Source organism: Kitasatospora sp. NPDC059812 (genome assembly GCF_042732075.1).
Taxonomy (GTDB): Bacteria; Actinomycetota; Actinomycetes; order Streptomycetales; family Streptomycetaceae; genus Kitasatospora.
In genome coordinates, this window is the sequence record NZ_JBHWIO010000017.1 from 29,263 (window position 1) to 85,815 (window position 56,553).

The 56,553-nt window shown below is 72.7% G+C and carries 52 protein-coding genes and 1 pseudogene (1 of these 53 only partly in view); 23 read left to right on the top strand and 30 right to left on the bottom strand.

Annotated elements, in window-relative coordinates:
• On the bottom strand, positions 1–1,412 hold a 1,412-nt coding region (locus ACFV6D_RS11815; protein WP_380559411.1), incomplete at its 3' end, for a cytochrome P450.
• Positions 1,412–2,407: a hypothetical protein gene (locus tag ACFV6D_RS11820; RefSeq protein WP_380559413.1), complete on the bottom strand. Its 996-nt coding sequence runs from the start codon at positions 2,405–2,407 to the stop codon at positions 1,412–1,414. The genes ACFV6D_RS11815 and ACFV6D_RS11820, both read right to left, overlap by 1 nt.
• Before the next feature lie 118 nt (positions 2,408–2,525).
• On the opposite strand from ACFV6D_RS11820, the gene ACFV6D_RS11825 reads away from it, so the two are divergent.
• The gene (locus ACFV6D_RS11825; RefSeq protein WP_380559415.1) at positions 2,526–2,777 is read left to right on the top strand and encodes a DsbA family protein; all 252 of its coding nucleotides are present in this window, start codon (positions 2,526–2,528) and stop codon (positions 2,775–2,777) included.
• The gene (locus ACFV6D_RS11830) at positions 2,774–3,610 is read left to right on the top strand and encodes a hypothetical protein (protein ID WP_380559417.1); all 837 of its coding nucleotides are present in this window, start codon (positions 2,774–2,776) and stop codon (positions 3,608–3,610) included. Before ACFV6D_RS11825 ends, ACFV6D_RS11830 begins: the two co-directional genes overlap by 4 nt.
• An 11-nt stretch (positions 3,611–3,621) precedes the next feature.
• Here ACFV6D_RS11830 and ACFV6D_RS11835 read toward each other — a convergent pair whose 3' ends face one another.
• The 8 genes from ACFV6D_RS11835 to ACFV6D_RS11870 all read right to left on the bottom strand — a co-directional run bounded on the left by ACFV6D_RS11835 (position 3,622) and on the right by ACFV6D_RS11870 (position 11,563).
• Entirely contained in the window at positions 3,622–4,125 is a 504-nt protein-coding gene (locus ACFV6D_RS11835) for a (2Fe-2S)-binding protein (RefSeq protein ID WP_380559419.1), read from the bottom strand.
• Positions 4,122–5,054, bottom strand: a complete 933-nt coding sequence (locus tag ACFV6D_RS11840) for an FAD binding domain-containing protein (protein ID WP_380559421.1) — start codon at positions 5,052–5,054, stop codon at positions 4,122–4,124. The genes ACFV6D_RS11835 and ACFV6D_RS11840 overlap by 4 nt, the downstream gene beginning before the upstream one ends.
• On the bottom strand, positions 5,051–7,366 hold the full coding sequence (locus ACFV6D_RS11845) for a xanthine dehydrogenase family protein molybdopterin-binding subunit (protein WP_380559423.1): 2,316 nt from the start codon (positions 7,364–7,366) through the stop codon (positions 5,051–5,053). The genes ACFV6D_RS11840 and ACFV6D_RS11845 overlap by 4 nt, the downstream gene beginning before the upstream one ends.
• Positions 7,367–7,628: 262 nt before the next feature.
• Positions 7,629–7,922, bottom strand: coding sequence for a hypothetical protein (locus ACFV6D_RS11850; RefSeq protein WP_380559425.1), 294 nt, complete (start codon positions 7,920–7,922; stop codon positions 7,629–7,631).
• 101 nt (positions 7,923–8,023) lie between these two features.
• A complete protein-coding gene (locus tag ACFV6D_RS11855) occupies positions 8,024–9,313 on the bottom strand; it encodes a homogentisate 1,2-dioxygenase (protein ID WP_380559427.1) in 1,290 nt (429 codons plus the stop codon).
• A 131-nt stretch (positions 9,314–9,444) separates the two neighbouring features.
• The gene (locus ACFV6D_RS11860) at positions 9,445–10,329 is read right to left on the bottom strand and encodes a hypothetical protein (protein WP_380559429.1); all 885 of its coding nucleotides are present in this window, start codon (positions 10,327–10,329) and stop codon (positions 9,445–9,447) included.
• A 412-nt stretch (positions 10,330–10,741) separates the two neighbouring features.
• Entirely contained in the window at positions 10,742–11,155 is a 414-nt protein-coding gene (locus tag ACFV6D_RS11865) for an MMPL family transporter (RefSeq protein WP_380559482.1), read from the bottom strand.
• A gap of 69 nt (positions 11,156–11,224) precedes the next feature.
• On the bottom strand, positions 11,225–11,563 hold the full coding sequence (locus ACFV6D_RS11870; RefSeq protein ID WP_380423100.1) for a hypothetical protein: 339 nt from the start codon (positions 11,561–11,563) through the stop codon (positions 11,225–11,227).
• A gap of 376 nt (positions 11,564–11,939) precedes the next feature.
• Here ACFV6D_RS11870 and ACFV6D_RS11875 point away from each other — a divergent pair, with 376 nt between their 5' ends.
• The 5 genes from ACFV6D_RS11875 to ACFV6D_RS11895 all read left to right on the top strand — a co-directional run bounded on the left by ACFV6D_RS11875 (position 11,940) and on the right by ACFV6D_RS11895 (position 18,172).
• Positions 11,940–12,494 carry a hypothetical protein gene (locus ACFV6D_RS11875; RefSeq protein ID WP_380559431.1) on the top strand — a complete coding sequence of 185 codons (555 nt, stop codon included), beginning with the start codon at positions 11,940–11,942 and terminating at the stop codon, positions 12,492–12,494.
• Between the two features lie 1,802 nt (positions 12,495–14,296).
• On the top strand, positions 14,297–15,490 hold the full coding sequence (locus ACFV6D_RS11880) for a hypothetical protein (RefSeq protein ID WP_380559433.1): 1,194 nt from the start codon (positions 14,297–14,299) through the stop codon (positions 15,488–15,490).
• A gap of 1,310 nt (positions 15,491–16,800) precedes the next feature.
• The gene (locus tag ACFV6D_RS11885; RefSeq protein ID WP_380423104.1) at positions 16,801–16,929 is read left to right on the top strand and encodes a hypothetical protein; all 129 of its coding nucleotides are present in this window, start codon (positions 16,801–16,803) and stop codon (positions 16,927–16,929) included.
• A gap of 81 nt (positions 16,930–17,010) precedes the next feature.
• Positions 17,011–17,277 carry an SDR family oxidoreductase gene (locus ACFV6D_RS11890; RefSeq protein WP_380423105.1) on the top strand — a complete coding sequence of 89 codons (267 nt, stop codon included), beginning with the start codon at positions 17,011–17,013 and terminating at the stop codon, positions 17,275–17,277.
• 229 nt (positions 17,278–17,506) lie between these two features.
• Entirely contained in the window at positions 17,507–18,172 is a 666-nt protein-coding gene (locus ACFV6D_RS11895; protein WP_063352060.1) for a maleylpyruvate isomerase family mycothiol-dependent enzyme, read from the top strand.
• Between the two features lie 39 nt (positions 18,173–18,211).
• On the opposite strand, the gene ACFV6D_RS11900 is transcribed toward ACFV6D_RS11895, so the two are convergent.
• The 6 genes and pseudogenes from ACFV6D_RS11900 to ACFV6D_RS11925 all read right to left on the bottom strand — a co-directional run bounded on the left by ACFV6D_RS11900 (position 18,212) and on the right by ACFV6D_RS11925 (position 24,474).
• Positions 18,212–18,892 (bottom strand): zinc-ribbon domain-containing protein, encoded by a 681-nt coding sequence (locus ACFV6D_RS11900; protein ID WP_063352059.1) that lies wholly within the window; start codon positions 18,890–18,892, stop codon positions 18,212–18,214.
• Positions 18,893–18,924: 32 nt separating this feature from the next.
• A pseudogene (locus ACFV6D_RS11905) lies at positions 18,925–19,140 on the bottom strand (hypothetical protein); the annotation flags it as partial.
• Positions 19,141–19,304: 164 nt separating this feature from the next.
• Positions 19,305–20,828 carry an IPT/TIG domain-containing protein gene (locus ACFV6D_RS11910; RefSeq protein WP_063352058.1) on the bottom strand — a complete coding sequence of 508 codons (1,524 nt, stop codon included), beginning with the start codon at positions 20,826–20,828 and terminating at the stop codon, positions 19,305–19,307.
• Between the two features lie 697 nt (positions 20,829–21,525).
• Positions 21,526–21,891 carry a S1 RNA-binding domain-containing protein gene (locus ACFV6D_RS11915; protein WP_079136612.1) on the bottom strand — a complete coding sequence of 122 codons (366 nt, stop codon included), beginning with the start codon at positions 21,889–21,891 and terminating at the stop codon, positions 21,526–21,528.
• Positions 21,892–22,390: 499 nt separating this feature from the next.
• Positions 22,391–23,791, bottom strand: coding sequence for a sensor histidine kinase (locus tag ACFV6D_RS11920; protein ID WP_380423106.1), 1,401 nt, complete (start codon positions 23,789–23,791; stop codon positions 22,391–22,393).
• On the bottom strand, positions 23,788–24,474 hold the full coding sequence (locus tag ACFV6D_RS11925; RefSeq protein WP_063352055.1) for a response regulator transcription factor: 687 nt from the start codon (positions 24,472–24,474) through the stop codon (positions 23,788–23,790). Before ACFV6D_RS11925 ends, ACFV6D_RS11920 begins: the two co-directional genes overlap by 4 nt.
• A gap of 63 nt (positions 24,475–24,537) precedes the next feature.
• Here ACFV6D_RS11925 and ACFV6D_RS11930 point away from each other — a divergent pair, with 63 nt between their 5' ends.
• The 4 genes from ACFV6D_RS11930 to ACFV6D_RS11945 all read left to right on the top strand — a co-directional run bounded on the left by ACFV6D_RS11930 (position 24,538) and on the right by ACFV6D_RS11945 (position 28,828).
• Positions 24,538–25,746 (top strand): glycosyltransferase, encoded by a 1,209-nt coding sequence (locus ACFV6D_RS11930; protein ID WP_063352054.1) that lies wholly within the window; start codon positions 24,538–24,540, stop codon positions 25,744–25,746.
• 60 nt (positions 25,747–25,806) lie between these two features.
• The gene (locus ACFV6D_RS11935; RefSeq protein ID WP_063352053.1) at positions 25,807–26,835 is read left to right on the top strand and encodes an SDR family NAD(P)-dependent oxidoreductase; all 1,029 of its coding nucleotides are present in this window, start codon (positions 25,807–25,809) and stop codon (positions 26,833–26,835) included.
• A 130-nt stretch (positions 26,836–26,965) separates the two neighbouring features.
• Positions 26,966–27,802 carry a nucleotidyltransferase domain-containing protein gene (locus ACFV6D_RS11940; protein WP_063352052.1) on the top strand — a complete coding sequence of 279 codons (837 nt, stop codon included), beginning with the start codon at positions 26,966–26,968 and terminating at the stop codon, positions 27,800–27,802.
• 255 nt (positions 27,803–28,057) lie between these two features.
• On the top strand, positions 28,058–28,828 hold the full coding sequence (locus ACFV6D_RS11945; protein ID WP_159398664.1) for a hypothetical protein: 771 nt from the start codon (positions 28,058–28,060) through the stop codon (positions 28,826–28,828).
• A 71-nt stretch (positions 28,829–28,899) separates the two neighbouring features.
• Here the strand turns inward: ACFV6D_RS11945 and ACFV6D_RS11950 are convergent, their stop codons facing one another.
• The 3 genes from ACFV6D_RS11950 to ACFV6D_RS11960 all read right to left on the bottom strand — a co-directional run bounded on the left by ACFV6D_RS11950 (position 28,900) and on the right by ACFV6D_RS11960 (position 31,249).
• The gene (locus ACFV6D_RS11950) at positions 28,900–29,454 is read right to left on the bottom strand and encodes a hypothetical protein (protein ID WP_380559436.1); all 555 of its coding nucleotides are present in this window, start codon (positions 29,452–29,454) and stop codon (positions 28,900–28,902) included.
• Between the two features lie 79 nt (positions 29,455–29,533).
• Entirely contained in the window at positions 29,534–29,914 is a 381-nt protein-coding gene (locus tag ACFV6D_RS11955) for a VOC family protein (RefSeq protein ID WP_363367504.1), read from the bottom strand.
• 201 nt (positions 29,915–30,115) lie between these two features.
• A complete protein-coding gene (locus ACFV6D_RS11960; RefSeq protein WP_063352048.1) occupies positions 30,116–31,249 on the bottom strand; it encodes a DUF4185 domain-containing protein in 1,134 nt (377 codons plus the stop codon).
• A gap of 394 nt (positions 31,250–31,643) precedes the next feature.
• Here ACFV6D_RS11960 and ACFV6D_RS11965 point away from each other — a divergent pair, with 394 nt between their 5' ends.
• Positions 31,644–32,276, top strand: a complete 633-nt coding sequence (locus ACFV6D_RS11965; RefSeq protein WP_380559438.1) for a hypothetical protein — start codon at positions 31,644–31,646, stop codon at positions 32,274–32,276.
• Between the two features lie 2 nt (positions 32,277–32,278).
• On the opposite strand, the gene ACFV6D_RS11970 is transcribed toward ACFV6D_RS11965, so the two are convergent.
• From ACFV6D_RS11970 to ACFV6D_RS11980, 3 genes are all read right to left on the bottom strand, one after another.
• Positions 32,279–32,461 (bottom strand): hypothetical protein, encoded by a 183-nt coding sequence (locus ACFV6D_RS11970; protein ID WP_063352045.1) that lies wholly within the window; start codon positions 32,459–32,461, stop codon positions 32,279–32,281.
• A gap of 167 nt (positions 32,462–32,628) precedes the next feature.
• The gene (locus tag ACFV6D_RS11975; RefSeq protein WP_380423109.1) at positions 32,629–33,912 is read right to left on the bottom strand and encodes a glycosyltransferase 87 family protein; all 1,284 of its coding nucleotides are present in this window, start codon (positions 33,910–33,912) and stop codon (positions 32,629–32,631) included.
• A 428-nt stretch (positions 33,913–34,340) separates the two neighbouring features.
• Complete coding sequence (locus ACFV6D_RS11980; protein WP_380423110.1) at positions 34,341–35,654, bottom strand: UDP-glucose dehydrogenase family protein; 1,314 nt, start codon at positions 35,652–35,654, stop codon at positions 34,341–34,343.
• 333 nt (positions 35,655–35,987) lie between these two features.
• Here ACFV6D_RS11980 and ACFV6D_RS11985 point away from each other — a divergent pair, with 333 nt between their 5' ends.
• Complete coding sequence (locus tag ACFV6D_RS11985; RefSeq protein ID WP_380423111.1) at positions 35,988–37,379, top strand: sporulation protein; 1,392 nt, start codon at positions 35,988–35,990, stop codon at positions 37,377–37,379.
• Positions 37,380–37,401: 22 nt separating this feature from the next.
• Here the strand turns inward: ACFV6D_RS11985 and ACFV6D_RS11990 are convergent, their stop codons facing one another.
• Entirely contained in the window at positions 37,402–37,995 is a 594-nt protein-coding gene (locus tag ACFV6D_RS11990) for a TetR/AcrR family transcriptional regulator (RefSeq protein ID WP_380423112.1), read from the bottom strand.
• Positions 37,996–38,121: 126 nt separating this feature from the next.
• Between ACFV6D_RS11990 and ACFV6D_RS11995 the strand changes: the two genes are divergently transcribed.
• Positions 38,122–39,285 carry an FAD-dependent oxidoreductase gene (locus ACFV6D_RS11995; RefSeq protein WP_380423113.1) on the top strand — a complete coding sequence of 388 codons (1,164 nt, stop codon included), beginning with the start codon at positions 38,122–38,124 and terminating at the stop codon, positions 39,283–39,285.
• Between the two features lie 261 nt (positions 39,286–39,546).
• On the opposite strand, the gene ACFV6D_RS12000 is transcribed toward ACFV6D_RS11995, so the two are convergent.
• Positions 39,547–40,278 (bottom strand): SDR family NAD(P)-dependent oxidoreductase, encoded by a 732-nt coding sequence (locus tag ACFV6D_RS12000; protein ID WP_380423114.1) that lies wholly within the window; start codon positions 40,276–40,278, stop codon positions 39,547–39,549.
• A gap of 476 nt (positions 40,279–40,754) precedes the next feature.
• On the opposite strand from ACFV6D_RS12000, the gene ACFV6D_RS12005 reads away from it, so the two are divergent.
• Positions 40,755–41,591, top strand: coding sequence for a DUF4190 domain-containing protein (locus ACFV6D_RS12005; protein WP_380423115.1), 837 nt, complete (start codon positions 40,755–40,757; stop codon positions 41,589–41,591).
• A 108-nt stretch (positions 41,592–41,699) separates the two neighbouring features.
• On the opposite strand, the gene ACFV6D_RS12010 is transcribed toward ACFV6D_RS12005, so the two are convergent.
• Entirely contained in the window at positions 41,700–42,389 is a 690-nt protein-coding gene (locus ACFV6D_RS12010) for a hypothetical protein (protein ID WP_380334574.1), read from the bottom strand.
• 37 nt (positions 42,390–42,426) lie between these two features.
• A complete protein-coding gene (locus ACFV6D_RS12015) occupies positions 42,427–43,101 on the bottom strand; it encodes a hypothetical protein (RefSeq protein ID WP_063352037.1) in 675 nt (224 codons plus the stop codon).
• Between the two features lie 378 nt (positions 43,102–43,479).
• On the opposite strand from ACFV6D_RS12015, the gene ACFV6D_RS12020 reads away from it, so the two are divergent.
• From ACFV6D_RS12020 to ACFV6D_RS12050, 7 genes are read left to right on the top strand one after another with little or no spacing between them, the layout of a single operon-like run.
• Complete coding sequence (locus ACFV6D_RS12020; RefSeq protein WP_380559440.1) at positions 43,480–44,304, top strand: alpha/beta fold hydrolase; 825 nt, start codon at positions 43,480–43,482, stop codon at positions 44,302–44,304.
• A gap of 53 nt (positions 44,305–44,357) precedes the next feature.
• A complete protein-coding gene (locus ACFV6D_RS12025; RefSeq protein ID WP_380559442.1) occupies positions 44,358–45,323 on the top strand; it encodes a 3-oxoacyl-ACP synthase III family protein in 966 nt (321 codons plus the stop codon).
• On the top strand, positions 45,320–46,993 hold the full coding sequence (locus ACFV6D_RS12030) for an AMP-binding protein (protein ID WP_380423118.1): 1,674 nt from the start codon (positions 45,320–45,322) through the stop codon (positions 46,991–46,993). Before ACFV6D_RS12025 ends, ACFV6D_RS12030 begins: the two co-directional genes overlap by 4 nt.
• A complete protein-coding gene (locus ACFV6D_RS12035; protein WP_380559444.1) occupies positions 46,990–47,985 on the top strand; it encodes an NAD-dependent epimerase/dehydratase family protein in 996 nt (331 codons plus the stop codon). Before ACFV6D_RS12030 ends, ACFV6D_RS12035 begins: the two co-directional genes overlap by 4 nt.
• A 36-nt stretch (positions 47,986–48,021) precedes the next feature.
• A complete protein-coding gene (locus ACFV6D_RS12040) occupies positions 48,022–48,294 on the top strand; it encodes an acyl carrier protein (protein WP_380369315.1) in 273 nt (90 codons plus the stop codon).
• Positions 48,291–49,514, top strand: a complete 1,224-nt coding sequence (locus tag ACFV6D_RS12045; RefSeq protein ID WP_380559446.1) for a beta-ketoacyl-[acyl-carrier-protein] synthase family protein — start codon at positions 48,291–48,293, stop codon at positions 49,512–49,514. The genes ACFV6D_RS12040 and ACFV6D_RS12045 overlap by 4 nt, the downstream gene beginning before the upstream one ends.
• 13 nt (positions 49,515–49,527) lie before the next feature.
• Entirely contained in the window at positions 49,528–51,732 is a 2,205-nt protein-coding gene (locus ACFV6D_RS12050) for an MMPL family transporter (protein ID WP_380559448.1), read from the top strand.
• Between the two features lie 66 nt (positions 51,733–51,798).
• Here ACFV6D_RS12050 and ACFV6D_RS12055 read toward each other — a convergent pair whose 3' ends face one another.
• Positions 51,799–52,866: a hypothetical protein gene (locus ACFV6D_RS12055; RefSeq protein ID WP_380423122.1), complete on the bottom strand. Its 1,068-nt coding sequence runs from the start codon at positions 52,864–52,866 to the stop codon at positions 51,799–51,801.
• A 230-nt stretch (positions 52,867–53,096) separates the two neighbouring features.
• Positions 53,097–53,657: a hypothetical protein gene (locus ACFV6D_RS12060; protein WP_380423123.1), complete on the bottom strand. Its 561-nt coding sequence runs from the start codon at positions 53,655–53,657 to the stop codon at positions 53,097–53,099.
• A gap of 223 nt (positions 53,658–53,880) precedes the next feature.
• Here ACFV6D_RS12060 and ACFV6D_RS12065 point away from each other — a divergent pair, with 223 nt between their 5' ends.
• Positions 53,881–54,804, top strand: a complete 924-nt coding sequence (locus ACFV6D_RS12065) for a hypothetical protein (protein ID WP_380423124.1) — start codon at positions 53,881–53,883, stop codon at positions 54,802–54,804.
• A 171-nt stretch (positions 54,805–54,975) separates the two neighbouring features.
• Here ACFV6D_RS12065 and ACFV6D_RS12070 read toward each other — a convergent pair whose 3' ends face one another.
• Positions 54,976–55,719 (bottom strand): hypothetical protein, encoded by a 744-nt coding sequence (locus tag ACFV6D_RS12070; RefSeq protein ID WP_380423125.1) that lies wholly within the window; start codon positions 55,717–55,719, stop codon positions 54,976–54,978.
• 51 nt (positions 55,720–55,770) lie between these two features.
• Positions 55,771–56,553, bottom strand: partial view of an MFS transporter gene (locus tag ACFV6D_RS12075; RefSeq protein ID WP_380423126.1) — the 3' portion only. 528 nt of this gene lie beyond the right edge of the window; only the last 783 of its 1,311 coding nucleotides appear in the window; its start codon lies off the right edge, out of view; it ends in the stop codon at positions 55,771–55,773.

Consider the following 56,553-nt stretch of genomic DNA (forward strand, 5'->3'; position numbering starts at 1 on the left):
GCCTGGTCGTGCCGCCGCGCGGCGATGCGTGGGGCGCGCGCCCCCCCCCCCCCCCGCCACGCGCGGGGGGGGGCCGGCCCCCGCGGGCCGCGCGGGCGGATGGTGGCGGCGGTGGCGCTCTCCCGGAGGGGGGTGGCGGTGGCGGGCCTGAGCCGTAGGCGGGCGAGGACGGCTGCGGCGACGACGAGCATCTCGGCCCAGGCGAAGGACTCGCCGACGCACTTGTGGTGGCCCGCGCCGAAGGGGATGAACAGTCTGGGTGGGGCGTGGCCCGCAGGACGGCGCCAGCGGTCGGGATCGAATCGCAAGGGGTCGGGGTGGAGCCGCGGGGAGCGGTGCAGCGCGGTCGGGCTGAAGAGGACCTCCGCCCCCGGGGGCAGGACGACGCCGCCGTACCGGAGTGGTGCCACTGCCCGGCGCATCAGGATCCAGTTGGGGGTGTGGAGGCGGAGGGTCTCGCTGAGCGCGTGCCCCGTGCGCTCCAGGCGCGGTAGGTCGCCAGGGGGCACGGCGCCGTCGGTGGCGACGGCGCGCACCTCCTCGCTCAGCTCGTCCTGCAGGTCCTGGTGCCGGGCGAGTTCGTGGAAGAACCAGGCGAGCGTGGTGCCGGTCGTCTCGGTGCCGGCCAGGAGCAGCGACACCGCTTCGTCCCGGACCTGGGCCCGCGCCATGGCGAGGCCGGTCTCCTTGTCGCGGGTGGTCAGCAGTAGGGACAGCAGCGTGTCGTCCGGGCCCTGGTACGGGGCGGCGGCCTGGGCGATGATCTCGTCCACGACGGTGCGCAGGTCCCGGACCGCAGTGTCGAAGCGCCGGTTGGCCGGTACGGGCAGCTTTTCCAGCAGCGGTGACGGGTAGAGCGCCCGCTGGACGAATCCGGTGAGGACCACGGGCACGGCCCGGTCGATCCGGGCCTTCTGGGCGTGGCCCAGGCGGGTGGCGAACAGTGCCTCGACCACGACGTCCCGGGCGAGTCGGTGCATCCGCGGCTCGATCGGCGCGGCTTGCCCGGGCTCCCAGCGGGTCACCGCCGCCGCTGCCAGTCGGGTGGTCAGGGCGGCGTACCGGTGGATGCTGTCGCGGTGGAAGGCCGGTTGGACCAGGCGTCGCTGGCGGAGGTGGAACGCGCCCTCGGAGGTGAACAGGCCGTTGCCCAGCAGGCCGCGGGCCTTGTCGAAGACGAAGCCCTTCTCGGTCTTCGCGGCGTCCTGAACGAGCAGCCGGTGGACCAGCTCCGGATCGGTGAGGACGTGAACCGGTCTGCGCCACAGGTGGATCCGCACCACCGGGCCGTGGTCGGCGAGCGACTGGAGGAAGGGTACGGGGTGGGTGAGCAGTGGGAGCAGGTGTCCGAGCAGGGGCAGGTGGCGCGGCGCGCACGGTGCGGTGCCGGGTGGGGTGTCCTCCTCGCGCATCAGTGCCCCGCCGCGTGGGCCGGCACGTCGAACCGGGAGGTGTCGCGGGACCAGTCGATGTGCCCGCGCAGCCACAGCCCGAGGCTGCGGGCGTAGGCCGAGGCCGCGGCGCTGCCGTCCGTGCGGATGGTTCGGCTCAGCTCGATGAACGCGCGCATCTCGGCGTCGCGCATGGCGACGGCGGACCGTCGGGCTTCGGCCGGGGAGCAGTGGTGGTGGCGGGCGAGGACCTCGACCAGGTTGTGGCGGCCCTGGCCGCCCGCGGTCTCCTTGGCGTGGGAGTACAGGTCGTTGTCCCAGCTCACCAGGTTCGCCGTGAGGTCCCTGAGCCTGCGCAGCGAAGGCCCGTCCGCCTCCGCGGCCGGGACTTCGTAGCCGGCGGCGATGTCGACCAGGGCGAGGCAGGTGTACGTCGCCCCGGCGTGCCTGCGCATGGCGGCGTACTCGGACGGGCCCGGTACGGTGCCCGCCTCGCGGTTGGCGGCCTCCCACACCTGGGCGGAGAGGTAGTCGCGGACCGTGCACTCCCACCGGAACAGCTGTGACGGCGAGGCCTGTGCGGCGACCCGGTCCCGGATCTCCCGCAGGGCCACCGCGTAGGCGCCGGCCGGTCCGGGCATCTCGTCGCCGGGCGGCTCGGGGTCGATCACCCGGGCGAGGAGAGCGGTCGTGCGGGCCAACGGCCCTGGGCGGTGGCCGCGTTCACGGTCCTCGCAGTACCCGTCGTCGAAGGCGAAGAGCCACACGTACCAGTCGGACAGCAGGCGCAGCATCTCGGCGGAGACCTCCGGGTTGGTCCGGGCGGCCAGGTGGCCGCTGCGCTGGCGCCCGATCCGGTCGGACTGCCGTAGCCGCCCGTCCAGCAGCCGGTGGCGCGCCAGCCAGTCCAGGCTCTGCCGGTCGGCCTGTTCGGCGTGGGGGTTCGCCAGGGAGGGGAAGGGGCACCACAAGTCGTCCGGGGTGCTGTGTGGTTGCCCGTCGCGGAGATCGGTCATCGTTGTGCCGGCCTTCGTCTGGTGTGGGGTCGCAGTCGGGCTCCGTGCCCGGTGACGATCGCGTGGGGTCGTCGGCCTGCGTGGGGAGGCCGAGGCTAGCCCGGCGCGGGGCAGGGAGATGGACTGCGCGCGCATCCGTGGTTGCCTCTGGGCGCAGCGTTTGGACGACCCGGCGCTGGACAGGGCCGTGGGGGAGGACGAGGAACTCGGCGAGCGGCTGGGGCTGCGCGGCGTGCCGCTGTTCGTCCTGGGCGGGCGCGTGGCGATCAACGGCGCGGTCGAGGTCGAGCGACTCGCCGACGCTCTGGAACAGCGGGCAACCCGGCCCGAGGCCGGAGCAGTGTGCGAGGAAGGGGCGTGCTCGCAATGACCGCAACATCCGGCATCACCTCGGTCGGCATTGTCGGAGGGTCGCTCGCAGGCCTGTTCCACGCCGTCGCGCTCACCGCGCTCGGCCTGGACGTCGACGTCTGGGAACGCTCCACGGGCCGCCCCGACGACCGCGGCGCCGGCATCGTGCTGCAACCGGACGTCGCCTGGTTCCTGCGCGAGTTCTGCGGCGTCGACCCTGAGCATGTCAGCGTCCCCGTCACCCATCGGCAGTTCTTCAGTGGGGACGGGGATGCTCGGACCACGCCCATGCGGCAGCAGGTGATCTCCTGGGGAGCGATCTACCAGGCCCTGCGGAACGCGCTGCCCGCCGAGCGCTACCACGACGGGCAGCCGGTGACCGCCCTCGCACCCGGCCCCGCAGGGGCCACCATCCACGTCGGCGGGGCGGCCCGGGCGGTCGACCTGGCGATCATCGCGGACGGATCCGCCTCCCGGTACCGTGCACTCGTCACACCGGACGGCGCGCCGCGCTACGCCGGCTACGTCGCCTACCGCGGCGTCGTCGACGAAGTCGACGCGCGCGCCACCAGGATGCGCAACCACCGGATCCTGCTGACCGGGGACGCCGCCTTCGTGGTCCGGCCCCACACCGCCGCCAGTACGGAAAAGGCCGCCGGCGACGCCATCACCCTCTTCCAGGCCCTACGGAGGGCGCCGTCCGCGGACACCGCCCTGCAGACCTGGGAGCGGCTTCGCCTCGCGGAGGGCGCCGCCATCCAGCGCCAAGGAGTCAACCTCGGGCGCAGGTTGAGCCTCGACGGTCCGGAGGCGGCCGCCGGTGCCCACGACCGGACCCAGAAGGGGCCGTGAGCGGACAGCCGTCACCGCAGGTCGCGCGCGTCGTCCGGGCGCGGCGCGTTCTGCTCGCGGGCGGCCCGCAGGATCGCGCGGCGGATGGGTTCGTAGCCGGTGCACCGGCAGAGGTTGGAGCCGACGAGGGCGTCGACCTTCTCGGGGGAGTCGGCGAGGCCGGGGTCGGCCGCCAAGGCACCGGCGGCGACCATGAGGAACCCCGGGGTGCAGAAGCCGCACTGCAGGGCGTGTTCGGCGGAGAACGCCCGCTGGAGGGGGTGGGGATCGCCGCCGGGCCCGGCCAGGCCCTCCACGGTGCCCACCGAACTCCCGTCGCACTGCACGGCGAACACGAGGCAGGAACGGACCGCCTCACCGTCCACCAGGACCGTGCACGCCCCGCAGACGCCGTGCTCGCACCCCAGGTGGGTGCCGGTCAACCGGCAGTCCTCCCTCAGCACGTCGGCGAGGATGCGGCGGGGTTCCACGTCGAGCCGGTGCGTTTCGCCGTTGACGGTCAGGGTGATCCTCATGCGCGGTCTCCGTCCGGCCCGGTGCGGCGGGAACGCAGGTCCCGGGCCGCCTGGTGCAGCGTCCTGGCGACCAGCACCGCGACGGCGTGCCGCTTGTACTCGGCGTCGGCGTACGGCTCCGGCACGGGTACGGCGTCCTGCTCCGCCGCGATCCCGCCGGCCCGGACGAACGGGTGCCCGTCGGGCAGCCGGTGTCCGCCGACGGGTGCCCAGGCCTCGGCGCCGATCAGCGCCTGCTCGGCAGCGCGGGCCCGCACCGGCCGGTCGGCGCAGTTGGCCAGGCCGATCCGGGCCTCGGAGACCACCCCGTCCCGCACCGTCAGGGCGGCGGCGACCGCGACCTGGGCGAAGCAGAAGTGCGTACGGCGGTGCTCGGTGAAGCCGACCCCGGTGTCCTCGCCGAGCAGCGGGAAGGCCACCGAGGTGAGCAGTTCGTCCGCGCGGCGCGCGGTCAGGTGCGCCCCCTGGAAGTAGTCCCGGGCCGCGACCGTGCGCGTGCCCCGCGGGCCGGACAGCTCGACGTCGGCGTCCAGGGCGGCGCCCACGGCGCACCACTCGGAGGCGGGGTGCGCCCAGGCGAAGCTGCCCGCCATCGTGCCGCGCGAGCGGATGGGAGGGTGGGCGATGTGGACCGCCGCGCGGGCGAACAGCGCACCGAGCGGGCCGGGGACGGCCCGTGCCGATTCGAACGCGCGGTGTCGTACCAGGGCGCCGACCCGCAGGGTGCCGCCGTCCGGGTCGATCCGGTCGAGTCCCGGGACGCGGTTGATGTCGACCACCAGCCCGGGGCGGACGCGGTGCAGGCGCATGTCGAGGATCAGGCTCTGCCCGCCGGCGAGCACCTGGGCCGTCCCGTCCGCGGAGCCGAGCACCTCGACGGCCTCGGGTACCGTGCGCGGTACGGCGTAGTCGAAGGCGGCCGGCTTCACCGAGCCGCCTCCACAAGCTTCGGGGCACGGGCCGCCCGCCACACCGCGTCCGGGGTGAGCGGCATCTGCAACAGGTCGGGGTCGGCGATCCGCAGCGCGTCGACCACGGCGTTGACGACCGCGGCCGGAGTGCCGATGCAGCCCGACTCGCCCGCGCCCTTGGCGCCCAGCGGCGTGCCCGGGCCCGGGGTGCAGGTGTCCCTGACCTCGATGGCCGGCGCTTCGGTGAAGGTCGGCAGCAGGTAGTCCAGCAGCCCGGAGGCCAACAGCGGTACGCCGTCGTCCCGGTAGGGGATCCCTTCGTACAGGGCCTGGCCGATGCCCTGCACCGCCGACCCGAAGGCCTGCCCGCGCACGATCACCGGGTCGAGCTGCACGCCGCAGTCGTCCACGGCCACCACCCGCAGCAGCCGTACGGTGCCCAGCTCGGGATCGACCTCGGCCACCGCCGCGTGGGCGCCGAAGGGGAAGGCCATGCCCGCCTCGAACCGGTCGTCCACCCGCAGCGGCCCGGTCGCCCGCACCAGCTCGGCCAGTCCGATCGCCGGCGAGCCGCCACGGGCGAGGCGCGCGGCGCCGTCGGACCACTCCACGGCCTCGGCGGGAACGCTCCACAGCCGCGCGGCCCGCTCGCGTGCCTCGTCGAGCAGCAACTGCGCGGCGTGCCGCAGCATCGCGCCGGCCACCTGGGCGGAGCGGCTGCCGAAGGAGCCCATTCCCTCGGGCTGCTCGTCGGTGTCCCCCTCGACCAGCCGGACCCGGCCCGGGTCCACGCCCAGGGCTTCGGCCACCAGCGCGGGGAAGACCGTCTCGTGCCCCTGGCCGGCGGGGGCCGCGCCGCACCGGACGAGGACCGTGCCGTCCGCTGCGGCCTCGACGCCGCCGAACTCGTGGAGCCCGCCCGGCTCCCCGCCGGAGCGTTCCACGTAGCAGGACAGGCCGATGCCCAGCGGCAGGGCGTCAGGGTCCGTTCGGCGCCGGGCCTGCTCGGCCCGCCAGCCGCGGTAGTCCAGGGTCTCCAGCGCCAGGTCCAGCGCGGCGGCGTAGTTCCCGCTGTCGTAGCACCGGCCGGTGGGCGTCCGGTACGGGAACCGGTGCGGCGGGATGAAGTTGCGCCGCCTCAATTCGGCTGGGTCGATGGCGAGTTCACGAGCCATCTGGTCCATGGCCCGCTCCAGTGCGATCGCCGCCTCCGGTCGGCCGGAACCGCGGTACGGGTACGTCACCATGGTGTTGGTCAGCACCGAGCGGACGGTCGCGTGCACCTGCGGGGTCGCGTACGGGCCGGTGGCCATCAAGGCGGTCTGCATCGGCAGCCCGGCACCGAGCTGAGGGTAGGCGCCCACCTCGGCTTCAATCTCCAACTCGTAGGCGAGCAGCCGTCCTTCGGCGTCGGCGGCGAGCCGTACCCGCTGGTCCTGCCCCCGGCCCCGGGAGGCGGCCGTCATCGACTCCAGCCGGTCCTCGATCCACCGCACCGGCCGGCCCAGCCGCACCGCCAGGTGGGCGACCACGACGAACTCCGGCCACGCCGCGCTCTTCGACCCGAACGCCCCGCCGGTGTCCGGGACCACCACCCGCACCCGGTCGACCGGCCACCCCAGCAGCGCCGCCAGTTCGCGCCGCAGCCGGTGCGGCATCTGGTGCCCCGACCACACCGTCAGCCGACTCCCTTCGGGCACGGCGAGGATCGTCCGGCACTCCATCGGGGAGGGCAGCAGGAGCTGCTGGCGGTAGCGGCCCTCCACCACCACCGCGGCCCGCCGCCACACCGAATCGTCGATCGGCCGCCCGGCCTCCCCGCGGAAGACGGTGTTGCTCAGACCGTCGAACAACCGGACCGAGTCCGTCGCCGCCGCGCCCGCGGTGACCACCGCGGGCAGCGGGTCGACCCGGACGGACACCGCCGCCGCCCCGTCCTCGGCCCGGTAACGGTCCTCACCCAGCACCACCGCCACCGCCTCGCCCACGTACCGCACCCGGTCCCTCGCCAGCGCCGGCCACTCCCGGCCCGCCACGGCCTCCTCCGTGGACAGCCCGGCCAACAACGTGTACGGCACCGCCGGAAGCCCCTGGAAGCCGGAGGCCGCCGTCCCGGGCGGGCCCGGCTCCGACAGATCCGCGCCGGACCAGGCCCCCACCACTCCCGGCACCTCCCGGGCGGAGGCGCAGTCCACCCCGCGCAGCACGCCGTGGGCCACGCCGCTGCGCACGAACGCCGCGTCCAGGCACCCGGGCACCTCGATGTCGGCGACGAAGCGGCCCCGGCCGGTGAGCAGCCGTTCGTCCTCGCGCCTGGTCCACTGCTCCACGACTGCACCTCCGTGACTCGTACCGCTCACAGGGGAGTTGGCCGCCGCGCCACGGTGTGCGAGCGCCAACGGCCGTACCCGCGCGGGCGCACGTGAGGAATCCCACCGTAGGGGCCGCCCACCTTGGTGCGCGGGCAACACGCGGACCGGTCCCTACCCGCTTCCGGTCGACGGGAACCCCCACAGCCCTGTCCACAGGCGCGTTCGGTTCCGGGGCCGTGTCCACGGCGGGCAACTCCGAGGGCCGGCGGGGCGAAGTCGCTCAGTGCACGGTCAGCAGGATGCAGCCACCGCCGCCCCGGGCGCCGGCGTACCCGTGCCCTCCCCAGCTGCCACCGCCACCGCCGCTGCCGCCTGCCCCGATGAAGAACAGCTCGTGATCGCGGGTGCCGGGAGGCAGGACGCAGCCGTAGTCGCCCGGCGTGTGGTACGCGGTGGTCCCCTTGGCGCAGTACGTCACCGACGGCTGCGCGGCGGCGTCCGAGGCCGCCACGCGGGCCATGACGAGCGCGAGAACAGAACCGCAGATCACGGCTGCCCCATGAATCCTGATCACGAGATGAACCCCTCTCTCCTTCTTCGTGCGAACCCGGCTCGACGATGCCGTGCCGGCGGTGTTTCCGTACGGACCCGGTCATTCGCCGGGACGATGGCCCTTCACCCGGCCGAGGGCGCCGGGGCTGCCTTCCCCGCCTGGCCGGCCTCCTGGTCCGTGCGCCTGGCGGCCTCGGCGTCCGGTGTGGGGGTCAGGGGCACCTTGGTGTCCACGAAGACGACCTCGCTGTCGATGCGGTCGCCCGGCTTGCGTTTCTTGGCCAGCTGTTCCTGGAGTTCGGCGGGCAGGCCGTGGTGCAGGCCCTGCGGGACGAGGGACATGGTGGCCGGGGCGACGGGCACGCCGAGCACGGTTCCGTTGTGGAAGAACGTGAACTCGTCGTAGTCCGCGTTGCGGTGGTAGGGCGGGAAGGGTTCCGAGTCGGGAGCCGATTCGAAGGGGCGGGGCAGGAAGTTGCCCACCATGAAGGTGGATGCGGCGAAGACGGCGTAGGCGGACGGCATGACGTGGATGCGGTCGCTCATCACCGGCCGGTAGTCGCGGATGTTCATCTTGAACGGGAACAGGTCGCCCGACCATCCTTCGACGTCGATCGGGTCGGAGTCGAAGACGATGGTGGCGCGCTCGCCGCGGAGCTTGACCCGGACCGGCCACTGCCCGTCCTCGTCGCGCCCGTCGCCCAGCTCGTCCAGGGCCGGGGAGGGCACGTACAGCAGCCCGGGGTCGAAGGGGGCGCGGCGGCCGAACGTGCCGGTGTCGGCGAAGCCCAGTTCCTCGGTCGACTCGATGACGAGGAAGTAGTTCTCCGGTCCGCCTGGGCGGATGCGGTAGGTGACGCCCTTGGGCACCAGGACGTAGTCGCCGGGCTCGTAGGGGATGGGTCCGAACTCGTGTAGAAGCTGCCGGTGCCCTCGTGCACGAAGTACAGCTCGTCCCCGTCGGTGTTGCGCACCGAGTAGGGCATGTTCGCGCTGCGCCGGCTGACGTGGAGGGACAGGTGGGGGTTGTGGAACAGCCGCAGCGGGACTCCGCCGGCACTGCCGCGGTCGGTGGGCTCCAGCAACCGCCCGTCGTAGTTGCGGTTTCCCGCGCTCTCCTCCGCGTGCCTCCATGCGGTCGGCTCGCTGCGCCGGTACAGGTAGGCGTCGCGTCCTTCGAAGCCCTGCCGCGTGAGCATGTCCTCGTACAGGCCGCCCAGTTCGCGCCGTCCGGTCACGGCCTGGCGCAGTACCCTTCCCCGGCTGTGGTGAATCCAGGATCGCATCGGCCTGATGTCCATCTGCCGTTTCCCTTCCGCTCCGTCGGACTTGCTTCCCCGACGATGCGCGATGACGCCCCGTACAGGAACGCCGTGGGGATACCCGTACCGGCAGGGAGACGCTGCGGTTCATCCCGGAACGGGCGACGGCAACGGGACCGTGACGGGGACCGGCACCGCCGTGAGCCCGGCACGGTCAGCCACCGCGATCCGGGAGCCGGCCGCGCTGCCGGCGCTTCGTGTGGCCGGGCGTGGCCGGGGTGGCTACCAGGTGATCAGGATGTAGCCGTTGCCTCCGGGGTCTGCGGAGGCGTTCTGGGCGTTGGCGCCGCCGTTGCCGGGCTGGTCGTCGGGGCCGGGCGGGTTCTGGCCGCCGTCGCCGCCTCTGCCACCGCTGCCACCGCCGGTGCCGTTGGTGCCGGCGCCGCCCTGTCCGGCGTCGGCGGGCGGGGTGAAGCCGGTGGGCAGGGTGATCGTCGCGGGGGTCCCGCCCGTGCCGCCGCTGCCGCCCGTGCCGCCGCGCGATCCTGCTCCGCCACCGCCCGGGCCGCCGATGGGGACCGCGTTGGCGCCGCGGCCGCCGTTGCCGGCATCGGCGCTGGCCGTACCGGCCCGGCCGGATCCGCTGGAGTGGCCGGCGGTTTCGACGAACGGGGCTCCGCGTCCGCAGCCGGTCGACTGCGGACGGCCGCCCGCGACCGAGACCCCGCCGGTCCCGCCCACGCCCTGGTCCCGCGGGGCGCCGCCCGCGCCGACGCGGATCAGGAACTGCTCGCCCGGGGTGACCGGAACGGCGGTGCACACCAGGGACGCTCCGCCTCCTCCGCCGCTGCCCCCGCCGCCTCCTCCGCCGCCGGCCCCGCCTCCGCCGCCCCCGCCGGTGGCGTCGCCGAGGAAGGTCCAGTTCCCGCCCCCGCCGCCGCCTCCGCCGCCGCCACCTCCCCCGCCGGGCGCGCCGCCGCCGCCCGCGCCGAGCAGGTACAGGTCCAGCGAGGTGACACCTGCGGGCACCCTGAAGCTGTTGAGGCCCGTCCGGGTGAATTCCTGCCGGCCGTGGGGCTGGTCGGTCAGCGCGAGGCGCCCGCCTGCGCTGGGGGCGGGGTGAGCGGGGGCGCCGGCGCCGAGCAGGCAGCACAGCGCCACGGGCACACCGAGCAGCGCACGCCGACAGCGCGGCGCGGACACCGGCAGAGCGGCCGGGACGACGGGAAGCGGTGAACGAGTGGCACCGCAGACGGGTCCACGCGGAGCGTTGGATCTCATGGCAAGATCGTGTGCGATCTTCGGGTGCGGCGCCAGCGCGCCACCTCCGAACGGCCCAGGACGACGCAGCACGCGAACCACCCCGCAGCTCAGGCGCCCCGGCCACCGCCGAGGACTTCCTCAGAACCGAGCCGAGCAGCCCCGGCGACATCGGTGAAGCCCAGGTCGGCGATCGCCAGGTCGACATGGGCGGCACGGATCGGACGATGAGTCAGGGCATGACGGGTTCAACTCGGTTGGGACGGAGCGCTTCCACCGCACTCAGGTGTTCCCCCCTCAAGGTCTGACCACCACCGCCTCACCTGTACGACCCATGTGCCACCCTGTCACCCCGGGCAGTGATGAACGACATCGGATCGAGGCGGCCGCGAAGGCCGGTCAGAAGTCCGAGATCACCCCATGCCCCTCTCGTAGGCATCTCGGCCGAACCCCTACCACCCCGGCCCGGGATGCCCGCCCACCCCAGGACGGCGAAGGAGAGTGCCAGGCTGGCTCCGGCGACGGCAAGGGGCAGCAGGGCGGCCGTCAGACTGCGGATGAAGAGCAGCAGCAGGATGAACAAAGCTGGGAAGAGCCAGAGTTCGGCGCGCGTGAGTTCCTCGTCCAGGGCGTGGTCGAGGTCGGACTGGAACGGGGCCCAGGTCGGGGCCGCAGCACGGGCCGTGGTAACTCGGCCAGGAGGTCTTCGAACCGGGTGGCGTGCGGCAATCAGCCGGCGTTGGGCTGGACGGCGCTCGACTTCGCCGACACGAGGGCGGCTTGGCCGCCGTGGCTGGCCCTGCTACTCGGTACAGGAGAGGCCGGTGACCAGGTCGCTGGAGACGGCCTCCCCGGCGACGCCGGCGACCGGGACGCAGGTGAGGGTGACCTGGTCGGAGCGGCGGACGATGGTGAAGGTGGTGCTGATCGTCCCGGAATCGGGAGCGCCGCCGGACGGGACGCAGTTGAGCACCCCCTCGCCCAGGGGGCCGACAGCGGTCACGTCGTCGCAGGCGTAGGAGGGCGTGGCGGCGTAGGCGGGAGCGACGGCGAGGGAGAGCATGGCGGCGCCTGCCGCAGCGGCGGCCACGGTGACGGCGGCGGCCCGCCGTACTCGGCGGTGGACAGAGAAGGAGAACAACGTTGGCCTCCTGGCCTGTAGGTCCGTGAGGACGATGATGATGACGAGGGCCCGGCCGAGATGACAGCGGGTCGTCGCTCACAGGATCACCGCTGCGCTCATCGCGCGCCACTGTACTGGGGCCCTCCACCACGGCGGCTGCTCCGTTGGGCGATTGGGGGATCGATGCGGCGATCCCGGTGGTGCGGAGGCGGCCCGGGGGCCGTGGTGGGCGGCGGTCGTGGCAGTCCGGGGTGCGGGGTGCCCGCAGGGCGCGTGCGGGGCCGCGTCGCTGTCCGCGCTACGGCGCGCCGTCGTTGTGCGCTCCCTCCGCGCCGACGTTCCGTGTCATCGTAAGTGCACAAAGCAGATTGAGGTTCCCTCGTCCGGAGGTTCGATGAACGCCGTTCCGTCCCGATTCGCGCTCTCCCGTCTCGTCGGCCTGGCCGGGTCCATGGCGCTGGCCTGTGGGCTCCTGCTGGCCCCGGCCGGCGCACCGGCTCACGCTCAAGGGCTGCTGGACGTGCAGTGCGAGGGCACGTTCACCAGCGAGTACACCCCCGTGCTGACCAACCGGCCGCAGGACGTCAGCATCGCCAACCAGAACTCCTACGCGACGTGCGAGGCGGGTCTTCCCGGGACGAGCGCGACCACGAGCGCTGAGCCGGGCGAGACCTGCGTCAACCTGCTCCACGCTCTGGCCCCGTTCGACGAGACCATCACCTGGAGCGGCCAGAGCACCAGCGTCGTGCACTGGACCTCCGTGGAGGACACCGGCGGCGCCGCCACCTTCACCGGCACCGTCACCGCCGGCCGCTACACGGGCGACACCGCCGAGAAGATCCTGGAAGCCACCGACATCACCGGCACCAACCCCGAACTGTGCCCGCTCGGGGACGGCACCATCTCGGGGGCCAGCGGCCTCGTCACTCTCACCCTGACCTCACTGTGACGAAGCCGAGCCCAGCCCGGACCTGAGATCGAGAAGCCGTTGCGCCTCCGGCGCGGCTCGTGGGTGACGAATCCATCGGAGCGTCAGGACGCGGGAGCCGGGGGCGCGATGGTTCGATGCCGGCGAGCCGCGCTTCGACGACTGCCTCCAGGGCGCACGCGTAGCCGTCGTGTTCGGTCTCGATCCGGAAATCGGCTGTGACCGTGTCCATCGCGGCCGTCCCGATCCTGGCGGTTCCGGCGCCTCCCTTCTGGTCCGGGTGACGGTGGTGATGCGTCTGCCCGGGGCACACGTGCTCACCATGTCGGGTACAGCGATGGCAGGTCATGTGGTGGTGGATCAGATGATCCGTCGACGGATGTGTGCCGTCGGAGAGCGGTTCACTTCGACCAGAGATACGGAGGATGTGTCATGGCAGGGTCGGCAGAGGGTGCCGCGAGGCTGCGGTGGGTTGTCGCGGGTGTTCCCCTCGCGGTGGGGTGCCTGTTGGGGGGCGGTGTGCCTACCGCTGTGGCGGCCCCGGTCGGCGAGGCTTCCGCGGTTGCGGTCCGAGCGTCGGGGCAGGGGCAGCAGGAGTACACCACGCCCGGGCGGTACCGCTTCCGGGTGCCGGCGGGGGTGACCGCCGTGACCGCGTACGTGGTCGCCGGGGGCGGTGCCGGTGGCGTCGGCGGCGGTGGGGGAGCCGGTGGTGGTGGGGGCGGCGGGGGGAGCTACTTCGTGGGCCCTGCGGCCGGTGGCGGTGGGGGCGGGGGAGCCGGTGGCGGTGGAGGCGCCGGTGGCGGGGGCGGCGGCGGGGGTGCGTTCGTGTCCTGCACGCTCGCTGTCCAAGCCGGAGAGCAACTCGTGGTCCTCGTCGGAAGCCCCGGGACGCTGCTGCGCCAGGGTACGGGCGGTGCCGGAGGGTCCGGGGGAAGGGCCGATTCCCTCTTCTCTCCCGGTACGAGCGGCACCGCGGGCACGGCGGGCACCAGTACGTTCTCCGGCAACTACCCGGGCGGACCGTCCTTCGTCTCCGCCCTGACCAGCAAGGGACGCGCCGCGGCGCTCGGCGGCCAGCCGGGCGAAACGGGTGGCAGCGGCGGGGGTGGCGGCGGCGGTGGCCGGGGCGAGCGGGCAGGCGGCTCCGCCGGTGGCGTCGGCGGGCTGGGCGGTGCCGGAGTCCCGGGCGGCAGTGGCGGCGCCGGAGCAGCGGGCGGCAGGGTCAATGCCTGCACGGGTTCCAGCCCCGTCCTGGCCAATGGCGGCGGCGGTGCTTACGGCCGGGGCGGCCAGTCCAGTTCGGCCGCGCGAGCCGGTGGCACCGGCAGCGCCGGCCGCGTGGGGAGCGGCGGCTCGTCCACGGGCGGGGGGAGCGGCGGTACCGGTGGTCAGGGCGGTGCGCCCGGCCGGCCCTCTGTGGCCCTGCCCGTCACCCTTCCCGCCGGTGTCGGCCAGGGCGGTTCCGGCCTTGACGGCGCGGGCGGCGGAGCCGGAGGCGTCGGAGGACACGGAGGCGGCCCCGACCCCAGCCCCGATAGCCAGGGCGGTCAGAACGGCACCGCCGGAGGGGCCCCGGCCACCAGTGGCCACAACGGGGGACCCGGCTACGTCCTGCTCACCTGGTAGCGAGCCGCCCACAGAGGCGGTCAGGCCCCCGCCTCCGATGAGAAGCACACCGGCTACTGCGGATGCCCGGCGACGGTGGCGGCGTGGTGGGCGGCGGTCGATGCTCAAAGCGGGGCCGGTGCCAGGGCCGTGGCGGCGTGGGTCGTCCCCTTGCACGTTTCCGCGTCAACGGACCCGAAAGGCAGGACGACGTCATGGCCGGACAGAGTGGAGAGCCCTCTCGTTTGCGGCGGGCGGCGGTGGGCGTACCGGCGTTGGCGGGTGGCCTGGTGATGATGGCCGGTGTGTTTCCGGCCTCGGCGGTCGCTGCGGGCGGGACGCTCCCGCGCGTAGCGCAGCCCTCCGGGCAGAAGGAGTTCACCAGACCGGGAGACTTCGGTTTCTATGTTCCGGCGGGGGTGACGGCGCTGACCGTCTATGTGGTGGCGGGCGGTGGCCCCGGCGGTGTGGCCGGTGGGGGCGGTGGCGGCGGTGGCGGCGGCGGTGGCGGGAGCTACACGTTGGGACCCGCCGGTGGGGGTGGCGGCGGTGGTGGTGCCGGTGGTGCAGGCGGCGGAGGTGGCGGTGGTGGCGGCGGTGGGTCCTTCGTGTCGTGCACGCTCACCGTGAAACCGGGAGAGGAGATCTATGGCACCGTCGGGAGACCGGGGAGCATCGTCAGCCGCGGGAAGGGCGGCGGCGCGGGGTCGGGCGGTCGGGCGGACTCCCTGTTCTCGCCCGGTCGGGACGGCACCCCGGGCGGGGCAGGGAGCACCGCCTACACCGGGAACATCAAGGGCGGGCAGTCGGTGGTCTACGCCGTGGTGAGCAGGGGACTGGCGGAGGCGTTCGGCGGCGAGGTGGGTGGAGCCGGCTCCGGAGGCGGGGGCGGGGGCGAGGGCCTTCGCGGTGAGCGGGCCGCCGGCAGCAGGGGCGGCGTCGGAGGGCTTGGCGGCAGCCTCTCGGCGGGCGGCAGCAGCGGCGGCGGGGCAGCCGGCGGCAGGGCCAACCGCTGTACCGGGACCGGGGCCGTCCTGGTGGGAGGCAACGGGGGCAGTTCCGGTCAGGCCGGGACATCCAGCTATGCGGCGCGGGCGGGCGGCACCGGGATCGCAGGTTCGGTAGGCAGTGGCGGCGCGGCAAGTCAGGGCGGTGACGGGGGCTCCGGTGGGTCGGGCGGCGCGGCGGCGCAGCCTCCCGCTTCCCTGCCGATCACTCTGCCTCCGGGCGTCGGCCAGGGCGGCACCGGGGCTCCCGGCGGCGCGGGCGGCGCGGGCGGCGCGGGCGGCCATGGCGGAGGGCCGAACCCCAGCCCCGGAAGCCAGGCCGGCACCGACGGCACGGCAGGCCTGTCCCCAGCCGCCAGCGGCGGCAACGGCGGACCCGGCTACGTCCTGATCACCTGGTAGGTAGCCGAGGGTCCCGTCATGCGGCGCGGGTCGGCCTGGACCGTGCGCGCAGCCGTCCCTGACGCGATCCTCCCGAAAGCGCCCGATGGCGCACCCGGCACCACGAGTTCACCCCGGTTCGCACCGTGCCTCCGACAATCCGCTCTCCGAAAGGGTCCCTCGACATGCCTGCACCGCTTCTACCCACGGCTTCCCGTGCTCCCCTGCACAGCGCGCCGGAGTCCCCGATCACGCACCGGTCGCCGGTACGAGGTCCGGTGGGGTCGCGTCGCCGATCGCGTCTACGGGTGTCCGTCGGCCTCGGCGCCATGCTGCTGGGGGCGGTGGTGTCCCCGTCCGCGGCGGCGTCTGCGGCGACAGCTTCTGCGGCGGCGCCGGCTGCGGCCGGGCGACAGGAGTACACCGAGCCCGGAGCCTACTACTTCACCGTTCCTGCCGGGGTGACGTCGATGACCATCTACCTGGTCGGCGCCGGCGGCCCCGGCGGGGTGGGCGCCGGCGGTGGTGGCGGCGGAGGTGGTGGCGGCGGCGGGAGCTACTTCATCGGGCCCGCCGACGGGGGTGGGGGTGGCGGCGGCGCCGGCGGCGCAGGGGGCGGCGGTGGCGGTGGCGGCGGAGGTGGGGCGTTCGTGTCGTGCGTGGTGCCCGTCGACCCGGGCGAGCGGCTGCTCCTCGCGGTCGTTGCCGGAGCGGATCCCACGGGCGTGGGCACCGGCGGGAGCGGCGGTTCCGGCGGGCGGGCCGATGCCACGTTCACCCCGGGCACGGCCGGTGGAGGCGGGGGTACCGGCACAAGCGGTTCGCAGGGCTCCGCCAACAGCGGCGCGACCTCGGTCTGGGGACGTCACGTCCGTGCGGATGCACTGCCCGGAACGTTCGGCGGGGCGGGCGGTCCCGGAGGCGGGGGTGGCGGCGGGAAGCCCGGCGAACGCGCCGGCGGGACCCGGGGCGGAGTCGGCGGTCTGGGCGGAGCCGGGGCTCGGGGCGGGGCGGGCGGCGCGGGAGCCGCTGGCGGCCCCGCCGTCAGCGGCGGCCTGTTCCCGTCGAGGAACACGTGCAGGGGGACCGATGCCATCGGCTCCCCCGGCGCCCCCGGAACAGTCGGCGGGAGCGCCGGATCCACCTCCGATGCCCGCGCCGGCGGAACAGGCCTCCAGGGCCGTGAGGGTGACGGGGGTGCCGCATCGCAGGGGAGCTCCGGCGGCGGCGGCGGAACCGGCGGCGCGCCCGGACAGGCGACCGTACCCCTGCCCGCCGGCACCGGCCGGGGCGGTAACGGCCTGAGTGGCGCGGACGGGGGTGCGGGCGGCGTGGGCGGCCACGGCGGCGGCGTCACCCCCAGCCCCGAGGACACACCCGGCCAGGCCGGCGCCAGCGGCCGGAATCCGGCCGGCACCGGCAACGAAGGCGGCCCCGGCTACGTCCTCCTCACCTGGTAACCCACCCACGCACGACCGACTCGGCGGCGGCGCCTGCCAAGGTCCGGCTCAGACAACCTTGATGCCGAGTCGGAAACCTTGGTGGGCCGTCGGCCGAGGAGCCCGGCGCCGGCGGCGTCAGCGGGTTGCGGCCGTGACACCAGGCGCGAGCCGGGAACCGGCGAAGATCGGCTGACCACCAACGGCTCCGACTCGACGGCCCTCCGCCCCGGGCCCCGGGACCTGCCCGGCGGCCGCCTGGGCCGGCCGACGGAGGTCGCCGCCCTCGTGGCCTACTTGGCGAGCGAGGACGCCGGCTACGTCACCGGCGCCACGTTCGACATCAACGGCGGGACACACATGCGCTGACGGGCGGCTTGCAGCGGCACTGTGCGGTGCCGTGAGTCACAGGGTGGAGACGTTCACGGGTTTGCGGGCGCGGCAGTTCGGGGGTCTGGTACGGGTGGCGCGTGAGCGCGGCGGCAACGGGCCCGCGCACGGCTGCGGAGGATGCGCAGCGGCTTCACGCGTGCGAAGCTTCGCTTCGCCGGTGCCCGGTTCGGCGCCCGTCCGACTACCGCACAGGAGCAGTGCCCGCATGCCACCGTCGACACCGAACGACAGTCCTCGACCCGCGACGGACACCTGGGAGCAGGTCCACGCCGAACGGGCAGCCCTGGCCGCCGACCTGGCGGGACTGGACGAGGGGCAGTGGGCCACCCGGTCCCTCTGCGACCGGTTCACCGTCCGCGAGGTGCTCGCGCACATGACCGCCGGGGCGAGCCTCGGCCCGGTGCGGTGGATGGCGGGTGTGGTCCGCTGTCGCTTCGACTTCGACCGGCAGGTTGCCCTGCGGCTGGCCGAGCACATGGGCGCCGCTCCGGCCGAGACGCTCGCGCGGTTCCGCCAGGTGATCACCAGCACGACCAAGCCGCCCCTGCCGAGAGTGGCGATGCTCGGGGAGACCGTCGTGCATGCGGAGGACATCCGCCGACCGCTCGGTATCGAGCGCGACTACCCGGTTGACGTCCTGACCGCCCTGGCCGCCTACTACCAGGGCTCCGACCTGCCCGTCCTCTCCAAGAAGCGTGCCGCAGGCCTGCGGCTGGCGGCCACCGACGGCCCCTTCGTCGCCGGTGACGGCCCACGGGTGTCCGGCACCACCCTGGCCCTGGTCATGGCGATGGCCGGCCGCGCGCCCTACTGCGACCAACTCGACGGCGAAGGGGCCGTCGTCCTGCGCGAGCGCCAGGCGACAGCCTGAGGCCGCACCTTTTGCCGTCACGGCGTGTTCCGTGATCAATCAGTGTTCGGACGTCCAGCGTTTCACCCGCTCGATCACACCGTCCGGGTCGGAGACGGTCGAGTGGACGGTGAACTCGGCGTACCCGGGATCGTCGATCGGCAGCGCGGGCAACGGATGCTCGCGCAGCCGCGCGACGAGGTACCCCGCAGCCGGCAGGTCACGGGACTTCTCCTCGTCGACATCGGCCTTGTCCGCGTGCCAGTAGGACCCGTCGTACTCCACGGCGAGCTTCCGGCCGCCGGAGAGTTCGACCGTGATGTCGACGTGCCAGACGCTGCGCCGGACGAACGCGGCATGGCGTACGGCCTGACCGGACGATGCTCTGCCGAACGCGCGTTCGGCGGCCGCGTGGTGGTCGAGCTCGATCCGGGACTTGCCGTGTTCCCTGCACTCGGGGCACCCGCTGCCGGCCGCGCGGGAGGCTAGGGGTGTCTGCCACACGTGCGCGGGGTCGGCGGTGCAGACCCATGTCGGGACGAAGGCCGTCTGACCGCTGGGGCGCACGTGCCAGGCCGAGAGCGGGTTCACGGACGACCACTCGGCGGCGAGTTCCGGGAAGTGGAACGCGAGCGAGTCGAGGATCGTGCGGCATTCGGGGCAGCGCAGGCGCTGCCCCTTGTCCCGCTGCTCCGGCGTGTCCTGCCACTCGTGGTCGCAGCAGGGGTCCTGCCCTGCCACCACACCGTTCTGCGTGACCCGGGGGAGAGCTTGGCCAGGCTGATGCGGCCGTTGCGGGTCGGGTGCCACTGGGAAGCGATCTCCGGACCGATCCTGAACGGGGCGGGTTCGACGGCGACGGCTTCCAGGGTTTCCAGCCGGGCGGTGCGGCTCTCCTGGCTCCGGCAGGAGGGGCAGCCCGAGTGCAGGTAGGTGTACGGGGATATTCGCGGGTGGTGCCCCTGCGGACAACGGAGGGGTCGTTGCAACAGTGCTGGTCGCAGCCATCAACGAATGGCTGGGACCAGCACTTTCGAAACGCGCCCCAGCAGTGATCACAGCGCAGGACTGTGTGACGAGCTCTCAGGTCTCCGTTCCCCGGGCTACTACGCCAAGAGCCCTGCTCCGCCTTCGTCTTCTGCCTCCTCGCCGGCTACGGGATGATGACGCCTGCGTTGGCGGTGGAGGGCAGCAGGCCGGCGGTGCCGGCGAAGGCGGCGGTGTAGCCGTCGTTGGCGAGGATCAGCGGGAAGGTGATCGCCTCGGAAAGCTGGGCGGTGCCTTCGGCGTTGGTGATGGCGGTGCCCAGGGTCCGGTTGCCGGTGCTGAAGGTGATGGTCTGGCCGGGCACCGGCAGTCCGGTGACGAGGTCGACCAGGGTGGCGTTGAGGAACGGGTAGAACACTTGCGGCGGGAACAGCTTGGCCAGCGCCGGGGTCGCGGTCAGCGAGGTGGCGTCGGCCAAGTAGGTGAAGCCGTTGACCAGACTGGCGGTGCCACTGGGGGTGGCGACGGTGACGGTGGCCGGTCCGGCCGCCCCGGGCGGGGTGGTGGCGGTGATCTGCGTGCCCGCGGCATTGACGATGACGTTGGTGGCGGGGTTGCCGCCGATGGTGACGCTGGCGCCGGTCAGGTTGGTACCGGTGATGGTCACCACGGTGCCGCCGGTGGTGGATCCGTGGTTGGGACTGATGCCGCTCAGCGTGGGCGCGCCCTGAAAGACGCTAACGCTGTTCGACCCGAAGTTGGCGACATAGACCTTGCTGTTGGGGGCGACCGCCACGTCGATCGGCTCGGTGCCGACGGGGATGGCGGCGCCCACCACGGTGTTGGTGCTGGTGTCGATCACCGTCACGTTGTTGGCCCCGAGGTTGGCCGTGTAGACGATGCCGTTGGTGGCGGCCGCGATTCCCCAAGGGCTGGAGCCGACGGGGATGCTGGGGACCAGGACGGTGTTGGTGGTGGTGTCGATGACCGTCACGTTGCTGGATGCGATGTTGGCGACGTAGGCGTTGCCGTTGGGGGCGATCGCGATGAAGTTCGGCTGGGTGCCGACGGGGATGGCGGCGCCCACCACGGTGTTGGTGCTGGTGTCGATCACCGTGACGTTGTTCGACCCTCGGTTGGCGACATAGGCGTTGCCGTTGGGTGCGACGGCCATTCCGACCGGGTTGGAGCCGACGGCGATGGGCCCGCCCGTAACGGTGTTGGTGGTGGTGTTGATCAGGGACACGCTGTTCGCGAAGAACTGGCTGACATAGACGTTGCCGCTGGGAACGACCACCGCCGCGGCCGGACCGCCGGACAGCGGGATCGGGGCGCCCACGAGCGTGTTGGTGGCGGTGTTCAGCACCGACACGTTGGCCGAGCCGTTGTTGGGGATGTAGGCGTTGCCGTTGGGGGCGACCGTCAGCCAGCTCGGGGTGGTGCCGCCTTCGGGGATGCTCGCGATGGTGACGGTGTCGGTGCTGGTGTCGATCAGCGTCACAGTGTTCGAGCCGCTGTTGGTGACGTAGAGGTCACCGCTGGGGGTGAACGCCAGCCCGACAGGACTGGTGCCGACAGCGATCGTAGGGTCTTCGGGGCCTGCCGCCGCCACCTGGCCGGTGGGGGCGTGGCCAACAGGGCTGGGGATCGGCAGCAGTTCCTGCGCTGCTATCTGAACGTCCGTACTCATGCGGACCCCTTCGGTGGGGGCTGCCCTCGTCCCGTCGAGCCGTCGTGTAGAAATCGTCCAGGACCGCAGATCCCGCCCTGGGGCACATCGACGACTGACCGCACACTGGGCATAGCCACGGGCCGCTCACCCTGAGGAGGGATAGGCAGCCCGGCGGTTGAATTAACCCTTTCATCCCCGCAACGCCGTTGGGTGAAACGCCACTTCGTACCGAAAGCGCGGCATTCTCACAGAAACCATCGGCCCGATCCTCGCCTTGACCGTCACCGCTGCGAGCCGGCCCGAGAGCGTCCGTTCGAGTTCATTTGTGATCGAACTTCACAGGGAACTGGAGGTGGCCTATGGCGAACTTCTCGCCCAGCGAGGGCGTTCTGCGAACCTTTGTCGGATTTCAGCTTGAGTTGGGGGCAGGTGGCGCCACTGGCAGCCGGTACGGGCCTGGTAAAGGATCGCCCGGGTAGGCCCTGCCCTCGCCCATGCCCACAGCAGGCCGCATCCCCGATGGACGTCAACCCTCGTAAGCATAAGGCGAGTTCGAAACAACGGATGAAACAATCAGACTTTCACAGGACTCCCTCTCGGCGGCAACCACTGAACTCCGGCGCGGTCATGAGCCAGGACACGGTAGTTGGAACCAGTAGGACCAGGCGAGCTGGCGTCTTCTGATCAGCGGGACGTGATTGTTGGCACCGGGTGGTCACGCTTCTTGCGACCAGTCGTGAGATGTGTCCGCTCCGCCGGCCGCGCGTAGCCGTACCCGGTGACGCTGGAGGTCGACCTCGGCTACGTTCACCGTGATCAGCTCGCCTTCATCGACAAGCAGATCCGGAGTCTCGACCGGTTCGCCGGTCAGCTCAGAGAGATGAGGGAATCCCACAACGTCGGGATCAAGCTGCGCGAACACGCCAAAGGGAATGATCTCGGCTTTCTCCCCTTCGGCATCTACGAGCTGCACGAGGACATCCGCTCCGTCGAACCCGGTGACCTTCACCGTTCTCATGGCCCCCGGCCGGAGCTGGTTGATCAAGGACTGCATACGAGGGGCAGGGGCCGGCTCGGACATGGAGGTGAGCTTAGTCGGCGCCGGCCGCACCGGTTTCAACTCTCGTGAGCAGACCCCACTCAACGCGTCGCTGGCTCAGGCGACTCAGCGTGGCGAGACCAGGGCGCCGCCACCTGTCGGTTCCAACCGCCAGGTACCGGTTCCAGTCACACGAGCCCGGCAACGGTGACGGTACGGGGGTCCTCGTCGTTGGCTGGAGGTCTGTCGCGCGCGGTTCGGGTTGGTCTGGCACCGGCAACCGAACGCGATGTCCCCCCAGCCGTTCGGCGGCGAGGCGGCTGCAGTACCTGCACCGGACGTGGTGGGGGTCGTCGGAGTAGGACGGGTCGGTCAGCGCTGCCAGGTGGTCGTAGCCGTGCTTCTCCGCGTACTCCCTCGCCTCCGACACGGAAACCGGCGTCAGGTCCGCGTACGCGCCGTGGCGCCGTCGTTTGCCGCCAACCGGCAGCGCGGTGACGGGTGGGCGCTCGGACGGCGGGTCGGAAGCGGGCCGTCCCGTTCAGCCCGGCAGCCGCAGGCGGAACAGCGCCCCGCCGCCGGGGGCGGCCTCGGCGGTGAGGGTGGCGCCGTGCGCGTGGGCGATCTGGCGCGCCATGGCGAGCCCGAGCCCGGAGCCGGGCAGGGCGCGGGCGGCGGAGGCCCGGTAGAAGCGGTCGAAGACGTACGGCAGGTCCTCGGGCGCGATGCCGGGGCCGTGGTCGCGGACGGTCAGTTCCAGTCCGGCGGTGAGCCGGACCTCGACCGTGGCGCCCGGCGGGCTGAACTTGGCCGCGTTGTCGAGGAGGTTGGAGACCAGTCGGGCCAGCCGGGCCGGTACGCCGGGGACGGTGCGCTCGGCGGCGCCGTGGCCCGGGGCGCCGTCCGCGTCGTCGTCCAGGGTGAAGGCGATCGCCGGCCAGTGGCCGCGCGCGGTGTCGACGCAGTGCCCGACGAGCCGGCCGACCGCGACCTGTTCGAGCAGCGGCTGCGGCTCCTCGTCGCGGGCCAGCTCGATGAGGTCGTTCACCAGTCCGGTCACCTCGCGTAGCTGGCGGTGCAGCGCGGCCGCCGCCCGCTCCCGCTGGCCCTCGGTCAACCGGTCGGCACGGGCCAGCAGTTCGGCGTTGGTGCGCAGCGCCGTCAGCGGGGTGCGCAGCTCGTGCGAGGCGTCGGCGACGAGCCTGCGCTGGGCGGCCACGGACTGCTCCAGTTCGCCCAGCATGGTGTTGAAGCTGCCGGCCAGCCTGGTCAGTTCGTCCTCGCGGCGCCCGGGCGGCAGGTCGATCCGCAGCCCCGCGTCCCGGGTGTCGGCGATCCGTTCGGCGGTGCGGGTCAGCCGGGCGACCGGGGCGAGGGCGGTGCGGGCCACGGTGCGCCCGAGGACGGCGGCCAGCAGCAGGCCCGCCGCCGCGACGGCCGCCATCAGCGCGCCGGCCTGCCGCACCCCCTCCTGGACGCTGTCGGCGCGCAGCGCGACCTGGACGGCCTGCCGGGCGCCGGGCGGCGCCGCGATCATCGGGGTGGTGAGCATCCGGGCCGGGTGGCCGCCGATGGTGAGGTCGGTGAAGTAGCCGGCCCGCTGCCGGTTCGCGACCTGGCGGGTGGTCTGCGTGACGGGCAGCAGGTACGGCTCGTTCGGCGGTTTGCCGGGGTCGGCGGAGACGATCTGCGCGCAGGCCGGGGCGGCCAGGAAGTTGCACTCGCCGTAGACGACCTGCGGCCCCTGGTCGCGGTGCTGCTGCTGCACCAGGGTGGCCTGCTGGGTGAGGTGCTGATCGAGCTGGTGGTTGAGCTCGTAGCGGACGATGCTGAACGCGGCCGCGCTGATCCCGAGCGCCACCACGGCGACCGCGGCCGTGCAGGCGAGGGCCAGCCGGGTGCGCAGCGGGCGCCGGCGTCGCCAGCGCGCGTGCGCCCTCAAGCCCGGTCCAGCCGGTAGCCGACCCCGTGCACCGTGTGCACCAGCCGGGGTTCGCCGCCGGCCTCCAGCTTGCGGCGCAGGTAACCGACGTAGACGGCGAGGGAGTTGGAGTCGGGGCCGAAGTCGGCGCCCCACACCCGCTCCATGATCACCTCGCGCGGGAGCACCTGGCCGGGGTGGCGCAGCAGCACCTCCAGCAGTGCGAACTCGGTGCGCGAGAACTCCACCGGCCGCCCGGCCCTGCTCCCGGTCCGGGTGGCCGGGTCGACCTCCAGGTCGGCGAAGCGGTAGCCGGGCTCCTCGGCGGCCGGGGCGCTGCGCCGCAGCAGGGCGCGCAGTCGGGCGGTCAGCTCGTCCAGCGCGAACGGCTTGACCAGGTAGTCGTCGGCCCCCGCGTCGAGGCCGTCGACGCGGTCGCTCACCGAGTCGCGCGCGGTGAGCACCAGGATCGGGAGCCGGTCGCCCAGGGCCCGCAGTCGGCGGCAGACGGCCAGGCCGTCGAGGACGGGCATCATCAGGTCGAGGACCATCGCGTCGGGCTGCCAGCCGGACACCTCGTTCAGCGCCGCCAGCCCGTCGGCGGCGCCGCGCACCTGGTAGCCCTCGACGGCCAGCCCGTCCTCGACGGCGGCCCGTACCTCCGGATCGTCGTCGACGACCAGCACTCTCTGCCCGTTGCTCATGCGGACAACCCTCTCAGAACGACTCTGAGAACTCTCTTAGGCGGCCTCAGCAAGCTCGACGGCATGCGGACAGAACACGGCAACCATGCCAACCACGATCCGGCCCACCCCCTGTCGGTGGTGATCGGCGCCGGCGGCACCGGCGGACACATCTACCCGGGCCTCGCACTGGCCGAGGCGCTGCGCAGAGCCGACCCGCGGGCCGTGATCTCCTTCGTCGGCACCGAACGCGGACTGGAGACCACCCTCATCCCGCAGGCCGGCTACCGGCTGCACACCGTCGACATGATCCCCTTCGACGCCTCCCTCGGCGCGCGCCGCTACCTGCTGCCCGCGGCGCTGCTGCGCTCCGGCCGGGACTGCCGGGAGATCCTGCGGGCCCAGGGCGCGCAGGTCGCGGTCGGCATGGGTGGTTATCCGAGCGCGCCGGTGATCGTCGGCGCCAAGATGGCCGGGCTGCCGAGCGTGGTGCACGAGTCGAACGCGGTGCCCGGGCGGGCCAACCGCTTCGCCGCCCGGCTCACCCCGCACATCGCGCTCGCCTTCGACCGCACCCGCGAGCACCTGCCCGCCGGCCGTTCGGCGCAGACCGTCGGGATGCCGCTGGTCGGCGCCGTCGCCCAGCTCGACCGGGCGGCGCTGCGCGCCGAGGCCCGTCGGCACTTCGCCGTCCCGGACGGCGTCCGGCTGCTGGTCTTCAACGGCGGCAGCCTCGGCGCCGCCCGCCTCACCGCGGCCGCCGTCGAACTGGCCGGACGCTGGCGCCACCGCACCGACCGGCGGTTGCTGATCAAGACCGGCCCGGCCGCGCTGGCACAGGTCCGGGCCGCACTGGACGGCAACCCGGTGGCGCACGCCGTCGCCTACCTGGACCGGATGGACTTCGCCTACGCGGCCGCCGACCTCATGGTGTGCCGCGCCGGCGCGGCCACCGTCGCCGAACTCTCCAGCCTCCGGATGCCCGCCGTGCTGGTGCCCTACCCGCACGCGCCGCACGACCACCAGACCCACAACGCACGCGTCCTCTCCGACGCCGGCGCCGGCCTGCTGCTGCCGGACGGCGAGTGCACCGGCGAACGGCTGGCCGCCCTCGTGGAACCCCTGCTCGCCGACCCGGCCCGGCTCGCCGCGATGGCGCAGGCCGCCGACCCGGGCGACCACGCGCGCGCCGCCGACCTGCTGGCCGCCAAGGTGCTCCGCGTCATCGGCCGGACCCCGGCACCCGCGCCGCCCGCCGTCCCGGCCCCCGTCCCCGGCCCGTACGACCGCTGACCGCTCGACCGCTTGACCACTGACCGCCGACCACCCGCCCCGAACCACCGGAGGACCACCATGAACCGCCCCGCCCACCCCAACACCCCCGCCGCACACCAGGACTGGACCGGCCGGACCGTCCTGGTCACCGGCGCCGAAGGCTTCATCGGCAGCACCCTCGTCGACCTGCTGGTCGCCCGCGGCGCCCGCGTCCGGGCCCTGGTCCACTACAAGCCGTACGCCGAGCGCGGATACCTCGCCCACTACCTGGCCGACCCCGACAGCCCCGTCGAGATGCTCGCCGGCGACGTCCGCGACGCCGGCCGGGTCCTGGACGCCGTCGCCGGCTGCGACACCGTCTTCCACCTCGCCGCGCTCATCGGCATCCCCTACAGCTACCAGGCCCCCGAGGCCTACGTGCAGACCAACGTCGTGGGCACCCAGAACATCGCCGCCGCCTGCCTGCGGCACGGCGCCCGCCTGGTGCACACCTCCACCAGCGAGGTGTACGGGACCGCGATCACCGCACCCATCGACGAGCACCACCCGCTCCAGCCGCAGTCCCCGTACTCCGCCTCGAAGATCGGCGCGGACATGATGGCACTCTCCTACTGGCACGCCTTCGAACTGCCGGTCGCCGTCGTCCGCCCGTTCAACACCTACGGCCCGCGCCAGTCCGCCCGCGCCGTCATCCCCACCATCCTGGCCCAACTCCACTCCGGCGCACGGGAGATCAGGCTCGGCTCGACCACCCCCACCCGGGACTTCACCTACGCCACCGACACCGCGGAAGGCTTCCTGGCCATCGCCCGCGCCGACCGCGCGCTCGGCGAGACCGTCAACCTCGGCACCGGCAGCGAGGTGTCCATCGGCGACCTGGCCAAGGCCCTGATCGTCGCCTCCGGCCGGGACGCCGACATCGTCGTCGACCCGACCCGGCTGCGCCCCGGCGGCAGCGAGGTCGAACGGCTGCTCTCCGACAACCGCAAGGCATGCGACCTGGCCGGCTGGCAGCCCCAGGTCGGCCTGGACGAGGGCCTGCGCCACACCTCCGACTGGGTCGCCGAACACCTGCACCTGCTCGCCCCGGACCGCTACCAGGTCTGACGCCGCCCCTGCGGCCAACTGTCCCATCGGGCAGGGGCCTTGGTGCCGGAGCCGACCACCGGCTCCGGCACGCACCGCCCTCGAAGCCCCCGCATCCGATGACCACCGGCGGAAACGGCTGGCCCGACGCATGGGTGACTGCCAGACTCGCTCCGTGCGAGCGATCATCGAGGAGATGGCCAACCGCCTGGCCGAGGTGCCGGGCGTCGTCGGAGTCATGCTCGGCGGCAGCCGGGCCCGCGGAGAGCACCGGCCGGATTCGGACTGGGATCTCGGCGTCTACTACCGTGGCGGGCTCGATCTCGCCGCGTTGCGCGCGCTGGCCGGCCCCGAGGTGGAGGTGGCCGGCCCGGGCGGCTGGGGGCCGTGGGTGAACGGCGGCGCGTGGCTGCAGGTCGACGGCGTGGCGGTGGACTGGATCCTGCGGGACGTGGACCGGGTCGAGCAGGTGTGGGCGGACTGCCGCGAAGGCCGGTACGAAGTCGGCGTGCAGGCGGGACATCCCCTCGGCTTCTGGTCGCCCTGCTACGCGGGCGAGGTGGCGCTCGGCCAGGTCCTGGCCGACCCGGCCCGCGAACTGACGGACCTTCAGCAGAAGGCCTCGACCTACCCCGAACCGTTGCGAGAGGCCTTGGCGGCGGGAGCCTGGGAGGCGGAATTCCTGGTCGGCGCCGCAGCAAAAGGCGCGGCACGGGCGGACACGTTGTACGTCTCACTCTGCCTGTCCCGGGCCGTCGGCGTGCTGGTGCAAGCGATGTTCGCCGACGGCCGGCGCTGGTGCCTCAACGAGAAGGGCGCGCTGGCCGTCGCCGAGACACTTCCGGCCGCGCCAACCGGCTTCGGCCCACGAGTCCGCCGCCTGTTGGGGGCGCCCGGAGAGAGCGCCGAACTGCTGGCGGCCACAGTGGCCGAGGCACGGGCGCTGGTCGAGGAGACCCTCGCCGCGCTTCGGAGCCGCACCGAGTAGCAGCACACACCTTGAGCCGGGCGCCTTGCCGCTGGCGGCTCGTCGGCTCACCGGTGTTCGACATCGCTGGGGCAGCGCCAAACAGTGCGGAGAACTCACGTCTGCGGGCGCGGCTGCTGCCGTCCCGCCCAGTCGGGAGCGAAGAGCGGAGCCCCCGTGTCCTCCGCTTGCGCTAGTCTCCGGCAAATGTCAAGGATTGATCGATCTTTCGTTCGGAGCAGGCGGGGCACCTCCGCCCTCCGGATCCGGGCGGTTGTGGGCATCGTCCTCGGTGTCGCCGCGTTGACCGGCTGCGACCCGAGTGGTGCCTCCACGACCCCCGCGAAGGGGCCGTCCCAAGCAAGTAGCGCGACCGATGCGGCGCCGACTGCCGCAACTCCCGCCACACCTGCCGCTGCACCAGGCCCGACAGCCACATCACTGTCCTTCAGTTACCACGCGCTGGGCAAACATGAGTACATCGATCAGACGCTGTCCATCGACAACGACGGGCAGGCCAGCGCGGCGCCCACTCTGACGATCACGGCAGTGGACGGCAGCGGTAACGATCTGCCCGACGTGCAGGTCACCACGGCGTACGGGAGTGACCGAGGCAGTCTCGTCATCCAGCCCGGCGGTGGCTACGACGTCCTGGCCTTCCACGGGGCTGACGCCCAACGGGTCGCCAATGTCAGAGTGACCGTCAAAGAACTCGCCGCGGCGGACCTTCCGGCGGACGCGTCCGCGGTCGAGGCCGAGCCGGCGGATTCCGCAGGCCAGCAGCTGACCAAGTTCGACGCATTCGACCAGGTCATCGTGAAGAACCCGAACAACGCGGCCGTATCGGTCCGGATCGTCTACCTGGTCTACAACCAGACACCGGCCGGAACGCCCCAGCAGGCGATTGAAGTGGTCCCGATCGGCGGGCTGATCACCGTTCCTCCCGCAGGCACCGTTTCCGTGGCTGTGTCTGGAGACGCAAGGACGGCCGTTCAGAAATACTCGGGTGGACCGGCCGTGAGCGTCAAGGCCTACTTCTCCCGTTAGCCGATCGCGCGGGGCCATCGGACCCCGGCCCCGCGCCATCGGGCGAGCAGCGAACCGCCGGACGGCGGGAATCAGCTGGTTCGGTCCTTCGGGTTCACCGTGCAGAAGTACACGCGGTTGGTCTGCCTGTCGAAGTAGAAGCTCCCCGTGTACTGGGTCCGCGTGACCGACTTGTCGAAGGCCTCACTGTGGAGCCACGCCATCGTGTCCCCGACCTCGGCGGCTATCTCCTGCGGGACACCGCATCCGATGCCGCCCTCCCGCCACGTCCCGCTGCCCGTGATCGCCGTCAGCGTCGCCGGATCGAGCTTCGCCACCCCGTCCAGGCTCACGTCGGTCGGACCGGGGACCTCCGGCACGGAGTTCTTCGTCAGCACCCGGCCGACCCACTTCGTCGCGGACAGCTCACCCAGCTGCGGGAAGTGGCGCTTCAACGGTTCGACATCCGTCCGCACCTCCGCCGGGGTCGTCGCGACGGCAATCGGGCGGCGGCCCTCACCTTGCCCGGCGGCGCTGCTCTCCGGTGCGGACGCACAGCCCGAGGCGAGCAGCGCCGCGGCGGGAATCAACAGCAGAATCCCAGCGCCGCCCGCTCGCTGCTTCACCTTCACCGGCGCACGTTTCACGGGTTCGTCCTCCCTGGCCTTCTCGGTTGAACGTCTCTGCACACGACTTTCGCCACGTCAGATTCGAGGCCGATGGGCATCAGAGCGGGTCGATGCGGGCCTTGAGCAGGCAGAACTCATTGCCTTCGGGGTCGGTCAGGACATGCCACTGCTCCTGCCCGGTCTGGCCGATGTCGGCCGGGCGGGCGCCGAGCGCCAGAAGGCGTTCGAGCTCGGCGTCCTGATCGCGGTCGGTGGCGTTCACGTCGATGTGCAGCCGGGACTTGCCCGGCTCCGGTTCGTCCCGGCGGCTGAGGAAGATCGTCGGCTGCGCACCGCCGAACCCTTCGCGCGGCCCGATCTCCATCGAGCCGTCGTCCTCGCGACCGAGCACGACGAAGTCAAGGACCTCGCACCAGAACCGCGCCAGCACCTCGGGGTCGCGGCAACCGAGCACCAGCTCACCGATACGACACGCCATGACGAATACCTGCTCTCAGCCGGGGAACCGCCGGGGAGACCACACGCGAACGGCGCGGGCTCCCGGCGGCGAAACAACCCCGCGACCGTACCGGACGAGGCGAGCACGGTCGACACGATTTCCGGGCCGACGCGAGGCCGACGCGAGGCCGCCCCGGGCCGACGCGAGGCCGGCGGCATCGGGCCCGAAGCCGGTACGCGCTCAGGACAGCATGTTGACCCGGTACTGCATGATCCGGTAGTTCGTCGGGTCGTACCACTGGCTGACGACGATGTGGAAGTTGCCGAACGTCGAGCCGGGGATGACGAAACCGCCGTACGGGCTGGCGACCAGGTTGGCGACCTCCTGGCCCGGGGCGCAGGGGAGGATCATGGCCTGCTCCAGCGTCGTGGTCAGGTCCGAGGTCGGGAGGGCGAAGACCATCGCCCTGATCGACAACTGGTCCATGTTCAGCCACGTGAGGACGTACTTGCCGTCCATGGCGCGGAAGCACATCTCGCCCCACTTGCGGGTGCCGAAGACGGTCGTCGGGGCGGGCGCGTTCCACCGCCAGCCGCCGTCGGCGTAGCCCCACGGCTCGTAGGCGTCCGGATTGCCGAGGCTCTCCTTCCGTACCCGGTGCAGCAGCATTCCCGATTCCACGTCGCGGTTGAAGACCGTGGACAGGACGTAGCAGTAGCCGTCGTCGGCCACGGCGTACGTCTTCTGCTGGAACTGGCCGCCGTACAGGTCGCCCGGCCACTGGCACAGGTACTGCCAGGTCTCACCGTTGTCGGTGGAGCGCCAGAAGTCGGTGTGGTGGGTGTCGTAGATGACGCCGCGCATGAGGTGCATGTACATCACGCCGTCGACGACGAACACGTCGGACGGGATCGCCGTCGTGGCCTTGTCGCCGACGGGGTTGTGCGGCTCGTCGACCAGGCTGTTGGCGTGGCTGCCGCCGACGCTGCCGTCGATGCGCAGGTTGTTCAGGTCGGCGCTGCTGGAGCGCAGGCCGACCGGGGCACGCCAGTCGGCAGCGCCCACCTGGGCGCCGTCGAAGGTGTCGCCGCAGACGAAGAGCATGGTGCCGTCCGGACACAGCACCGGGATGCCGAGGTCGGTCCACGGCGAGGCGAACGGCCCGGTCTCGACCGGGCCGCTGAGGTTCTTCACCTTGGTCGCGACCGTCGGGCTCGGAGGGTCGTTCGGACCGCCGGCGATCGCCGCGGGGGCACCCGAGCCGATGGCCCCCGCCCCCACGGCGACGCCGATGCCGATCTTGAGGACCCTGCGGCGGGAGGGCCCGCCGGTCGTCGCGTCGTTCCCGCCCGATGAGCCCGATGAGAGTGTCATTTCTGCCGATGGCCTTTCCGAGTCGACGAATTCCCGTGGCACCGAACGGATCGCGCACCTCGGCGGCGACGGGTCGCCACCGAGGCTACGGCGCCCCGTCGCCCTGCCGTCGATCGGTGGGCAAACCTTCACCCAAATTGGCTATGCCACACGGAAGTTCCGCATCCGGACGTGGACCGGCCGAGGTGAGATAGGGCCGAATGTCCGCAGCCGGGCGGCCCACCGACCACCGGCCGCCCCGTGACCCGAGCCCGGACGAGTCCGGACGAACGCGGCGAGCAGCAGGGGCTCTCCCGGGCGCAGGTTTCGATCGATCGGCGCGTGCATGCCGTCTCACGCCCCCTGATCGAGACGTGAGCATCACATATCGTATGCATATCGCTACCGTTGGAATATGACGCACTCTCGAGTCCGCAGTCTCCTCGTTCGTGGGGTCGTGGCCTTCGTGCTCCTGGCTGCGCCCCTTGGGGCGCGGGCCGCAGCCGCACCCAGTACGGGCGAGGACGCGCGGCCCGTCATCAGAAACCTTGCCCGCGGTGACCGTGACCTGCTGCAGCAGGCGGTGGACGCCCAACTCGCCGCGAGCAAGAACGGTAAGCAGACCGCCGCCAACGAGATCACCTACCCGGACGGGGCGGTGGTGGTCCTGCCGCTGCCCGGGGAGGCGCAGGCTCCCCCGTGGAGCGGGGACCACCACCGCCGGTCCGCCAGGGGCACGGACTGGAAGAAGTGCCCGGCCCCGACCAGCGAACCCTCCTACTACTGCTTCTACGCCGACAAGAACTGGGGTGGCAGGAGGCTGCAGTTCAACCTCTTCCACGAGGACAAGCCGGTGTACTTCGCCGACTACGGGTTCCGCGACCAGACCAGCAGCTGGGTCAACACCGCCCGCGGCCTGGAGGTGATCGTGGACAACGACTCGGGCGACGGCCAGTGGCAGATGCTCTGGAAGGAGCCGCCGGAGTCCCTGTCCGCGTCGGTCGGCTTCGACAACGCGGCCGACCGTTTCTGGGCGGTTCGTCAGTAGCCCTACCGGGCACCGGCCGAGGCGGGAGGGGAGATCGTGCCCGCGGTGACCGGCTCCGGCGTGACCGTGATGTAGGTCGGGGCCGGAGCGGTCTCCCGGGCACGGGCCGTGTACCAGCCGGCGCCGAACGCGAGGATTCCGATCAGGAGGCCTGCGAGGGCCATGGTGACGTACTGCTGCTTCATGACCCCAAGGGTAGAGCGCTCGTGGTCAACTCCCGTGCCGCCACGGCACGATGGGCCCCTCTCGCGTCAACTACGCTTGACGCGAGAGGGGCCCATCATTCCGCGGGAGCCTCCGCCGGGGAGGAAGGCCGCTGCCCGAAGGCGGGTGACCGGGTGATCCGGCGAACCTACGCGGTCAGCGCCGCCGCCTCCGGGGCCGGTTCGCGGCCGCCCGGAGTCCACGAGCGCCGGAACTCCCCGATGGTGGCCCGGAGTACGACTATCAGCGCCAGCAGCATCAGCACGCCGTTGGCCGGCATCGACAGGTACGGCGACACGCTGGGGGCGATGAATTTGAGGTAACTGCCGAAGGACGACAGCTGGACCAGGACCGGCACGTACCAGAGCCGCCGGGGCAGTTGGAAGGCGATGATCACGCTGATCACGTCCGCCACGTAGAAGTAGCGCTCGTGCATGGACGGCAGCAGGAACGGCACCGCGATCGCGAAGACGGCGGCCAGCAGCAGGAGCCCCGTGTCGGTGAGCTTGGCCCGTCCCTCCCGTACTGTCGGTCCGTTCTTCAGGGCCGCCGCCCCGCCGGCGCGGCGGATGGCCCAGACCGCCAGCCCGATCAGCACCAGCACCAGCGCGCCCGCGACCAGCACACCTGCGTGCCGTACGGGGTCCTGCTCCTCGTACGGCACCGAGACGAACTGGTAGACCGACGGCGCGTTGAGCGTGAGGTCCTTGTACGTGTCCGGCTGCCGGGCGTACACCGTCAGCAGCTGCCACGGGTCGGAGCCGAGCAGCATGGCGGGGATGTCGAGGGCCACGTACACCGCCGGAAGGGCCAGCAGGCTTCGCCACGGGATCCGTCGCGCCAGCACCAGGACGAGCAGGAGCGGGAACAGGAAGATCGCCTGGAGCTTGAACGCCAGCGCGATCCCGAAGAACGAGCAGGCCCACCAGGGCCGGTCGCGCAGGATGTGGTAGACGCCGCCGACCAGGAAGGTCGTGAAGATCGCGTCGGCCTGGCCCCACCAGCCGCTGTTGGTCACGACGGTGGGGAGGAAGAGGACGATCACCGCCGCGCCGAGGGCCCGCCAGGGCTGCTGCGGCGACCGCAGGGAGACGATGCGGAACGTGTAGTACGCCAGCGCCAGGTCGAACAGGATCGAGATGCACTTGATCCCCGTCAGCGCGGCCACCGGAAGGTAGGTGAGCGCGGCCATCAGGTACAGGTAGGGGACGTTGTAGTCCGAGAAGCCGGTGCCGCTGAGAGCGTGGAACCCGCCGTTGTTCGCGATGTACTGGTACCAGGGCCCGAGGAAGTAGTAGAAGTCCGTCGACTCGTTGTCCAGCATCAGGATGCGGACCGAGAGCGCGGCCATCACCGCCGCCATCGCGGCCAGAATCAGGACCGTCGGGTCGGCCGTGCTCTGACGCGGCTCCTCGGCGGTTATCTCGGACATCGGTCTCCATTCGGGTCGGCGGTGCGGTGGGCCGGCCGGGGTGCGTGTCATGGGTCGGACGGCGAGGCCGGTACCGCGCCCTCCGCGGGGGAGCCCCGTCCGCAGGGCGGCAGCCGGACCCGAAAGCCCTCCGTGCCCCACCCCTCGATCCGCCCCCGTGGCCCGTTCCCGTGATCCGTTCCCGCGGGCCGGCCCCGACGGTGGCATCCGGCAGGTGGCGCGCGAACGGGCGGATCCGCCCCCGGCCGATCATAGGCGCCCGTGTCCACCGGCACTCTGCTGGCCCCGGACCGTCAGGGCACGGAGAAGGGCGGACCCGGGCGGCACGGACGACGCCAGCCCCGGGGGCAACCGCAGGGGTGGGGCAGGCGCGGAGCCGGACGGGATCGACGTGGCTGCCGGGGCTACGCGCGGGTCATCCGTGCGCATCAGGGGCGGCCGAGGGCGCGGAAGGTCCAGCCGGCCGCGCGCCAGCGAGCGGCGTCGAGGGTGCCGCGGGCGTCGATGACCTGGGGGACGGCGATGTGTCGGGCGAGGTCGATCGGGTCGGCGTCGGAGTACTGGGGCCAGTCGGTCAGGTGCAGCAGCAGTTCGGCGCCGGTGACGGCCTGGGTGGGGTCGTCGGCGTAGCCGAGCCGGGGGTAGGCCCTGCGGGCGTTGTCCACGGCGGCGGGGTCGTGGACGGTGACCTCCGCGCCGGCCCGCCGGAGGGCGTCGGCGACGGCCAGGGCCGGGGAGTCGCGGATGTCGTCGGTGTGGGCCTTGAACGCGGCGCCCCAGACCGCGATCCGCTTGCCGGTCACGGCGTTGCCGAGGGCTTCGCGGGCGAGTTCGACGGTGTGCTCGCGCCGGCGCCGGTTGATCGCCGCGACCTGGCGGAGCAGGCCGGTGTCGGCGCCGAGCTCTTCGGCGCGGTAGGTGAACCCGGCCAGGTCCTTGGGCAGGCAGCCGCCGCCGAACCCGAGGCCGGGCCGCATGCCCTCGGCGCCGATCCGGTGGTCGTAGCCGAGGGCGAGGACGATCTGCCGGACATCGGCGCCGGTCAGCTCGCAGAGCTCGGCCATCGCGTTGATGAAGGAGATCTTGGTGGCGAGGAAGGCGTTCGCGGCGCCCTTGATCAGCTCGGCCGTCGCGATGCCGGTGACGATCAGCGGGGCGCCGGCGGCCAGGATGTCGGCGTAGACCCGCCGGAAGGCGGCTTCGCTGCCGGTGTCGCCGTCCTCGACGCCGAGCACGATCCGGTTCGGCTCCAGGGTGTCCAGGAGGGCGAACGACTCGCGCAGGAACTCCGGCGACCAGGCCAGGCCGACGCTCACCCCGGCGCGGAGGTGCTCGTCCAGGGTCTGCCGCAGTTCCGTGACCGTGCCGACCGGGACGGTCGATTTGCCGATGATCACCGCGCCGTCGCCGAGCCGGGGGGCCAGGCACCGCACGGCGGTGTGGAGGTGGGTGAGGTCGTAGGCGCCGCTGCCGTCCCGCTGCGGGGTGCCGACGCCCAGGAAGTGGACGCCGGCGAAGTCGGCGGCCTCCGCGTAGGAGGCGGTGAAACGGAGCCGCCCGGTGGCGGTGTGCTTGGCGAGCAGGTCGTCCAGGCCGCGCTCGACGAACGGGGCCTGGCCCTTGTTCAGCGCGTCGACCTTGTCGGTGTCGGTGTCCATGCCGAGGACCTGGTGGCCGAGCTCGGCCATCGCGGCGGCGTGGGTCGCGCCGAGGTAGCCGCAGCCGATCACGGTGAGCTTCACGAACGTGTCCTTTCGAAGGGGCGGGCGGTGTCGGCGCCGGCCGGTCCTGCGATTCCGCACATCCGGTTGTCACCCGTGAGCGTGAATCGGTGGTGGCCCTGCCGGGAGGAGGTTTCCCCAGGCCCCCGGCGGAGGCCCGGAACACCAGGCAACCGCCTGGCAGCCGGTGCGGGCAGGGCTCGCAAGGGGGCTCACAAATCGTGCATCCGATTCACCATGAGCAACGAATGTCCTACCCTCGGTGATCCGGCCTCGGGTGCCGGGCCTGCGACTTCTCGTGGCCGGTCGCGTACGACTCCCCGCGCCCGCGCGGGGACCGATCGAGGGGGCGCCGTGGCGTCGACCACCCGCCGGACCAGGCCGCCGAACGACGCGCTGGCCCGGATGATCGACAAGTGCGAGGGCGCCAGCCGCAAATCGCTGGCCCACCGGGTGAACCAGCTCGCCCACGAAGCCGGGCTGACCACGACCTATACGCACACGTCCGTTGCGAACTGGACGACGCGCGGCATGGTGCCGGACTGGCCCGTGCCGAAGCTGCTGGCCCGGGCGATCGGGGAGCGGCTCGGCCGGCCCGTGGGACTCGGCGAGATCGGTATGGCCGATGCCGGGACACCGGACGCCGCGATGGGGTGGGATTTCCCGAGGGACCCCGCCGAGGCCGTGCGTACGGCCACTTCGTTCTGGAGCAGCGTGAACCGCCGAGACTTCCTCACCGGTGCGGGCTTCGCCGTCTCCGCGTTCACCACCCCGGTCACCCGCTGGCTGGTCACCCCCGCCGACGACACCGCCGCCCACCGCGGCCGCGGCCGGGTCGGCGCCGCCGACCTCGCCGAACTGCGGGACGCCGCCGACGATGCCCGGCGCTGGGACTCCAGGTACGGCGGCGGGAACTGGAAGGCCGACTCCGTCACCGCCTGCCTCCGGGAACGCGCCGTCCCGCTCCTGAACGGCTCCTTCAGCGACGAGGTCGGACGGCAACTGTTCTCCGCGACGGCCGAGTTGTCCCGCCTGGCGGGCTGGACGGCCTTCGACGCCGGCCGACACGACGTCGCTCAACGGCACTTCATCCAGGCCCTCCGCCTGGCCCGGGCCGGCGGCGACGTCCAGCTCGGCTGCTATGTCCTGACCGCGATGGCCATGCAAACTCTGCTGAGGGGATTCGCGAGCGAGGCCATCGACATGGCCCAGGGCGCCTTCGAGCGGGCCAGGGGCCGGGCGGCCCCCAGGGTGCTCGCGTTCACCAAGCTCATCGAGGCCCGGGCCCACGCCCGGGACGACGACGCCCGGGCCGCCTCCGCCGCGCTCGCCGCCTCCGAGAGCCTGCTCGACCAGGCCCGCGACGGCGCCGAGGAGCCGGCGTGGATCGACTTCTACCACCACGCGCGGCTCTCGGCCGACGCCGCCGAGATCTTCCGCGACCTGAGGAACCCCGAGGCCGCCCTCGCGTGGAACGCGCAGGCCGCCGCCATGCCGCCCGGGGTGTTCACCCGCTCGGTCGGGATGCGGCTGGCCATCGTCGGCACCGCCCACCTCCAGAGCAAGGACCTGGACCAGGGCCTCGCGCTCGGCCACCAGGCCGTCGACATCCTCGCCCGCGTCCAGTCCAGCCGGGCCAAGGACTACGTCCGCGAGTTCAACACCGCGCTCACCCCTTGGCGCCGCGAGCCGCAGGTCGTCGAGTTCCTCCGGCGGACCGGCAGGGAGCTCGGCGTCGCCGTATAGGGCGAGAGGCGGCGCGGCCGGGTCAGGTGCCCGGGTGGGAGGCTGCCCAGCCGTGTTCGAGCAGGGCGAAGGCCTCGTCGGCGGCTCGGCGTGGTTCAGGGTGCCGCAGGATGAGGCCGCGGGCCTCAAGGGCGAAACGGGCGAGGGCGGCGCAGCTGACGTCGTCCTCGGGGGCGGCGACGGCCTCGGCGATGGCTCGTGCCAGGGCGGTTTCGTGGCGCGTCCACATGCGGTGGGCGTAGTCGCGCAGCGCGGGGGTCTCCTGCACCATGCGCGTGAAGTCGGCGAACCGCGGGTCCGCGGTGTGGACGGCGAACTGGGTCTGCGCCAGCAGGAGGTGCTCGCGCAGCGCCTGCGGGATCGACGTGCCGGGGGTGCGTTCGCGTACGGCGGCGACGAGTGCTGCTTCGATGTCGTCCTCCTGGTCGAAGACCAGGGCTTCCTTGCCGGAGAAGTGCTTGAACAGGGTGGTCACCGAGACGTCGGCGGCCTCGGCGACGTCCTTGACGCCGACCTGGTCGTAGCCGTGTTCGAGGAAGAGGTCGAGTGCGGCGTCGGCCAGGGACTGGCGGGTCTGGGCCTTCTTGCGCTCGCGGCGCCCGGTCGGTTCGGTCACGTGCCCACCATATCAGCGAAGTGCATCCGCTGCAAAAGTTTAGTCGTTGCGCTTATTTAGCGAGTGTGCTTTCTTGGTGATGTCAGGCCTCCCAGTGGCCCACCCACCTCCCCGAGGGGTACTCCCATGAACTCTGCCCGCGATCCCCGCGATCCCCGCGATCCCCGTGATCCCCGTGATCCCCGCGATCCCCGCGATCCCCGCATCGCGATCGTCGGTGCCGGCCTCGGCGGCCTCACCTGCGCCCGGGTCCTGCAGCAGCACGGTCGCTCCGTCACCGTCTTCGAGCGCGAGGCATCCGCCGACGCCCGCCCGCAGGGCGGCACCCTCGACCTGCACGCCGACACCGGCCAGGCCGCCCTGCGGGCGGCGGGGCTCCTCGACCGGTTCCACGCCCTCGCCCGCCCCGAAGGAGACGCATGGCGCGTGCTCGACTTCGCCACCGCCGCGCTCGTGGCGCAGCAGGGGCCTTCCGCCGACGGTGGCCGGCCGGAGATCGACCGCGGTCAACTGCGCGGCCTGCTCCTGGACTCGATCGCCGAGGGCACGGTGCGATGGGACCGCGCCGTCAGTGGGGTCACCCCGCTGACGGACGGCACCTGCCGGCTGCGCTTCGGTGACGGTAGCGTCGAGGACTTCGACCTGGTGGTCGGCGCCGACGGCGCCTGGTCGCGCGTCCGCCCGGCCCTGTCGTCCGCCGTACCCGGCTACACCGGTGTCACCTTCGTCGAGACCGGATTCGACCACTGCGACACCCGCCACCCCGACCTGGCGCGGCTGGTCGGCAACGGTTCGATGCTGGTGAAGGGCGCCGGCAGGTCCCTGGTCGCCCAGCGCAACAGCAACGGCCACATCCGCGTCTACATCGCGCTGCGCGTGCCGGAGGACTGGCACACGGCCGCCGGTGTCGACCTCGGCGACCAGCGGGCCGTGCGGACGCACCTGCTGAGGACGTTCGACGGCTGGGACGAGAGCCTGCGCTACGTCCTGCGCAACAGCGACAGCGGGTTCGTCAGCCGGCCCCTGTTCGTCCTGCCCGCCCCGCACACCTGGCAGCGCGTTCCCGGCGTCACGCTGCTCGGCGATGCCGCGCACCTGATGCCCCCGGTCGGACTGGGCGCCAATCTCGCCATGCTCGACGGCTCCGACCTCGCCCACGCCCTCGCTACCGAACCCGGCGTCGACGACGCCGTCCGCGCCTACGAGAGCATCATGCTGCCGCGCTCGATCGAGGCCGCGACGGGCAGCGCGCAGGGACTCGACCACCTCGTTCCCTCGACGGCCCCCTGAACCGACTCCACTCGGGCTCTGACTGTCTTCGCTCAGGGACCTGGTGTTCGGGCGCTCGCGGCTGGAGTCGTCCAGGGCGGGTCGAGCGACTGTCGGCTTCCACGGGCTGTCCGGGCTGTCCGGTCCCTTTGGTCGCTTTGGTCGCTGCGTATTTACGCAGGTCAGGGTGGCGACAGGGACTGAAGCGACTGAGGCCGGGGATTGGGTGCACGTTGTCGCCCGGCGCGGAGAGTCCACCGTGGGCGCGGTTTGAACGTGGTGTCAGGCAACGGGTCGTCCGTTGCCGAACAGCTGTCCGGTGGGCCCGTCGGCGCCGAGGGTGGCGGCTCGGACGATGTCGCGGGCGCTTTCGGCGGCCGGGCGGTCGGTTGCGTCGTCGCCGCGTTCGGGGTGGGTGGCGGTGTTGCCGGGGTCGACGGCGTTGACCAGGATCGGGGTGTGCGCCAGGTCCCGGGCGAGCACCGTGGTCAGGGCGTTGAGCATGTACTTGGCCATCGAGTAGGCCGGGGCGCGCAGCGACGCGCCGAGGTCGAGGCCGGTGGCGATCTGCTGGGCGGACAGGCTTGAGACGTTCACGATCCGGGCTGCGGGCGCGGCGGTCAGCAGCGGCAGCATCGCCTGGGTCAGGGCCCACGGGCCGATCACGGTGACTTCCAGTGCGGTGCGCACCGCATCCATGTCGGCTTCCATCGCGGACAGGACCTGGAAGTCGGGCATGGCGCTGGCGTTGTTGACCAGGACGTCGAGGTGGCCGAAGGCCTGGGTGAGGTGGTCGGCGGCTTCGCGCATGCTGACGGGGTCGGACAGGTCCAGGTGCAGGGCGGTGGCCGCGTGCCCGTCCCGGCACAGTCGGGCGGCCAACGGTTCTGCCGTGGAGTGGTCGCGGGCGGTGAGGATGACGTGGTAGCCCTGTTCGGCGAGCTCGCGGGCGACGGCGAAGCCGAGTCCGGCCGGGCGGCTGGTCCCGGTGACGAGTGCGGTCCTGATGGCCATGGCGGGTGTTCCCCTTTCAGGTGGCTTGAACAGTTGCTCGCCTGAGCTTGGACCGCGACGCCGGAGCTGTCACCGGGCACCTGTATGTTGATCACCCGCCGACCCCGTCGGTGTCCCGTCCCGGGGTGTCGACGTGCGGGTCCGGCCTGGGGTGGTGACCGCTTCGCGGAAATCGGGTCGCTGGCGTCGGGGGATCAGGAGATCCTTTGGCGTCGAGGCTGAAAAGCCGCTCATCATTTCAAGTGCTTGAAGGATTTTGCATGACCGTTCCTGCCCCGCCCGACAGCCCGCAGTCCGCCGAGGAGCCGGCCGACACCAACGCATGGGCGGCACCGAGCCCGGGTCAGGGTGGCGGCGAGGCTCCGGGTCAGGGCGAGGCCACGGCGCCTGCCCCTACCGCTGCCCCTACCCCCGCCCCTGCCGCGCCCCCTGTCGCGGCTCCGAACGTCCCGTACTGGCCGCCGTACGCGTACCCGATGCCGGCGCCGCAGCCTCGCAACGGCCTGGGCACCGCGGCCATGGTGCTCGGGATCGTCGGTGGCGTCCTCAGCCTGGCCGTCATCTTCTTCTGGCTGTCCTGGCTGCCGGCCCTGCTCGCCGTGGTCTTCGGCGCCATCGGGCTGGGCTACGTCCGCAAGGGCCTGGCGACCAACCGGGCGATGGCGCTCGCGGGCGTGATCCTGGGCATCACCGGCCTGCTGGTCTCGGTCGGCGCCGGGGTGTTCGTCGTGACGCGGGTGCAGGCGGCCAACGAGGAGCGGCGGGCGGATGAGAACGCCGCTCGCGCCCGTGCCGATGCCGCGACCCGGGCCGCCAACGAGCGGGTGGCGAAGGAGCGGGAGCGGATCGAGGCCGAGCGGAAGAGGGTCGAGGCCGAGCAGGAGACGGCGGCCGCGGACGAGCGGGCCCGGCGCCTGTCGTTCGGTCAGTCCTACACGTACGGGGACGGGCTGAAGGTCACGATGGCCGCGCCGACGCCGTACGTTCCGAGCGACAGCGTGTCGGGGACGCCCAAGAACGCCAAGATCATCCAGGTGCGGATCACCGTCGTCAACACCGGGTCGGAGGACGTCTCGCTCACCGGGTCGGGGCTGCCCACCATCAGGGACGCCAAGGGCAACCTCGTCTTCACGCTGATCGACGGAAGCGGACGGATGAAGATCCTCAAGGGCTCGCTGGCCCCGGGCGAGGAGGCCACCGGTCTGACGGCGTACGCCCTGCCGGGCAGCGCGGCCGACCGGTTCTCCGCCCAGTTCGACTACGGTCTCGGGCGGCTGCGCAAGGACGTCATCTGGTCCGGTTCTCCGAGCTGACGCGGGGCCGCTCCCACCGGAGACCAGGGTGGGGCGAGGCCTCTGGCCCGGATCGTCCGAGGCCGGGACGCGGCAGGTGCCGCGCCCCGGCCAAGTGTCGAGGGAGCCTCAGAGGTTGAAGCGCATGATCATTCGACTTCCCGGGAGGCTGCTGATGGTCCCGCTGTCGCAGTCCGTGATGTCGGCCCCCGGGTAGAGGGTGCCGGTGACGGTGGCGCCGGGCAGGACGGTGCTGCCGAGGGTCACCGTGCCATTCAGGCTGTTGGCGATCTGGTTCTTCGAGGGGTCGCCCTCGACGCGTTGCATGCCCGAGGTGTTGATGGTGGAGGTGCCGGCCGGGTTGCCGTTCGCGTCGACCCAGTCGACGACGATGGTGCCGGTGAGCTGGCCGACCTGCTTGCAGGAGAGGGTCGCCGACCCGGTGACGGAGACCGATCCGGCGGACAGGGCGGGGCCGCCGTTCTTCGTCAGGCACCTGTCGATGGCGCCGTTGTTCATGGACAGGTCGACCGCAGCGGGGGTGTCCGTGATCGGCTGGGTGCTGTTGACCGTACCCTCCGCGGAGCACATGAGCCGGAGCAGGGGGTTGGCCCGGGTTTCGGCGACCCCGTTGGCCCCGTCGGTCACGACCGGCGTGTCGGCGGCCGAGGCGGGGGCGGGATGCTGGAGGAGCACGGCCGAGGTGGCGGCCACCGCGGCCAGGGCGAGCGGGACGGCGGCCAGGCGCCACCGGTGGGGCCTGGACGACGCTGCTTCCCGCGTCGGCACGGGGTCGGAGTCCCAGGAGTGCGAAGGCATGGTGTTCCTGTTCTGTGAAGTCGGGCGGCTGAGGGGGTCAGAGGAGGCTGGAGAACTGGGCGTCGTGCTTCGCGGTGAGGCTGCTCAGGCCGTTGGAGCAGTGGCTGATGTCGCTGGTGGGCTCGAAGGTGGCGAGGACGCCGGCGAGCGGTAGGACCTTGCTGCCGAGGGACACCGTGCCGTCGCTCGAGTTGAGGATGTCCCCGCGCGCGGGGTCGCCTTCGACGTCCTGTGCGCCGTTGGTGGTCACGGTGGAGGTTCCGACGACGCTGCCGGTCTGGTTCAGTCCGCTGTACCAGGTGATGGTCTCGGTGCCGCTGAACGTACTGGGGGAGGAACACGAGAGCGTGCCGGTGCCGGCGAAGGTCAACGTCGCCGACAGGACGTCCGTGGGCCCGCCGTTCTCGGCGAAGCACTCGTCGAACGTGCCGACCCAGGAGAGGGACACGGTTGCGGGGGTGTTCGTGATCGGCGCGCTGCTGCTGCCGACGGCCTGCCCGGAGCAGGTGAGCTTGGTCAGGAGCGTGTCGCGGTGGCCGGCGGACTCGCTGGCGGCGGCCGGGGTGGGGGCGGCCTGCTGGAAGAGTAGGCCGGCACCGGCGGCCGTGGCGACCAGGGCGAGCGGGACGGTGGCGAGACGCCAGCGCCGGACCGAGGGGCGCCTGGTGCGCGGTCCGGACGGTGCGCCCTGGGCAGTGGGCTGATCGCCCATAATGTCCTCCTTTGTTTAGGTGCGAACTACTGCTGTCAGAATCACCACCAGTGGGGCTCCGTGCGATCCGAGCAGGGCTGGATTCGCCTTTACGGTGCGATATTGACCCGACTGTCGCAGCGCACGACCGAACTCCTCCCGAGTTGTCTTTTTGCTACTGAAGATCGTGAACAATCTTTACTATCGGGCAGTCGGGGGATACCGGCGCGTGCTTGCCGGGTCTTCCCCCGGCCTCGGGTTACGTTCTGCGGCAGACCTTTTCAGCGCTGGCCCGTCGGGCCGCCCGACGGACAAGGGGAGAACCCCATGCTGCCCAGTCGACCCCTCCTGCCCGGCTTTCCGGGTAGGGAGCACTGGTGGCGCGAGGAGGAATCCGGATTGCACTACGTCGACCACGGATCCGGCGACGTCGTGCTCATGCTGCACGGAAACCCGACGTGGGGATATCTGTGGCGGCGTCTTATCGCCGCGCTGGCCGGGGATTTCCGCTGCATCGTGCCGGACCAGTTGGGCATGGGGCTCTCCCAGCGCAGGACCGGTGCCGGTCCGATTCCGCTCGCGGAGCGGCTGGAGCACCTCGACGCGCTGGCGGCCCACCTGATCGAGCAGCGTCGGGCGCCGTCGGCGGGCTGGACCCTGGCGGTACACGACTGGGGAGGGCCGATCGGCCTGGCCTGGGCGAGGCGGCACCCCGGGTTGGTCACGAAGCTGGTCGTGCTGAACAGCGTGGGTTTCCGCTGGCCCGAGGGCTACCGACTGCCGCGATCGCTGGCCCTGCTGCGCGACGTCTGGCCGCTCGGCGAGGCGGCGCACCTGCTGAACGTCTTCCCCCGGGCGGCGCTGCGGGCCGGGGTGGTCCGGCCGCTGCCCGCCGAAGTCCGCTCCGCCTACCTGCGGCCGTACCGCAGCGCGTGGCAGCGCAGGGCGGTGCGGGACTTCCTGCGGCAGATCCCGCGCAGCGGCGCGGACCCCGCCTGGTCCCTGGTCGATCCCGGCGGCGACAGCGCCGACCTCGCCGGGCTGTCGGCGTTCATCGGCTGGGGCCTGCGCGACCCGGTGTTCACACCGCTCGTCCTGCGGGAGTGGCGGCGCAGACTCCCGCACGCCGAGGTGCACGCCTTCGCCGACGCGGGCCACTTCGTCCTGGAGGACGCCGGCGAGTCCCTGACCGGGCCGCTTCGGCGCTTCCTGTCCACGCGATGACGAACCATCACGGAGAGGTACCCATGCCCTCGCCCCACAGCAGGATCAGTCTCGTGCGGGTCCATGTCCCCGAGGCCCGTCAGAGTTCCCGCGAGATCGAGGAGGAACTGCGCCGGCAGAGCCCAGGGGCCGCGCTGCCGGCGGGACTGTTGGAGCACATGTTCGGGCTGCGCGAGCGGTGCGTGGCCGCGCCGGGGGAGCTGCCCTCGGACCTGGCGGCCCGGGCGGGTGCCGCCGTCCTGCGCGACGCCGGCCTCCCACCCGAGGCGATCGACCTGCTCGTCTACACCGGGATCACCAAGGACCTCGACGAGCCGGCGACCGCGAACGTGGTGGCCGCCAAACTCGGTGTCACGGCACCGGTCTTCGATCTGATGAACGCCTGCAACGGCGTGCTCAGCGCGTTGGAGAGCGTGGACGCGCTGATCAGGCTCGGTTCCTACCGGCGGGTGCTGGTGGTCACCGGGGAGACGCCCAGCCGACTGACCCGCTGGCGCATTCCGGACCGCGGCCGGCTCGCATCGGCGCTGGCCAGTCTCACGCTGGGCGACATGGGGGCGGCCGTGCTGGTGGAGGCGAGCGAACGGCCCGGCATCCTCGGCAGCCGCTTCTTCGCCAACTCGGCCGCGTGGCCGAGTGCGGTACTGCGCAGCCCGTACGCCACCGGCCGGATGCACGAGTTGGACGTCGACGACTCCGCGTTGACGGCCTCCTTCGCGGAGCTGCGGGAACAGGCCTTCAAGGCCGCGGGCGAACTGATCGATTCCGTGGCCGACTGCGCGCTGTTCTGCGTCCACCAGCCCTCGGTGGCCATGGCCCGCGACCTCTGCTCCGCTGCGGGCATCCCCGCCGAGGCGGTGATCTCCACCTTTCCCGATTACGGCAACGTCGCCACCGCCACCATCCCGCTGCAGCTGGCACTCGCGCAGGAGCAGGGCCGGCTGCACGAGGGCGATCTGGTGGGGATCCTCGGCCTGGCCAGCGGCACCAGCCTCGGCGTCATGGCCCTGCGGTGGTGAGCGCGGTCCCTGGGGCCACCCGGGAGCAGGAGGCCTGGCCGGAGACGCTCGCCGCCCACCTGGCCGGCTGGGCCGGCCTGCAGCCGGACCGCACCGCGCTCGTCTGGCCCGCTCCGCGCGGCCGTTGGCACACCGTCGACTTCGCGACGCTGGAGGCCGCCTGCCGGGCGCGCATCCGCGACCTGCGCGAGGCGGGCGTCGGCGCCGGGCAGAAGGCCGTGGTGATGGCCCGCGACCCGTACGACCTGGTGACCACCGTGTACGGGCTGCTCGCCCTCGGTGCGGTGCCGGTGCTGATCGACCCGGCGCTGCCCCGTCCGGCGCTGCGGGCCTGTCTGGACGAGACGCGGCCCGAGGTGTTCATCGGTGACCCGCTCGCCCAGCTGGCCCGGCTGCTGCTCGGCTGGGCCCGCCCATACGTCACCGTCTCGCTGCTCACGGGCCGTCGACCGCGCGCGCCCAGGCCGGAGCCCGACCAGCCGGAGCCGCCGTGGCCGAGCCCGCCGCCCGCGGCCTCGCTCGCGCTGATCGCCTTCACCTCCGGCTCCACCGGAGTGCCCAAGGGCGTGGAGTACGAGCACCGGCAGCTGGCCGCCCAGGTCCGCTCGATCGCCGGGCTGCTGGGTCTGGGCCCGGGGGAGGTGCTGCTCGCCGGGTTCCTGCCCTTCGCCCTGTTCGGGCCCGCCACCGGCGCCACCACCGTCGTCCCGGCCGTGAACCACCTCAGACCGGCCCGCACCCGGGGCGCCGACCTGGCGCGCGCCGTCACCGAACACTTCACCTCGGTGGTGTGCGCCTCCCCGGCGGTGCTGCGGGCCCTGGCCGGGGAGTGCGAGCACGGCCGACTGTCGCTCGCCCCGGTGCGGCTGGCCTGTTCCTTCGGCGCCCCGCCGTCCGAGCGGCTGGTGCGTGCGCTGCGCCGGGCGCTGCCGGAGGAGGCGACGCTGCTCAGCGCGTACGGCGCCACCGAGTGCCTGCCGGTCAGCGTGATCGACAGCACCGAACTGGCCGCCGCGCACGCGGAACCGGGGCACGCCCACCGCGGGGTCTGCCTGGGCCGCCCGGTGCCCGGCATCGCGGCCCACATCCTGGTGCCGGTCGGTCCCGTGTCATACAACCGGCCGGTTCCACAAGGGAGTTACGGAGAGATCACGGTCGGCGGCCCGCAGGTCAGCCGGGCCTACCACGCTCGCCCGGGAGCGAACGCGGCCGCCAAGGTCGGCGCCGGCGAGGACCTGCTGCACCGCACCGGCGATCTCGGCTGGCTGGACGAGAGCGGCCGGCTGTGGTTCCTCGGGCGCTCCGCGCACCGGGTGCACGGAGCCGGGTTCGCACTCGACACCGCCGTGGTCGAGCGGATCGCCGACGCGGTGCCCGGCATCGGCCGCACCGCGCTGATCGGCCTCGGGCCCGCCGGCCGTCAACGGCCGGTGCTCTGCGTGGAGTTGGCGCCATCGGCGGCCAACTCGGCGACGGCCGTCCTCCAGGGGCTTCGGCACGCCCTGTCGGCGGTGCCGGGCGGCCACCGGATCGCCGCCGTCCTGCTCCACCGCCGGCTGCCCACCGACCCGAGGCACAACTCGCGCGTCGACCGCGACCGCCTCGCCCGCTGGGCCCGCCGCCGGCTGAGCCGACGACGCCCGGGCGGCGTGCCGGGAGGCGGGCGATGAGGGTCCTGGTCACCGGGGGCAGCGGCTTCCTCGGCCTGGAGCTGTGCAGCCGCCTCGCCGGGCGCGGCGACGAGGTGGTCTCGCTGAACCGCCGCCGGAGCCCGGAGTTGGAGCGGCTCGGGGTCCGCCAGCACCTGGGCGACATCGCCGACCCGCGTACCGTCCGGCGGGCCCTCGCCGGGTGCGAGGCGGTGATCCACAACGCGGCCCTGGCCGGGGTCCGGGGGCCCGAGCAGCCGTACCGCGCGGTCAACGTCGACGGCACCCGGCGCGTCCTGACCGCCTGCCGCGCCCTTGGTATCCGCCAACTGGTCTATACCTCCACCGCGAGCGTGGCCTTCACCCCCGAGGGCGTCACGGGAGCGGACGAGTCCCTGCCCGGGCCCCGACGCCACTCGGCCGCCTACCCCCGCACCAAAGCCGAGGCCGAGGCGGCCGTCCTCGCCGCCAACGGCCCGGACCTGGCGACCACGGTGCTGCGCCCCCATCTGATCTGGGGGCCCGGCGACCCGCACTTCCTGCCCGCCCTGCTGCGGGCGACCAAGGGCGGGCGACTGCTGATGCCGGGCCGCGGCACCAACCTCGTCGACACCTGCCACCTCGCCACCGCGGCCCACGCCCACCTGCTCGCGCTGGACCGGCTGCGACCGGGCCACCCGGCGGCCGGGCAGGCCTACTTCATCGCCCAGGGCGAACCGCGGCCCCTGCGCGAGGTGGTGACCAGGCTCCTCGCCGCAGCCGGACGCCACGCGAGCTGGCGCCCGGTGCCCTACCCCGTCGCCCTGGCCGCCGCCGTCCTGGCCGACGCCACCACGACGGTGCTCCGCCGCCACACCGACCACGGCCTCAGCCGATTCCTGCTCCACCAGCTCACCCGGCCGCACTGGTTCGACCTCACGTCGGCCCGGCGCGACCTCGGCTTCGAGCCGCCCACCACGTTCGACCAGGCCATGGCCGAGCTGACCCGTCACCACCGCACCACCGGCGGCTGAGCCCGCCCCCTCACACTCCGGAAAGGAACCACCGCTATGGACACGACGCTCTCCGTGGACGACGTCTGCGACACCGCCCAGACCCTGCTCGTCGAGCGGTTCGGCGTATCCGCCGACGCCGTCAGCCCCGACGCCACCTTCGAGGAGATGGACGTCGACTCGCTCGCGCTGGCCGAGTTCGCCTTCGTGCTCCAGGACGAGTTCGGCATCCTGATCAGCCAGGAGGACGCCGACCGGCAGAGCACGCTCATCGACGTCGCCCGGATCGTCCAGGCCCGACTCGGCGACGCGACCGAACCCGTCGCGTGAACCGCCCCGAGATCGCCGTCACCGGCCTGGGGCTCGTCACCCCGGCCGGGTTCGGCACCGAGGAGACCTGGCAGCGGGTCTGCGCCGGCACACCCACCGCGTCACCGGACCCGGACCTCGACGCCGCCCCGGTGACGTTCTCCTGCCGCATCCCCGCCATGGACCTGGACACGGCGGTCGGGCGCAAGAAGGCCTGGCGGATCGGACGGTTCAGCAAGCTCGCGCTGCTCGCGGCCCGGGAGGCCGTCCAGAACGCGGGACTGGACACCGGCGGGTGGGACGGCGCCCGGGTCGCCGTCGTGCTCGGGGTGGGCTTCGGCGGCGCGCCGCACTGGGAGGACCAACTGCGCCGACTCCACCAGCGCGGGCCGGCCCACGTCTCGCCGACGGTGATCCCGATGGTCATCGGCAACATGGCCGTCGGCGAGGTGGCCCAGGAGTTCGGCGCGCGCGGCCCCACGCTCGCCTGCGCCACCGCCTGCGCCTCCGGTGCCACGGCGCTGGCCATCGCCCACGACCTGCTGGTCGCGGGGTCCTGCGACATCGTCCTGGCCGGTGGCGCCGAAGCCGCCCTCAGCCCGCTGGTGGCGACCGGGTTCCACCGGATGGGCACCCTGTCGGCACGCGGGCACGACGTACCGGGCGCCTCCCGGCCGTTCGCCGCCGACCGGGACGGCTTCGTCCTGGCCGAGGGCGCCGCCGTGCTCGTCCTGGAGCGCGCCGCGGACGCGAGGGCGCGCGGCGCCCGGGCGCGCGCCGTGCTCGCCGGACACGGCGCCAGCAACGACGCCCACCACCCGACCGCGCCGCCCCAGGGCGCCGCCGGTGCGGAACAGGCGCTGCGCACGGCGCTGCGCAGCGCGGGCCTGGGCGCCGGCGACATCGGCCACGTCAATGCCCACGGCACCTCCACCCCACTCAACGACGCCGCCGAGGCCGGCCTGATCGCCCGCGCCCTGCCGCACCAGCCCAGCGTCACCGCCCCCAAGGGCGTGCTCGGCCACAGCCTCGGCGCGGCCGGCGCGATCGAGGCGGCGCTCACCGTGCTGACCATCGAACGCTCGCTGGTACCGCCGGTCGCCAACCTCACTCCCGACATTGCCGAGTTCGACATCGACTGCGTCACCGGGACGGCGCGCCGGCAGCGCATCGACGCGGCGGTCAGCCACTCCTTCGGCTTTGGAGGCCACAATGTCGTCCTCGCCCTGCGCCGGGACTGACCCCCGGACGGGCGTGGTCCGAGCCGCCCCGGCGCCGCCCGACGGCACCGGGGCCCGGCTCGGCGCACTCGTCGCCCGCCACCGCTGGGCGGTGCTGTGGACCACCGCCCTGCTACTGGCCGTCGCCGCGGTCGTCGGGGCCGGGCTGCCCGCGCGGCTGTCCCACGGTGGCTTCACCAACCCCGGGGCCGAGTCCGGTCGGGCGATCGAAGCCATCGAACACCACTACAACGCGGGCGGGACCAGCACGATCGTGGTCTTCCGCAGCGAGAACCTCACCGTGGACGACCTGGAGTTCGGCGAAGCCGTGCGCTCCGCGCTCGCCGAGGTGCCCAGATCCGTGCTGACGGGTGCCCAGCACTACTGGAACACCGGCAAGCGGGAACTCCTCTCCACCGACGGGCACGCGGCCTGCGTGGTCGTCGGCCTGGCCGGCACCGGCGACCAGGCCAAGACCGCCTCCTACGAGCGGCTGCGCCGGCTGCTGCACGCCGACGGACTCACCGTCTCCTACGCCGGGCAGGTACCGCTCCAGGCCGACCTGGACCGCACCGTCGACGACGACCTCACCCGCGCCGAGCTCTACGTCTTCCCCCTGCTGTTCCTGCTGCTGCTGCTCTTCTTCGGAAGCCTCGCCGCGGCCCTGCTGCCGCTGGCCGTGGCCGGGGCGAGCCTCACGCTGTCCTTCGCGGTGTTGCGCATGCTCGCCCCACTCGTGCCGGTCAGCTACGTCACCCGCAACGTCGTCGTCATGATCGCTCTCGGGCTGTCCGTCGACTACGCCCTGTTCGTCGTCGTCCGCTTCCGGCGCGAGCTGCGCCACCGGGGCGACCCGCACCGGGCCGTGGCCGCCACCATGGCCACCGCCGGGCACACCGTGCTCTACTCCGCGACGGCCATCTCGCTCGCCGTCCTGGGCCTGACCCTGCTCCCCTTCCCCATCACCCGCTCCCTCGGCATCGGTGCCGCCGTCACCGTCGCGCTGGCCGGCGCCGTCAGCCTCACCATGCTGCCCGCCGTACTGGCCGTGCTCGGCCCGGGCGTCGAGGCCGGGTGCGTCCGGCTGCCGGGCTTCGGACGGGCCGGTCTCGGACGTGCCTGGGCGGAGGGCGAGGAGACGGGGTTCTGGTACCGGCTGGGCCGGAGCGCCGTCACGCACCCGTGGGCCTGGCTCACCGCCGCCGTCACGGTGATCGCCGTGCTGAGCGTCCCGGTCGTCGGGCTGCACCTCGCGGCGAGCGACCAGCGGACCCTGCCCGCCGGGGCGGCCAGCCGCAGAGCACAGGAGCAGCTGCACGAGGACTTCCCGGCGGCCGCGCTCGACCAACTCCAGGTCGTCGCCCACCTGCGGGACGACATCGGCGGCGAGCCGGGCAAGGCCGCACTGGCCCGCTGGCAGCAGCGACTCGCCGCACTGCCGGGCGCCCAGGACGTCCGGCTGCGCGTCAGCACCGCGCACAGCGCCATACTGACCGTCAGCACCGACGCGGCTCCGGACGCTCCCGCCGCCGGGCAACTGGTGCGCGCCGTGCGGGCGCTCGACCCGCCCGACGGCGGCCGCGTCCTGGTCGGCGGACCGGCCGCGGCCAACGTCGACGTCCTGGACACCCTGAAGGCCAGGCTCCCGGCACTGGTCGGGTACCTGCTGGTGGTCACGCTCGGCCTGCTCTTCCTGGCCTTCCGGTCGCTGCTGGTCCCGCTCAAGGCGGTCATCACCACGACGATGTCCCTCGGCATCGCCTTCGCGGCCGTCACCTGGACCGTCCAGGACGGCCACGGCGCCCGGCTGCTGGGCCTTCAACCCACCGGGTACGTCGGCGCGTTGGAGGCCGCCATCATGCTGATGTTCGTCTTCGCGCTCTCCGTCGACTACGAACTCTTCCTGATCGCACAGATCCGCGAGCTCCACCGCGGCGGCATGGACAACGCGAGCGCCGTGGTGACCGGCCTCGGGCGCACCGGCGGGCTGATCTCGGCCGCGGCGGCCCTGATCGTGCTGGTCGCCGCGGCCTTCGCGACCAGCCCCGTCGTCACCGTGAAGGAGATCGCCCTCGGTGTCCTGGTGGCCGTGGCCGTCGACGCCACCGTGGTGCGCATGCTGCTGGTCCCCGCCACCATGCGCCTGCTCGGCGAACTCAACTGGTGGACACCGCGCTTGCGGCGGCCGGCGGCGCAGCTCCTCGACGTCCGTCCGGCCGGCGGTGGCGGTGGGCTCTGAGCGCCGGTGTCCTGCGCCGGAGATCCGGCGCAGGACACCAGGAGCAGTGCCGGTGGTCCGACCGGGCTACACGGCGGTGTCGATGACGGAGACCATGCCGAAGTGGTGGTGGGCGATGGTGAGGTCGCCCTGGGTGTCGCTGCCGGTGGGGGTGATCATGGCGGAGGAGACGGTGTACTCCCTCGGGCCGCCGCTCTGCATCAGGTAGGGGATGCCGATGGTGGCCGGGGTCTGCGGCCCGAGGGCGCCGAGCCCCGGCGGGACGGAGAGCCGGTAGACGGAGGGGATGGCGGGGTCGTTGTTCTCGTACAGCGCGGTGAGGCCGGGCGGGCGGCCCGCGGTGGGGACCTGGGTGTAGAAGGGGGTGGAGAAGGTGAAGTTCGCGGGGCTCTGGGTGCCGTCGAACAGGGTGCCGGCGCCGTTGTAGAAGTGGAACGGGATCTCGGCCGACGGACCTCCGGCGATCAGGGGGAGCTGGGGGGAGGTGAAGTAGAGGTTGGCGTTGCCGGGGGGCGGGGCGGCCAGGCTGGAGCGGACGAAGCCGAACTCCCACACGTTGCGGGTCAGATCGCTGTCCATGTCGGTGGTGTTGCTCGCGTCGGTGGTGAAGATCGCCCGGCCGATCGGGGGGATGTTGGGGGCGCCGGACAGCAGGGTGAAGGTGACCGGCACGGTCACGGCCGTGTTCGCCGGGAAGCCGTTGAACGAGACCTGGATGACGGAGGGCACGTCGGGCGCGCTGTTCTGGTACAGCCAGCGGGAGGTGCCGCCGCTGACGGACGGCAGCGCCGCGACGTTGGCGTAGAACGGGGTGATGACCTTCAGCGACACCGGTCCGGTGGCCGCGGTGCTGCTGAAGTTGCCGACCGTGACCTGCACGGTGGCCGTCCCGCCGCCCATGTAGGTGCCCGCGTCCGCCGAGCAGTACAGGTTCACGCTGTTCAGCACGTCCGGCCGACGGGTGCTGACTGCGGGGGTCGCGGACCGGTCCTCGGCTGCGGCTGTCACGGGCACGGCTGCGCCCAGGCCCACCACGGCGGCACCCAGTCCTGCGGCCCGGAGGAGGCTTCGGCGTGCCACCGGTGCTGCCCCCGGCCCGCCGGACTCGTCCTCTTCGCGGATTCCATCGACCATGTCTGCGCCTCCATCGGCACGTAGCGGTGAAGCGGGCTCCTGGCCCAACGGCTCGTACACTGACATATCGTCATGTAGCTTTTTGGTCAACGCGCTTGACGGAATCTGTTCCGTTCACCGTGCCGGAGTCAACGCGGCAAGGGTGTACGCCTTCCGAACAGTGGCCACAGGAATGGCGAGCCCCCGGGCGGCGGACGGTGCCCGGGGGCTCGAGAGCGCGTGCTGTGCGCTCAGAGCGAGGCGAGGCTGAAGTCCACCTCGTGCTTCCCGGTCAGGGCCGTCACTCCGGTGTCGCAGGAGCCGGTGATGCCGGACAGGTCGAAGCTTCCCTGGTAGCTGTTGAGGGGCAGGAGGGTGCTGGTCACGTCCGTGATGCCGGTCTCGTCGTTGGTCACCTCGCTGCCACCCGAGTTGCCCTTCTCCCCGCCCTGGAAGGAGACGGTGGTGCGGCCGAGGTCCCTGTTGTTGACGTCGTACCAGGTGAAGGTCGTCGTTCCGGAGAAGGGGTGGTAGGACAGGCAGGAGAACGTCCCGGTGCCGACCGAGGAGATCGTGCCGTGGTCGACGTTCGAGTTGGTTCCGGCGGCGCTGTAACAGTCGTCGAGAGTGCCTTCGACCGTGTAAGAGTTCGATGCCGCCGCGTCGGTCACCGGGTTCTTGAACGTCAGCGTCACCGGCCCTGAGCAGGTCAGGTCTTTCAGTACCTCCGTGGCGTGCGCGGACCCGGCCGCCCCCGGGATCGCTACGGCCAGCAACCCGCCCGCGGCCGCCGCCACCATCAGACGCCTCATCGTGTGCCCCTCTTCCTGTTCGTCGGTGTAGTGCCTTGGCGCCAAGGATCGTCGGTACTCGATCAACCGGCATTTGTGCGGCACCGTCGCACTCCGTGTCTCACCCGGACAGCGGGACGGGGCGGCCAGGTGGTCGGTGCGGGCGCCCCGCCGCGGACGGGCCGGGTCACCCGATCCCCCCTCCGGCGTCGCGGGAGGATCGTGGCCACAGCACTGTTTGAGCATGAGCTACGACGATTGGGTGACGGCCGGAGCCCGTGTGAGGCCTGCCCGCCCCCGGAGGGTGCGCGCCGCCCTCGGTTCCGGATGCCTCGCGGGGGCGCTGGTGCTGCCCGTCGGCGCAACCGCGCCCGCCCGGGACGCGACCACCCGGACCTTCACCACCGACGCCACGTTCACCGTCCCGGACGGTGTCACCGGCATCACCGTCACCCTCGTCGCGGCAGGTGCCGGGGGAGGTGGCGGGGGCGGCGGAGGTGGCACCGGCCTCTTCAAGAGCGGCGGCGGGGGCGGGGCGGGAGGCGGCGGCGGAGGAGGCGCCCGGGTCACCTGCACCCTGGCCGTCACCCCCGGCGACGTGCTGACCCTCACGGTCGGCAGCGGCGGAGCCGGTGGAGCGGGAGGCGCCAGCGGTGAGGAGGCCGACCCGGGCGTCGACGGCGCCGACGGGGGCGCCGGCGGCCGGTCCACCCTCACTGGCGGCGCAGTCGTCCTGGCAGCCGTGGACGGCGGGTCACGTCCCGGGGGTAGGGGCGGGGGCGCGGGCAGCGTGCTCGGCGGCGCCGGGGGCGAGGGAGGCCACGGCGGAGGCATCGTCCCCGCCTCCGCCTGCGAGGGCGGAGGGCCCAGCGGCACAGGCGGATCCGACGGTGACCTCGGCGCCGGTGGTGAGGAAGGCGTCGACGTGACACCGGCCACCGTCGGTCAGACCGTCCCCGGCAGCACGGGCGGCGTGGGCGGCGAAGGCGGTGCAGCGGGGGCCCATGTGCCGGCCGCCTGCCCTGTGGGCACCGGCGACGGCGGGGACGGCGGGGACGGCGGCGACGGCCAGGACTACGTCGGCAACTTCGACGACCCCCAGACCCCCGGCGAGGACGGCACCGCGGGCACCGCGGGCGGCGGAGGCTGCATCACGCTCGTCTACTAGACCAGCGGGCTGGGCCCCGGCGCCGGGTTGATCGGCGTCGGGGCCCAGTGCTTCGTCAGGCCGCCGTGTCCGGGAGGCTCGTCCTGCCCGGCCCGAGCCTGCCGGGCACCGCCCGCTCCGCAGCGAGGGGCGGGGCTTGCGGCAGCGTGGCGGTGGGGCGCCCGTTCGGGATCAGGCGTCCTGCGCGGGGACGAAGGGGACGGGCATGGGCCTGGCCGTGGGGGTGGCCGTAGGCGTGGGGGTGCCCGTAGGTGTGGCAGTGGGCGTGGGGGTGGGCGTGGCGGTGGCGGTCGGGCTGGAGGTGGAGGTCGGTGTCGGCGTGGGGGACTGCGTGCCGGTGGGCAGCGTGATGGTGACCGTCCCGTCCAGCGTCATCGACTTCAGGCCGGTCGGGGTGCTGCAGGCCGTGAGGTCGATGTTGGACTTGACCGGGTCGAGGACCACCGTCCAGGTGGCGCCCTTGTAGCGGCCCGCGGTGATGCCGCCGCTGAGGGGGTTGCTCGACTTGAGCAGGTCCTGGATCGGCTGCATGTCCCAGGTGAAGTCGGTGGTGCCCGGGTCCTCCGTGGTGGGCTGGCCGTTCGCGGTCTCCCAGGTGACGCGCTGCAGGGTGCCGGGCGCGTTCTGGTAGCTGCCGGCCGCGCAGGTCACGCCGTTGCCGAGGCCGGTCCCCACGTAGTCGGCCTGGGTGATGGGGGCGTCACCGGTGCAGTTCAGTAGTTTGGGGTTGCCGAGGGTGGCCGTGATGTTGTCCTGGGGGACGAGGGTGAGGCCGGAGCTGAAGGTCATCGTGAAGTTGTCCTCACAGGTGATGACCTGGGGCACTCCCGCGGCGGAGGTGTCGTACACGAGCAGTCCGCCGACCAGGGTGCCGGCCGCGAGGGCGGCGGCCGCGATACCGATGGGGTGCTTCATGGGGTCGTGCCTTTCTTGGGGTGGGGGAACCCGGTGGTGCTGCGGGCCGGCTCACCCGGGGAGTCCGGGGGCCGGGGCTGTGGGACGGCTCGACGGGGTGGGGAACCCGGAGCCCGAGGGCCCGGCCGCTGCGGGGGAGCCGTCGTCCTCGCCGTGGCGCGCGAGGGTGAGGAGCGCCGTGCCGCTGACCACCAGGACGGCGAGGACGTAGAGCGGGGTCACGGCCGGGGACTTGAACCAGTCGGTGGCCTCGGCGGTCAGGTAGGTGGCGAGGGTGCCGCCGAGGAGTCCGCCCAGCTGGTAGCCGACGGCGGTTCCGCTGAGGCGCACCCGGCTCGGGAAGAGCTCGGAGACCAGGGCCGCCTGGGGGGCGTACATCGCGGCGAAGCCCACCAGCGACAGCAGGTAGGCGAGCACCAGGACCGGAGGAGAGCCGAAGCGCAGCAGGGGCGCGAACGAGGAGGCCCAGACCGCCATGGTGATCGTCCCGGCCAGGCAGACCCGTCGTCTCCCGTAGCGGTCGGACAGCGCGCCGAAGAACGGGATCAGGGTGATCAACGCGAGCGGGGCGAGGAGCGAGAGCGCGATCAGGGCGTTGAGCGACAGGCCGGCGACGCGCAGCAGGGTGAGGACGTAGTTGAACGAGAAGCCGAAGAGCACGACGTCGGCTCCGGCGGTGATCGCCGTGGTGATGAGCAGCTGCCTGCGGTGCCGGGCGATCAGTTCAACGACCGGCCGCCGGCTGCGGGCCCCGGTGAGGGCGAGCGCCCGGAAGGCGGGGGTCTCCTCGATCCGCGCCCGGGCCCACAGCCCCACCACCACCAGCACGGCGGA

Excerpts from the sequence above, each read along its gene's own strand:
- ACFV6D_RS11820 (WP_380559413.1), bottom strand. The coding sequence starts at position 2,407 with ATGACCGATCTCCGCGACGGGCAACCACACAGCACCCCGGACGACTTG.
- ACFV6D_RS11825 (WP_380559415.1), top strand. The coding sequence starts at position 2,526 with ATGGACTGCGCGCGCATCCGTGGTTGCCTCTGGGCGCAGCGTTTGGAC.
- ACFV6D_RS11830 (WP_380559417.1), top strand. The coding sequence starts at position 2,774 with ATGACCGCAACATCCGGCATCACCTCGGTCGGCATTGTCGGAGGGTCG.
- ACFV6D_RS11835 (WP_380559419.1), bottom strand. The coding sequence starts at position 4,125 with ATGAGGATCACCCTGACCGTCAACGGCGAAACGCACCGGCTCGACGTG.
- ACFV6D_RS11855 (WP_380559427.1), bottom strand. The coding sequence starts at position 9,313 with ATGAACCGCAGCGTCTCCCTGCCGGTACGGGTATCCCCACGGCGTTCC.
- ACFV6D_RS11875 (WP_380559431.1), top strand. The coding sequence starts at position 11,940 with ATGAACGCCGTTCCGTCCCGATTCGCGCTCTCCCGTCTCGTCGGCCTG.
- ACFV6D_RS11880 (WP_380559433.1), top strand. The coding sequence starts at position 14,297 with ATGGCCGGACAGAGTGGAGAGCCCTCTCGTTTGCGGCGGGCGGCGGTG.
- ACFV6D_RS11895 (WP_063352060.1), top strand. The coding sequence starts at position 17,507 with ATGCCACCGTCGACACCGAACGACAGTCCTCGACCCGCGACGGACACC.
- ACFV6D_RS11910 (WP_063352058.1), bottom strand. The coding sequence starts at position 20,828 with ATGAGTACGGACGTTCAGATAGCAGCGCAGGAACTGCTGCCGATCCCC.
- ACFV6D_RS11915 (WP_079136612.1), bottom strand. The coding sequence starts at position 21,891 with ATGTCCGAGCCGGCCCCTGCCCCTCGTATGCAGTCCTTGATCAACCAG.
- ACFV6D_RS11925 (WP_063352055.1), bottom strand. The coding sequence starts at position 24,474 with ATGAGCAACGGGCAGAGAGTGCTGGTCGTCGACGACGATCCGGAGGTA.
- ACFV6D_RS11930 (WP_063352054.1), top strand. The coding sequence starts at position 24,538 with ATGCGGACAGAACACGGCAACCATGCCAACCACGATCCGGCCCACCCC.
- ACFV6D_RS11935 (WP_063352053.1), top strand. The coding sequence starts at position 25,807 with ATGAACCGCCCCGCCCACCCCAACACCCCCGCCGCACACCAGGACTGG.
- ACFV6D_RS11940 (WP_063352052.1), top strand. The coding sequence starts at position 26,966 with ATGGGTGACTGCCAGACTCGCTCCGTGCGAGCGATCATCGAGGAGATG.
- ACFV6D_RS11955 (WP_363367504.1), bottom strand. The coding sequence starts at position 29,914 with ATGGCGTGTCGTATCGGTGAGCTGGTGCTCGGTTGCCGCGACCCCGAG.
- ACFV6D_RS11960 (WP_063352048.1), bottom strand. The coding sequence starts at position 31,249 with ATGACACTCTCATCGGGCTCATCGGGCGGGAACGACGCGACGACCGGC.
- ACFV6D_RS11965 (WP_380559438.1), top strand. The coding sequence starts at position 31,644 with ATGACGCACTCTCGAGTCCGCAGTCTCCTCGTTCGTGGGGTCGTGGCC.
- ACFV6D_RS11970 (WP_063352045.1), bottom strand. The coding sequence starts at position 32,461 with ATGAAGCAGCAGTACGTCACCATGGCCCTCGCAGGCCTCCTGATCGGA.
- ACFV6D_RS11975 (WP_380423109.1), bottom strand. The coding sequence starts at position 33,912 with ATGTCCGAGATAACCGCCGAGGAGCCGCGTCAGAGCACGGCCGACCCG.
- ACFV6D_RS11995 (WP_380423113.1), top strand. The coding sequence starts at position 38,122 with ATGAACTCTGCCCGCGATCCCCGCGATCCCCGCGATCCCCGTGATCCC.
- ACFV6D_RS12000 (WP_380423114.1), bottom strand. The coding sequence starts at position 40,278 with ATGGCCATCAGGACCGCACTCGTCACCGGGACCAGCCGCCCGGCCGGA.
- ACFV6D_RS12005 (WP_380423115.1), top strand. The coding sequence starts at position 40,755 with ATGCCGGCGCCGCAGCCTCGCAACGGCCTGGGCACCGCGGCCATGGTG.
- ACFV6D_RS12010 (WP_380334574.1), bottom strand. The coding sequence starts at position 42,389 with ATGCCTTCGCACTCCTGGGACTCCGACCCCGTGCCGACGCGGGAAGCA.
- ACFV6D_RS12015 (WP_063352037.1), bottom strand. The coding sequence starts at position 43,101 with ATGGGCGATCAGCCCACTGCCCAGGGCGCACCGTCCGGACCGCGCACC.
- ACFV6D_RS12035 (WP_380559444.1), top strand. The coding sequence starts at position 46,990 with ATGAGGGTCCTGGTCACCGGGGGCAGCGGCTTCCTCGGCCTGGAGCTG.
- ACFV6D_RS12040 (WP_380369315.1), top strand. The coding sequence starts at position 48,022 with ATGGACACGACGCTCTCCGTGGACGACGTCTGCGACACCGCCCAGACC.
- ACFV6D_RS12055 (WP_380423122.1), bottom strand. The coding sequence starts at position 52,866 with ATGGTCGATGGAATCCGCGAAGAGGACGAGTCCGGCGGGCCGGGGGCA.
- ACFV6D_RS12060 (WP_380423123.1), bottom strand. The coding sequence starts at position 53,657 with ATGAGGCGTCTGATGGTGGCGGCGGCCGCGGGCGGGTTGCTGGCCGTA.
- ACFV6D_RS12065 (WP_380423124.1), top strand. The coding sequence starts at position 53,881 with ATGAGCTACGACGATTGGGTGACGGCCGGAGCCCGTGTGAGGCCTGCC.
- ACFV6D_RS12070 (WP_380423125.1), bottom strand. The coding sequence starts at position 55,719 with ATGAAGCACCCCATCGGTATCGCGGCCGCCGCCCTCGCGGCCGGCACC.